Below are 57,671 nucleotides of genomic sequence, written 5' to 3'. Positions count from 1 at the left end.
GAGAAAATATTCCTGAAGAAATTAAACAAGCAGAATGGGTTAATGTTGAAAAAGATAGGATTTTAAATGATGCTACAAAAGATGCAAATCAAATTTTAGAACAAGCAAATAAAGAAGCATCTAATATAAAAACAGCTGCTGAATTAAAATGTCAACAAATGATTAACGAAAGTGATGTTGTTGTAGCTGCCGAAAGTAAAGCAAATGATATTTTATTAAATGCCGAACAAAATGCAAAAACTATTAAAATGCAAACTAATACTTATGTTGATGATGTTTTATCTAAAACTCAAGAGAAATTAAGAGATATAATAACAGTTTTAGATAATAACAGAAGTGAAATTAGAAAATAAATTGGAGAAATAATGAATAAAGTTACTGAAAATTTAATTTTAGATATTGAAGATATTAGAAATTTATTTGGAAATTTAGATTCTAATATAGATTTTATTTCTAAAAAATTTGACGTTTCTATAAAAAATAGTGATGAAGGTTTATCTATAACTGGAGAAGAAAAAATGGTTTTATTATGTATTAGGACCATTGAGTTTTTAGTTAAAGATAAATCATCGGAAAGTATGGATAAGCAAAAAATTTCTTATGTAATTGAGAAAGTAAAAAGTGAAAATAAGGAAATTCTAAAAGATTGGTTAGATTATGTTATATGTATAAATGCAAAGTTAAAACCTATTAAGCCTAAAACTTTAGGTCAAAGGAAATATATATCTGCAATAGAAGAGAACATAATTACTTTTGGTATAGGCCCAGCAGGAACTGGAAAAACTTTTTTAGCTATTGCAATGGCTGCTAAAGCTTTAAAGAATAATTCTGTATCAAAAATTATTTTAACAAGACCGGCAGTTGAAGCTGGGGAAAATTTAGGATTTTTACCTGGCGATTTACAAGAAAAAATTGATCCATATTTAAGACCTTTGTATGACTCATTGTATAATATTTTAGGATATGATAATTTTCTTAGACTAAAAGAAAAAGGTATTATTGAAGTGGCACCCTTGGCTTATATGAGAGGAAGAACATTGGATGATGCATTTATAATTCTTGATGAAGCTCAAAACGCTACGAATGAACAAATGAAGATGTTTTTAACCAGAATAGGATTTGAGTCTAAGGCTGTTATTACTGGGGATATTACTCAGATTGACTTAGGAAGAAGAAAAAATTCAGGTCTTGTTTCAGTAAGTAAAATCTTGAATAATATTAATGGAATAAATTTTAATTATTTTGATAGTTCTGATGTTGTAAGACATAGTATTGTTATGAAAATAATTGATGCTTATACTAAATATGAAGATAATTTAGTGGAGAAAAAATAATGAATGTTCTTTTTGATAATAGACAAGATGCTTTTGATGTGTCTGAAAATCTCAAAGAAAAAATAGTTGAATGTATTGAAACAGCTTTAAAAGTTGAAAAAATTGAAATGAATAACATTGAAGTTTCTATATCATTTGTTACAAATGAAGAAATAAAAAATATAAATCTTGAGTTTAGGAATATTGATAAAGAAACGGATGTGCTTTCTTTTCCGATGGATTTTGAATTTTCAGAAGAAGGAATGCCTTATATTTTAGGAGATATTATTATTTCCACAGAAAAATCTATAGAACAAGCAAAAATGTTTGGTCATAGTATTGATAGAGAGATATTATATCTAGTTTGTCATTCGGTCTTTCATTTACTTGGGTATGACCACATTGAAGAATCAGACAAATTAGTTATGAGAAATAAGGAAAAAGAGACTATGAAATTGATGGAAGTTTTTAAAAATGAAGAAGAATTCTAATTTTTTTGAAAGTTTTCTTTGTGCTTTCAGAGGAATAATATATATTTTTAAAACAGAGAGGAATTTTAGATTTCATATTGTATTTTCTTTGTTAGTATTGTTGAGTTCTTTAACTTTAAATTTATCTTATGTTGAATTATCTGTAATATTGATTATGATAGCAGTTGTTTTGACTTTAGAAATTATTAATACTATCATTGAAAATATTATGGATTTTTTATGTAAAAATTATAATTTTAAGGTTAAAATTATAAAGGATATGGCATCAGGAGCAGTTTTAGTTTCAGCTTTTATTTCTGTAATAGTTGGTTATTTAATATTTGTTCCAAAAATATTAGTTATAATTGGTGGTTAAATGAATATTTATGAAAAAATGATAGATTGTGCTTTAGATAGTCAAAAAAAAGCTTATACACCATATTCAAATTTTAAAGTAGGAGCTTGTGTATTAACTGATTCAGGTAAATTATATGGAGGATGTAATATAGAAAATGCATCGTATACCCCTACAGTTTGTGCAGAAAGAGTAGCTATATTTAAAGCAATATATGATGGAGAGAAAATGATTACAAAAATAGCAGTTGTTGGGAAAGAAAATTCTTTAACATATCCTTGTGGAGTCTGTAGACAAGTTATAAGAGAATTTTGTTCTAATGATTGTGAGATAATTATAATAAAAAATGAACAAGAATATAAGATAGTAAAATTTTCAGAAATTTTACCTTATAGTTTTGGACCAGAGGATTTGTAATATGGATGATATAAAATCAGGATTTGTTACAATTGTTGGTAGATCAAATGTTGGTAAATCAACATTATTAAATAGAATAATTGGAGAGAAAATTTCGATTATATCTAACAAACCACAAACTACTAGGTCTAATTTAAAATTAATATATAATTCTTTAGATTCTCAAATTATATTTCTGGATACTCCCGGTATTCAAAATCCAAAAAATAAATTGGGAGAATTTATGCTTAAAGAAGCTAGAAGTTCTCTTAAGGATGTAGATTTAATTCTATATATGGTTGATGTTAATTTTGAAATAGGAGAATTGGATAATTTAATAATAGATATGCTAAAGAAGATAAATCTTCCAAAATTATGTATTATTAATAAAATAGATACATTAAATGTTGACGAGATTTCTAAACTTTTTTCAAAATATGAAGATATGAATTTGTTTGAAAAAATTATTCCAATATCCGCTTATGAAGGAACTAATGTATATAATTTAATAGATAGTATAAAATCATATTTACCCTATGGTCCTAAATATTATTCAGATGACATGATTACTGACCAATCTGAAAGAGAAATAGTAAGTGAGATAATAAGAGAAAAAGCTCTTAATTTCTTAAGAGATGAAATTCCTCATGGGATTAATATATTAATTGAAAAATTTTCTATAAGAAAAAATAAACCTATTATTGATATTGACGCAATAATTTGTGTTGAGAAAAAATCTCACAAAGGTATGGTAATTGGTAAAAATGGAGATATGATATTAAAAATTGGAAAGTCTGCTAGGTTAGATATAGAAAAGTTTTTAGATTCAAAAGTTAATTTAAAACTTTTTGTTAAAATAGATGACGATTGGAGAAACAAATCATTTAAGGTGAAAGAATTTGGATATTTTAGAAAATAGTATTTATGGTAATATAAATGGCTTCGTTATTTCAGAAAATACCTATTTAAATAATGCTAAAATATTTAGAGTATATACTGATGAGTTTGGACTTATTTCAATTTATACAAAAAATATTGAAATGTATTTATCTATGTACTCTAATTATAGTTTTAAATTAAATTACAGAAACGAATTTTTCTATTGTAATGAATATGAGTTGTTAGAATTTATTTCTTTTAAATCTAAGGAACATATATTATTTTTGAACATTCTTTCAGAAATTATTTTAAAGACTACTGTATCTGAATTTAAAAATACAGAAGTTTATAATCTAATAAAAGAGGTGTTAATAACTAAGCAAATAGATTATAAAATAATATTAAGTTATTTTATTCTTAAATATTTGATTTTTAATGGATATCATATATTATTTGATTGCGATAAAAATATAAAAAATTACAATTTTGATATTTCAGAATTAATTATAAATTCAAGTCTAAAATATAATTATAAGTACAATTATATAATTGATGAAAATGAATATAATTATATTTATTTTCTTTATAATTCTAAAAAATTAGAAAATATTGTTTTAAATAATATTAACATGAATTTTTCAAGAATTCTTGGAATATTAATAAATGCATTATGCTTAAATTTTAACATATATCAATTGAAAAGTTTTAACATAAGGTGATAGAAATGTCTTATATAAAAAAGGAAAAAATTGAAGAAATTAAAGAAAAATCGGATATTATATCAGTTGTTAGTGACTATGTATCCTTAAAAAAAAGTGGAAGGTACTATATGGGAAATTGTCCTTTTCATAGTGAGAAAACACCTTCTTTTTTTCTTTATCCAGAAACAAATACTTTTCATTGCTTTGGATGTGGTAAACATGGTGATAGTATTTCCTTTATTATGGAAATAGATTCATTGGATTATGTTAGTACTCTAAAAAAGTTAGCTGAAAAGTTTGGGATTGAATTAGAATATGAAAACTCTTTTAATGTTAGTAATAAAATAAACTTTGATAAATATTATGAAATAAACGAATTTGCAGCTAGGTTTTATTATAAAAGTATGATGGAAAATTCTATTCCTAAACAATATTTATCAAAAAGAGGTATTAATCAAAAATCAATTAATCTTTTTTTTATTGGCTATGCAGATGAAAATTGGAAATCTTTTTATAATGAATTAAAACTAAAAAAAATGGATATTAAAATTGCTGAAGAGTTAGGATTGATAATAAAAACTAAAACTGGTGATTATATTGATAGGTTTAGGAATAGGATTATGTTTCCTATTTTAAATACAAGCAAAAAAATTATAGGTTTTGGTGGAAGAACTATTGTAGATGATAGTGCTAAATATTTAAATTCTCCTGAAAGTGTTGTATTTAAAAAAGGAGATAATATATATGCTCTTGATAAAATAATCGAAAATAATATTAGAAATAAAGTCTTAATTGTTGAAGGATATATGGATGTAATATCTTTGTATCAAAGTGGTATAAATTACGTTGTTGCAGGACTTGGAACGGCATTTACTGAAAGTCAAGCAAGACTTATTAAAAGATATTTTAGAAATAATGTATATTTATGTTATGATGGTGATAATGCAGGCATAAGTGCAACAGAAAAAACAAATTTCGTATTTAATGAAATTTCTGTAAAACCTAATATAATTATGCTTCCAGATAAATTAGATCCAGATGATTATATAAAAAAATATGGATTGAATGAATTTAATAAGCTTTTAGAATCTCCATATGATATTAATAGTTTTAACTATGAAATATTGAAAAAAAACAAAAAAAATTCTAATTCAATTACTGATAATTCAATTTTTTACGATTCAATATTAGACTTTTTAGTTAAGATTGATACTAATATACTAAGAGATTTATATATAAATAAAATTTCTAATGAATTTGGGTTAGATAGTAATTCGCTTAAAGAAGATTTTTTAAACTATGATAAAAAAGAAAAAGTAGTTGAAAAAAAGGATGAAGAAGTTGAAATAAATTATAAAACAGAGCATTTATTATTAAATTCTGACAAAAAAGTTTTAATATTGGGTATCATACTATTAATGAGATGTGAAAATAATGTACTGAAGATCATTGGTAAATTGGAAAAATTATCTAAGAATTCTGATTTGTTTGATATCTTTTGTTATGTTAAAAATAATGCTGAGAATAATACTATAACCGTTCCATCAGCATTAATTGATGAATTTAAGAATAGTATTAATAACTTAAAAATTGTTGAATATATAGTTAAGTGTTATAATGAAAAGATAAAATTATCAACATTAGATTATAATAGATTACTTGATATAACTATTTTAAATTTTGAGATTAGAAAAACAACTTTGAATATTGAAAAATTGAAACAAATGGATAAAACTAATAAAGACGTTATATCAAATTTGAATTATAATATCGAAAAGTTAATGGAGCTAAACAGGAATCTTAAAAATATTGAGAAAGGGGTTCATCATGAATAATAAATTAAATGATATTGAATATGATGAGGTAAAAATTCTAATAATAGAGGAACTTACAAAATATGCTAATGAACATGGTGGTTTTGTTAATAACAAGTATCTTGAATCTTTAGATTTATTTAATTTAATAGATATTGATGATATTGAAGAAATAAAAGCAAAATTAGCTGATAATCAAGTAGAGTTTATTGATGAAAGCGAAAACTTGGAGGATCTTGAAATTACTGATGATTTAATTGATTTAGAAGATGAAAAAGAAGATCCTGAAGATGAAGAAATTAAATTAGAAGATTTTTCTGACTTAAAGGGTTTTAATATTGATGATCCTGTTAAAATGTATTTAAAAGAAATTGGAAAAATACCTTTATTAAGTGCTGATGAAGAAAGAATTTTAGCAGAAAATATGGAAGCTGGAGATATTGAAGCTAAGAAAAAATTAGCAGAAACAAACTTAAGGCTTGTAGTGAGTATAGCTAAAAGATATGTTGGAAGAGGAATGCAATTTTTAGACTTGATTCAAGAGGGAAATATGGGTCTAATGAAAGCAGTTGAAAAATTTGATTTTAGAAGAGGTTTTAAATTTAGTACTTATGCTACTTGGTGGATAAGACAAGCAATTACTAGATCTATAGCAGATCAAGCTAGAACTATAAGAATCCCAGTTCATATGGTTGAAACTATAAATAAATTAGTTAGAATTGAAAGACAATTAGTTCAAGAACTTGGAAGAGAACCAACAAACGAAGAAATTTCTGAACATATGGGAATTGAAGTCGAAAAGGTAAATGAAATAAGAAAAATTGCTCAGGAACCTGTAAGTTTAGAAACTCCTATAGGGGAAGAAGATGATAGTCATTTGGGAGATTTTATTGAAGATGAAACGGCCATTGCTCCAGATGAAGCAGCAAATTTTTCTATGTTAAAAGAACAATTAAATCAAGTTTTAAGTACTCTTTCAGATAGAGAGAAAAAAGTTTTAGAACTCAGATTTGGACTTAATGATGGTACACCTAGAACTTTAGAAGAGGTTGGGAAAGAATTTGAGGTTACTAGAGAAAGAATAAGACAGATTGAGGCTAAAGCACTTAGAAAATTAAAACATCCAAGTAGAAGCCAAAAATTAAAAGATTTCTTGGAATAGATATATGACTAGTTTAAGATTAAAAAAAATTTGCAATTTAGTTGATGAAAATTCAATTGTTGCAGATATAGGAACTGATCATGGAATAATACCTATAGAATTATCCAAAAATAATATATCAAAAAAAATTATTGCAACTGATATTAGTAAAAACTCCTTAGAGAAATTAGAACAAAAACTAATATATAATAGCAATATTGTAAATATTGAAACTAGAGTATCTGATGGTTTAGATTCCATTGTTGAATTTGAAGTAGATACAATAATTGTATCTGGTATGGGTGGAATTCTAATTAAAGAAATTTTAGAAAAAAATTTAAATGTTGCAAAATCTGCAAATAGCTTAATTTTATCTCCAAATAATTCATTGGATATTCTTAGAATGTTTTTATTGCATAATAATTTTGTTATAGAAAAAGAAGATGATGTACTAGAAAATAGAAAATATTATCAAATTTTGAAGGTAAAAAGAGGTAAAGATTACTACAGAAATGATTATGAATACCTATATGGAAAGTTACTTATAAAAAACAAATCTGAGAATTTGAAATTATTTTTAGAAAATGAATTAAAAAAATATAGAGATATTAAACATAAAATTAGTATACAAAGTAAAAATAATGAAAGAATCATAGAGATTACTAATTTAATTGATGAAATTAGAGGTATTTTAAATGAATTTTAAAGTAAGTGATTTAATCGATTTATTGGATTCTGAATATTCATTCTATTTACAAGAAGATTGGGACAATTCAGGTTTCCAGATTGGAAATCTTGAAGCGGAAATTAAAGGAATTTTAATAGCACTTGATATTACTATTGATTCAATTAATTATGCGGTATCAAATAATATTAATTGTATTATAACACATCATCCTTTATTTTTTGAAAAAATTCAATATTTAAATGTGAATTCTGAATATTACAAAAAGATTGAACTATTAATGAATAATAAAATTAATGTAATTTCCATACATACACCTTTAGATATTCATCCAAATGGAGTAAACAAATATTTGGCAGATAAATGTTTGTTAAATAATCAAGAAGTTTTTGTTGATTATAAAGAGGATTATGGTTATGGAATAGTTGGAAACGTTGAAAATGATACATTTAAAAATTATCTTATAAAACTAAAAAATAATTTCGAAAATCCATTATTATATTTTGGTGATATTGAAAAAAGTATTTCAAAAGTTGCAGTATTAGGAGGATCTGGTGCATTTTCTATTAAAAATGCAGTTTTAAGGAAAGTAGATTTATTAATTAGTTCAGATTTTAAATATCACGATATTCAATTAGCTTTAGAAAATAATCTAAATATTATTGACTTAGGTCATTTTGAGTCAGAAATTTCAGGTTTGATTTCTTTAAAAGAATTTTTGATAAATAAAAATATTAATTTAAAGATGCTAATTTATAGAGATAATATTTTTAAAAGAAATATATTTTAATCAAATTAAGTAAAACAGACAATCGCGTGATATAATCACGAGGAAAGTCCGTGCACCACAGAGCAGGATGCTGGATAACGTCCAGTGGGGGCGACCCTAAGGCTAGTGCAACAGAGATATACCGCCATTTATAATGGTAAGGGTGGAAAGGTGAGGTAAGAGCTTACCAGCATATAGGAGACTATATGGCTATGTAAACCCCATTCGGTGCAAGATCAAGATTGAACTTTTGTAGTTGCTCGCTACGTTCATAGGTAGATTGCTTGAACAAATTGGCAACAATTTGTCTAGATAGATGATTGTCTAATACAGAACACGGCTTATAGTTTTGCTTAATATTTATAATTAAATATAAGGTATGACCTTATATTTTTTTACTTTTTACATACAAGGAGATTTTAATGAATTTAGAAAAACAATTATTAAATTTTATGAAAAAAAAGAATTATATTCCATTAACAAAGGAAGAACTAGCTGTAGCTTTAAATATTTCATTTAATAATTTAAAGCAATTTTTTAAATTATTAGATTCTCTTGTTAATAACAGAAAAATATCATTAATTGATTATAAATATAGTATTTATCAAAAAAAAGAAATCTTAAAAGGGAAAATTTCTTTTACAACAAAAGGTAATGCATTTTTCATTTCTGAGGATGATATTGATGATGTTTTTATTCCCAAAAAGGAATTAAATCACGCTAATCATAATGATGATGTTGAAATAGAAATAATAAAAGAAAAGGGAATAAACTCGAAAGCTGAAGGTAGAGTTATAAATGTCTTGAATAGAAATAACAATTTAATTGTTGGTACTTTTACAGAAAATAAAAATTTTGGATTTGTGGTTCCTGATGATATTAAATGTAATTATGATATTTTTATTAAAAAAGGTGACAAAAACGGAGCAAAAACTGATGACAAGGTTGTGTGTAAATTAGTTGAATTTCCTGATAAGAAGCGTAACCCTGAAGGAGTTATTATTGAAGTAATAGGAAATAAAAATAATAAAAATACTCAAATTATTTCATTGTTAAAAGATATGGAAATACCTTATAAATTTTCAAATAAGATTAATAAAGAATTAGAAGAATTAACACAAATTGATATAAAAAAAGAAATTAAAAATAGAGTAGATTTTAGAAATTTATTTACGGTTACTATTGATGGAGCTGACGCAAAGGACTTTGATGATGCCATTTCTATAGATAAAAAAGGAAATGATTATATACTATATGTTCATATAGCAGATGTATCTCATTATGTAAAAAAAGACAGTAAGTTGGACAGAGAAGCTTATAAAAGAGGTAATAGTGTATATTTAATTGATTATGTTGTTCCCATGTTACCTGAAGTGCTTTCTAATAATCTTTGTTCTTTAAATCCTAATACTGATAAATTATCTATTACTGTAAAAATGATAATTGGAAAAAATGGTAATGTTAAAGAATATAAATTTTATGAATCTGTTATAAATAGCAATTATAGATTAGTTTATAATGATGTTACAAATTTTTTAGAAGGTAAAAAGCATTTTTATAATGATGAAACTTTAAAAGAAAAATTATTAGTTATGAAAGAATTAGATGAAATTTTAACTAATAAAAGAATAAATAGAGGAACTATAGACTTTAATTTTCCTGAAATTGCAATTACTTTTGATAATGATGGTAAAGTAGAAAATATTAGTAAAAAAGAAAATGGAGTAGCAAATAGGATAATTGAATCATTTATGATATGTGCTAATGAAGTAGTAGGAAAGCATTTTGGAGATTGTGATATCCCTATAATATATAGAATTCATTCTAAACCACAAGAAGATAAATTAGAAATCTTAAGAAATCATCTAAATCGTTTAAATATAAAAATGAAACCTATAGATATGATTACTTCAAAGTATTTAAGTGAAATAATAGATCAATTTAAAGATACAAACCAATCAGAATTTATAAACTATTCTATTTTAAGATCTATGACTAAAGCTAGGTATTCTCCAAATATTGATATACATTTTGGATTAGCAACATTTTTATATTGCCATTTTACTTCTCCTATAAGAAGATATGCAGATTTAACTGTTCATAGAACTTTAAAAAATTATTTACATTCAAACATTGAAATACCTAAAAATTATATAAGCTACTTAGATATAACTTCTAATCATATAAATGATACTGAAGTATTAGCTATTGATGCAGAAAGAAAGTTGGAAGATATCAAAAAAGTCGAATTTATGAAAAATAAAATAGGTCAAGTTTTTAGAGGAATTATCGTTTCAGTTACTTCATTTGGACTTTTTGTACAATTAGAAAATACTGTTGAAGGACTTGTCAAGTATGAGGACATTATGGATGATTACTATGAATTTGATGGACAAACATTAACCGCTATTGGTAGAAGAAGAAAAAATGTATTTGATATAGGGATGGGAGTAGAAGTTATTGTTGCAAAAGTAAATGAAATAACTAATGAAATAAATTTTTATTTAAATAGGTGATATTATGAGAGATAAAACGACTATAAAAACAATAGCGAGCAATAAAAAAGCAAGACATGATTATTTTATAGAAGATATCTATGAAGTTGGAATTTCTTTATCAGGTACTGAAGTTAAAAGTATTAGGCAAGGAAAAGTTTCTATTAAGGAGAGTTATTGTTCAATTAAGAATGGAGAAGTTTTTATTCTCGGAATGAATATAACGCCTTACGATCATGGAAATATATATAATTTAGAACCCACAAGAGAAAGAAAATTACTTTTAAATAAAAGAGAAATTAATAAATTAATTGGACAAACAAAAGAAAAAGGATATTCATTAATTCCTTTAGATGTTCACATAAAGAATGGATGGATAAAACTTGATATTGCACTCGCTCGTGGCAAAAAAAATTATGATAAGAGAGACAGTATGCTTGAAAAAGAACACGAGAGAAAGATACAATATGCATTAAAAAACAAATATAAATAGAGGTGAATTTTTTGAGCAAAAAATATACAATTATAACTTATGGTTGTCAAATGAATCATCATGATTCAGAAAAAATATCATATTTATTAGAAACTTTAGGGTATACAAAAGAAGATGATTTAGAAAAATCAGATTTTATTATTTATAATACATGCTTAGTCAGAGAAAATGCAGAACTTAAAGTTTATGGACAACTTGGTGCTTTGAAAAATTTAAAAAGAAAGAAACCTGAAATGATTATAGCTGTTTGTGGTTGTATGATGCAAACAGGAGATGCAAGAGCTACTATAATTTCAAAATATAAACATGTGGATATAATTTTTGGGACGAAAAATATCTCAAGATTGCCTTCTCTTATTTCTAGACATAGAAGTACAGGAGAAGTTGTCGTAGATATTGAAGAAGAAGATATACTTGACGATGAAACTCCTATAAATAGAGAACATCCATTTATTGCTTATGTAAATATAATGACAGGTTGTAATAATTATTGCACTTTTTGTATAGTTCCTTATGCTAGGGGAAAAGAAATTAGTAGAACCCCTGAAAGCATAATTAATGAAATAAAAGAATTGGCAAAAAAAGGATATAAAGAAATAACATTATTAGGACAAAATGTTAATTCATATGGAAAAACTTTAAGACCTAAAGTGACATTTCCAGAATTATTAAAAATGGTTAATGAGATAGAAGGAATTGAAAGGATTAGATTCTTGACAAGCCATCCGAAAGACTGTTCTGATGAATTAATAGATGCCATAGCAAATTTGGATAAAGTTTGTGAAAATATTCATTTACCATTCCAGTCTGGTAGTAATAAGATACTAAAGGATATGCATAGAGTATATACTAGAGAACATTATTTGGAATTAATCAGAAAATTAAAAGAGAAAATACCTAATATTACTCTTTCTACTGATATAATTGTTGGATTTCCAGGTGAAACGGAAGAAGATTTTGAAGATACATTAAGCATGGTGGAAAAGGTTAAATATGACCAAGGATTTACTTTTCTATATTCTATAAGAAAAGGTACAAAAGCTGCTGAAATGCAAAATCAAATACCACACGAAGTAAAACAAGAAAGATTTCAGCGACTAATAGATTCTATGTATAAAATTTTTTATGAAAAAAACAAAGAATGTTTAGGACAAACTCTTGAAGTATTAGTTGAAGGAATTAGTAAAAATAATCCAGATATTCTTACAGGTAGAACAAGAGGATATAAATTAGTACATTTTAAAGGTGGAAAAAGAAATATTGGACAGTTAGTTAACGTTAAAATAACTGGACATAATTCATTTGCACTTGAAGGAGAGATAGTTTAGTAAGGAGTAATTATGAGCGATTTTACACCAATGATGAAACAATATCTAGAAGTTAAATCTAATTATAATGATTGTATTATTTTTTATAGACTAGGTGATTTTTATGAAATGTTTTTTGAAGACGCAAAAATAGTTTCAAAAATTTTAGATCTAGCATTAACTAAAAGGGATTGTGGCAGTGGTAAAACTGCACCAATGTGCGGTATTCCACATCATGTTGTAAATCAATATTTATATAAGTTAGTTTCTGAAGGTTTTAAAGTTGCTATTTGTGAACAAGTTCAAGATCCAAAACTTGCTAAAGGAATTGTAAAGAGGGAAGTTATTAAACTAGTAACTCCGGGAACTATTGATGAATTCGATGAATTAGCTACTAATAAAAATAATTATATTATGAGTATCTATATGGATTCTACAAATTTAAGTATCACATATTCTGATATTTCAACCAGTGAAATATTCTGTACAAGTATTTTTGAAATGAACAGAGATAATTTAATTACTGCTTTAGAGGAAGAAGTAATTCGTACAACTCCGTCAGAAGTTATAATAAATTCAAATATATTAAAATCATTAGAAAAAAGTGTTGTTAAATTATTAAAAAATTTAGGAATTATTTATACAAAAGTAGATATAGATCAAGATTTTAAATCTTTAAGAGAGAATAATGAAGAATTTTATTCTAATAATCTTAGTAATAAAATATTACTTTTTTCAATAGATAACTTTTATAAATATGTTTGCAGATTTAATGTTAAATTGAATGATTTTAAAAAAGTTAATTTATATAAATTAAGCGATTATCTAAGAATTGATGCTAATTCAAGAATTAATTTGGAACTTAAAAAAAATAATTTTAGTAATGACATAAATGGATCTTTATTATCAGTTATAAATTATACTAAAACTCCTATGGGTTTTAGATTGCTTAATAAATGGTTAGATCAACCTCTTCTAGAAATAGAAAAAATTCAAAGAAGACAATCGTTGGTTGAAGATTTAGTTTCAAACTCTAATTTAAGAAATGAATTAGAAGAACTATTAGCAAGTATTTCTGATATAGAAAGAATAAATTCAAAAATTTCTTTTGGAAATTGTAATGCAAGAGATTTAATTCATTTAAAAAATTCTTTATCAGCTGTTCCAAAGATTAAAAGATTATTTTTAGATAGTAATACTTTATTTTCTAATATAGCTTTAAATATTCCTGATACCGAATATATCTATAATCTTATAAATTCAGCTATTCTTGAAGACGTAGGAATTTTATTGAAAGAAGGAAATTTGATAAAGATTGGTTATGATGAAGAACTTGATTTAATAAGAAATAATAAAATAGTTGGAAAACAAAAGTTAATTAAATATGAAGTTGATCAAAGAAATATTACCGGAATTAAAAATTTAAGATTAATATTTAATAAGAAAACAGGTTATTTTTTTGAAGTTACAAAATCATATCAAAACTTAGTTCCTGAATATTTTGAATTAAAACAAACTTTAACTAATGCAAATAGGTATAAAACAAATGAGCTTCTAACTATTGAAAATATGATATTCGGATCTGAAAGTGATATTATAGAAAAAGAATATGAATTATTTATTTCAATAAGAAATACAATAAAAATGAATATTAAAACATTACAAAAATTATCAGATATAATTTCATTCATAGATTCTATATTTTCTTTATCAATAGTTGCATTTAAAAATAATTATTGTAAACCGACTTTAAATTCAGAAGGGATAATAGATATAAAAAATGGTAGACATCCTGTTATAGAAAGTTTTTTAAGTTCAATAAATGAATTTATCCCTAATGATACAAATATTGGACAAAGTGATAATTTAATTCAGATTATAACAGGGCCTAATATGAGTGGAAAATCAACTTATATAAGACAGATAGCTCTCATAGTTATATTAGCTCAGATTGGTTCATTCGTACCTGCTGATAGTGCAAATATTTCGATAGTAGATAAAATATTTACTCGTATTGGAGCTTCAGATAATCTATATAAAGGAGAAAGTACCTTTATGGTAGAAATGAAAGAAGTTAATAATATTTTAAGATATGCTACTAAAAATAGTTTACTTATACTTGATGAGGTTGGAAGAGGAACTTCAACTTTTGATGGATTAAGTCTCGCTTGGGCAATTCTTGAGTATATTACAAAAAATATAAAATCGAAAACATTATTTGCTACACATTATCACGAATTAATTGACTTAGAACATACTTTTGCTTGCATAAAAAATAAGCATATTCAAGTTATTGAAGATAAAGAAAATGATGAAATAGTCTTTTTAAGAAAAATAATGGATGGTGGAGCTAATAAGAGTTATGGGATAGCAGTTGCAAAACTTGCAGGACTTCCTATGGAAGTTATAAATCGTTCAAAAATTATTTTAGATAGCATTGAAAATAAGGAAATTGAAATAGAAAAAGATATTATTGATAGTTCAAATGTAATAAAAACTAAGGTCAATGATAAAATAATTACTAATTTAAATAGTATAAATATTGAAAAAATAAGCCCAATGGAAGCTTTTGGTATATTAAATGATTTAATAAATATATCTAAAAGTGATAATGAATAGATAGGAGATTTATATGTCTATAAAATTATTGTCAGAAGATACAATTCAAAAAATTGCAGCAGGAGAAGTTATAGAAAATCCTTATTCTGTAATAAAAGAGTTGGTTGAAAATTCAATAGATTCAGGTGCAACATTTATTAAGGTTGAAATTAAAAATGCCGGTAAAAAAGAAATTATGATTTCTGATAACGGCTGTGGAATTGAAGAAGATGATATAGAGTTGGCATTTACCAAACACGCTACATCTAAATTAAATAATTTTGAAGATATATATTCTATTCTTTCTTATGGATTTAGAGGAGAGGCATTAGCTAGTATATCTGCAATTTCAAAAGTTGACATTAATACAAGAACAAAGAACAGTGAATTCGGAATTCACTGTTATCTTGAAAATAATAAGATTATTAGAAAAAATAAGATAGGGATGAATTTAGGAACAACAATTTACATTAGAGATTTATTTTACAATGTTCCTATTAGAAAGAAATTTTTAAAATCAGATGCATATGAAAACTCAATCATAACAACGTTGATGTACTCTTTTGCATTGGCTAATCAAAAAATATCTTTTAAATATATAAAAGATTCGAAAGTTGTATTCGAAACAAGTGAAAAAAATACTTTAAAAGATAATATAAAATATATTTTTAAAGATGATTTTTATAAGAATTTAATTTCTGTAAATATTGAGGACTCAGATTATAAGATTTATGGATATATTTCAAATAATCACTTTTATAAAGGTAGTAGAGCATCACAATTTTTATTTGTTAATGGAAGATATATTTTTGATGAAAAGATTAGAAATATAATAGAAAAATCAATTGCTACATTAATACCAAAAGGAAAGTTTCCTGCATTTGTAATGTTTATCGAAGTAAATCCCAGCTTAATAGATATAAATGTTCATCCAAATAAAAGAAAGATTAAATTTATTTTTGAAGACAAGTTACTAAATTTACTTAATAATAACATTACTGACATTGTTCTAAAAAATACTACAAGTGATTTTATATCTGTAAAGGAAGAACAAAAAGAAAAAATCTTATACAACGAAGAAAAGATTAATAACGAACAATCTTCAGAAGAAGATATTATTGAAACTATAATTTATGATGATGATTATAATACACAAAATATTGTAAATAAGTTTTCTTATGATGATTTATTTAAAGTAAATAAAGATGATATAAAAACGATAAATGAAGAAGATAATATTGAAAATTATATTGTTGAGGACGAAAAAGTAGAAAATACTCCAGTATTGGAACAAATAAAACTTGATGATAATACTGAAACTTCAAAAAATATTTTAGATTATGAAATTATAGGTAAAATTTTTTCAAAATATATTTTATTGTCCGATAAGGATGAGTTTATAATTATAGATATACTAAATGCTAAATATAGACTGTTGTATGAAAATTTATTGGATAATTACAATAATTGTACTATTACAAAACAGATACTTTTATTTCCTATAATTTTGGAATTAAATGAATATAAATTGAGTGTGTTTAATACTATTAAAGATAAGTTGAAAAATTTAGGTATAGAAGCTGATATTTTTGATGAAAATTCTATAGCAATAAGGACAATTCCTAATTTATTAAATGATAATTTAGATAAAGAAGATATTAGAGAAATGATTGATGAACTGTTATTTAAAGATAATAGAGTGTTTGAGGACTCATTATACAAAATGGTTTCTAAAAAACGAATAAATTTAAGTTTAACGGATTTTGAGATAGAAGAATTATTGTCACAGTTATCTAAAATAAATCTAGATATAAATTTCTATGACAAAAAAATATTAAGAAAAATATCTAAAGAAGATTTTGATAAATTATTTTTTAAGGAATAAAAATGAAGAAAAAAATAATATTTATTGTTGGCCCTACATCTGTTGGAAAAACAAAATTAAGCGTTGATATAGCAAAAGATTTTTCAGGAGAGATTATATCTTGTGATTCTATGCAAATTTATAAAGAATTTAATATAGGAACTGCTAAGATAACAGAAGAGGAAGTTAGTGGAATTAATCATTATATGATTGATATTTTAGATGGAAATCAAAAATTTAATGTTTCTGAATATAAAAATATGGCAGAGAAATATATTGAAGAAATTTATTCTCATAATAACATTCCGATTTTTGTAGGAGGAACAGGACTTTATGTAAATTCTATATTATATGATTTTAAATTTACTGAATCTGAAGAATCGAATAATCTAAGAGAACAAATTACAGAATTTTACGAAAAAAATGGGGCAAATTTGCTTTATGATTTATTATTATATCTAGACTATTCAAGTAGAGAAAAAATTCATAAAAACAATATAAAAAGAGTAATTAGAGCAATAGAAGTTTGTGTAAATACAAAAAAAGAATTTTCCAAACAATGCAAAGATTATGAAAATAATAATTGTAAGTATGATTACTTAATAATAGGATTAACTTTAGATAGAAAAATATTATATGATAAAATAAATTCTAGAGTCGATATAATGATTAATAATGGACTTGTTGAAGAAGCATCAAGTCTATATAAAAAATATGGCGAGTATTCACAACCATTTACTGCTATTGGATACAAAGAGTTTATTCCATATTTTAAGAGAGAAATTACTCTGGAATCTTGTATTGATAATATAAAACAAAATTCAAGAAAATACGCTAAAAGACAATTTACTTGGTTTAATAGGAATGAAAATATACATTGGATTGATGTTGAAAATGGATATGATGAAGTTCTATTTAAATCTAAAAAATTAGTAAAAGATTTTTTAACTAAAGGAGAATTATAAATTGGAAAAATATTTAGATACTGATTTTAATTTTGATTCTAAAATTATTAATTTTGTAAACAAATGTTCTAAGGAAATAGAAATAGAATTTGAAACTTTAAAAGAAATAGAAGAATATAATCAATTAAAAGTTTTAAATGCATTTAAAAAGCAAAAATTATCTGCTACTGATTTTTCTTGGACAACAGGATATGGATACGGTGACTTTGGAAGAGAGAAATTAGAAAGGATATATTGCGACATCTTTAAAGCAAAAGATGCTATAGTAAGGCAAGAAATAACATGTGGAACTCATGCAATATCTTTAGCATTGCAAGGTAATTTATTACCAGGAGACGAGTTTATTTATATAACTGGAACTCCTTATGACACACTTTTAAAGGTTATAGGTATTAGTGGAGATGAAAAGGGAACACTACTTGATTATGGAATAAAGTATGATAAAGTTGATTTAGTAAATAATGAAATTGATGTAGAAACTGTATTATCTAAAATCAATTCAAAGACTAAATTATTAGCTATTCAAAGATCTCCTGGTTATAGTAGTAGAAGATGTATTTCAATTAGTGAATTAAAAACAGTTATTAATAAAATAAAATCAAAGTTTCCAGATATTATTATAATGATTGATAATTGCTACTGTGAATTTGTTGAAAAAAAGGAACCTCTAGAAGTTGGCGCCGACATAGTTGTAGGATCATTATTAAAAAATTTAGGTGCAGGAATCACTTTAAATGGAGGATACATAGTTTCAAACTCCAATGATATTATAGAATCTATTTCGAATAGACTTACTTCTCCAGGTCTTGGAAAGCATGTAGGTGTAAGTTTTGGTACTACAAGAGCAATTATTCAAGGATTATACTTTGCGCCTCATATAGTTTTAGAAGCAGTAAAAAGTGCAATATTAGTATCATATATTTTTGAAAAGTTAGGATATAAAACAATTCCTAAATATAATGAAAAAAGAAGTGATATTATTCAAGTAATTACTTTAAATGATGAGAATAAAGTTATAGATTTTTGCAGAGCTATACAAGAATTTTGTTGTGTAGATAGCCACGTTGTCCCCTATCCATGGGATATGCCAGGATATTCTGATAAAGTTATTATGGCTTCAGGAAGCTTTATAGATGGTTCAAGTATTGAATTGAGTGCAGATGGACCTCTAAGAGAACCTTATAATGTGTATTATCAAGGTGGTTTAAATTTTTATCAAACTAAAATAGCACTAATTAATGTATTAAATACTTTTTATGATAAAAAATACATAAATTTATAAAACTTTTAGAAATATTTTTAAGAATTAGCGTATTTTAAAAAAAATTATGGTATAATAGTTATAGTTTTACACTTTTTACAAAAAAACTATAGCTATTAAATAATAAGATATTGGAGTGAATGTTTTGAAATGTTTATCTAAGGAAAAAATAAACATTGTAATGGAAAAATTAGAAAAATTATATCCTAATGCAAAACCAGAACTTAATTTTTCTAACAGTTTCGAGCTGCTGATAGCAACTATTTTATCTGCTCAATGTACTGATGTAAGAGTTAATAAGGTTACTGAAAAATTATTCAAGGATTTTAAGACTCCAGAAGAATTTTTAACTTTAGATGTTGATGGTTTGTCTAAATATATACATAGTTGTGGTTTTTATAATTCAAAAAGTAAAAATATTTTAGAAACTTGTAGAATTTTAGTTGAAAAATATAATTCTATAGTTCCAAGTGATATGGAATCATTAACTTCATTACCAGGAGTTGGAAGAAAAACTGCAAATGTAGTTAGATCTTGTGCTTTTGGTATTCCTTCTCTTGCTGTAGATACTCATGTGTTTAGAGTTACAAATAGAATAGGAATTATAAATGAAGGTAATGTTTTAGATTCTGAATTTGCATTAATGAAGAAGCTAAAGAAAAATACATGGAATAAAGCACATCATTTATTTATTTTTCATGGAAGAAGATTATGTAAATCAAGAAAACCAGATTGTAAAAATTGCATAATAAATTCCGAATGTTTATACTTTAAGAATTTATAGGAGGATATATGAAAAGATATATAAAAATATTTGCTGTATTAGGAATATTTTTAATAGTAACAATATCGGGTTATTTTTTGCTTAATAGAAATCCATTAAGTAATGCTACAGGACATACTAAAAATTTAAAGAAAGAAGAACTTTTAACATATGATAAATTCTATGAAGGAATTTATATTAATAATATTGATTTAAAAGATTTAACTAAAGAAGAAGCTTTAAATAAAATAAAACAAAGTTTAGAAATGGGTAGCGAGTTCACTTTAAAACATGGTAATTATGAAAAGAAGTTTCTTCCTAAAGATATTGACTTTTCATATAATTATGAAAATTTAGTTAATGAAGCTTTTAATATAGGTAGGTCAGGATCCGATGATGAAAGGATTGAAACTTTAAAAAATTTGATAAAAAATCCTAAAAAGTTTGATGCTAAGTCTACTTTTGATTTATCAAAATTAAATAGCATTATTACCGAAGTTTCTGAAAAAATAAATTCTGAACCAATAGATGAAAAATTTTCTTTTTCTGAAGGAAAAATATCAGTTGTGGATGGTAAAGTTGGATTAAAAGTTGAGAGTGAAAAAATATTGGATAATTTTAATACAGTTCCTGTGAAATTTGATTTAGAAATACCAACTATTGTTACAGAATATAAAAAGATTGATAAAACATTGTTATCATCAATCAAAGGTGTAATAGGAGAAGCAACTACTAAATTTGATAATCAGCCTAATAGAAATAATAATATAAAAATCGCAGCAAATAAAATTAATGAATTTGTAGTAAATCCAGGAGAAACATTCTCTTTTTCAAAAGAGTTAGGGGAAGTATCTAAAAATACAGGTTATAAGCCTGCAGGAACATTTATTAATAGTAAGATAGTAGATTCTATAGGAGGAGGAATTTGTCAAGTTAGTTCTACCTTATATCAAGCGTTAGTTAAATCTGATTTAAAAATAGTTGAACGAAATCAACATTCAATGAGGGTACCTTATTGTACTATTGGTTTAGATGCAATGTACTATGAAGGTTCTAGTGATTTGAAATTTCAAAATACATTTGATTTTCCTATAGTTATAACTAGTTATGTTTCAAATGGGGAAATAACTTTTAGAATATTGGGTGATACAGATAAGAAAAATTATGATATTAAACTATTTACTACTGATGTTTCCCGAATTCCAATGCCTATAGAGGAAGTTCCGGATCCAAGTTTACCAGAAGGAAAGAAAGTTGTAGTTGAAAAGGGATTTCCAGGTTATAGGGGCTCATCATATAAACAAAAAGGAAATGAAAAAGCAGAATTATTAAATAGTGATTATTACAAACCAAAAAAGCAAATTGTTAAAGTAGGAACAAAAAAAGAAGTAAAAGAAACTATCGAAAAAGAAAAAAATGATTAATAATGAGCAAAAATATAGATATTTTTAATGCAATATGTTATAATACTTTTTGGATTATTTATTAAAATAGGAGGAATAATAATGATTTCAGCAGGAGATTTTAGAAAAGGTACTACATTTGAAATGGATGGAGATGTATACCAAATTATAGATTTTCAACATGTAAAACCTGGAAAAGGTGCTGCTTTTGTAAGAACTAAGATAAAATCAGTAAAAAATGGTGGTTCTAGAGAAATGACTTTTAACCCAAATGATAAATATGAAGTTGCAAAAATTGAAACTAAAGAGATGCAATATTTATATTCAGACGGTGAGTTATATTACTTTATGGATACAGAAACTTATGAACAATTACCATTGAACTTTGATGTTGTAGAAGATGCTCTACTATATTTAAGAGAAAATGACAATGCTACAATAAGATTTCATGATGGAAAAGCATTTAATGTTAGTGCACCAAATTTTGTAGAACTTGAAGTTGTAGAAACTGAACCTGGTGTTAAGGGTGATTCAGCAACTGGTGCAAACAAACCTGCCAAAGTTGAAACAGGAGCAGTTATAACAGTACCTTTATTTATTAATAATGGTGATAAAATAAAAATTGATACTAGAACAAATGAATATCTTTCAAGAGTTTAATAAAAAAGACAAGTAATGAACTTGTCTTTTTTGATTCAATAATATTATATTTTTAACTTTGAAATAGGGTTTTTTGAAATTCCTTTTTTTATATCGTCATCATCCAAGTGGGTATATATCTGTGTTGTAGCTACACTTGTATGACCTAAAATACTCTGAATAGTTCTAATATCTACATCTCCATATTTATACATAAGTGTTGCTGCTGTATGCCTTAATTTATGAGGAGTGTAAATTTTTGGATTCAGTCCAGCTAATTCAATATATTTTTTTAATCTTAATTGAATAGATCTATTTGAAATTCTTTTTTTATGTGAACTTAAGAATAGGGCATTTGTATCTTTTGTTACAGGCCTAAGTTTTAAGTAACTTTTTATTGCATAAATACAATTTTCATTTAGAAAAACAGTTCTTTCCTTATCACCTTTTCCAATAACAGTTAATTTATCATCTTTAATAGATTCTATATTTATACCAGTTAGTTCAGAAATTCTTAGACCACATGTTAAGAAAATTAATATTATACATAAATCTCTTGCTCTGTTAAACTCATTATTTTCACCTTTTATAGAATTAATAACTTTTTCTGATTCAGATAAAGTCAAATATACAGGATTTCTTTTTTGTAACTTTGGTAATTCTAATTTTTCTGAAGGGTTTTTATCAATTAATTCAACAGTATTATGCAAGTATTTAAACCATGATTTTATAGCAGATATTTTTCTTGCTTTAGTTTTAGTAGAATCATTAAAGTATGAATCGCAAAAAGAAATATATGCATGTAAATCGGTTATATCAATATCTAGTATATCACGTTTGTTAATTGATAAAATACAAACAGAATCTATATCAGAATCTAAATTATAACCGAATAATTTTTTTCTCATAACTATAAACTTCAAAAATCTTTTTAAATCATAATAATATTCTTTAACAGTAAGGGTAGAACGTCCTTTTATAGTTAATAAATAATTCAAGTAGTCATCTAATATAGTTGGACAATCATTAAAATGTTCCATTATAGTATCTCCTTAAAATTTTAATTATTTTTCGCAAAACTATTATTTTGCGAAAAATAAAAAATTTAAAATAAAGAAGAGACTCCAATTAAATCCCTACTCTATTTATGCATAAATTATATTATATTATTTCCAAAAAGTCAATACTACAGAAAAAAAACTATTTTAAATTTTCTTTGTATAATTCTTTTAAATATAATACATCATTCATTATAGAATTATCTAAATCTTCGTACAATAATAATTTATCTATATCTTCTTTCGCTTTTTTATATTTTTTCAGTTTTAATTCTAATATTATCTTATTAAATAGCAATATTTCATCATCAATATATAAAGATAGTCCTCTTTCGAAAATTTCAAGTGATTTTTCGATTTTTTGTGTTTTATAATATAATAACCCTAATTCTATAAAAATATTCAAAAAATCGGCGTTTAAATCTAATGATTTTTCGTAGAATTCTATAGATTTTTCATTTTCATTTAATTTATTATATATATATGCAATCCAATAAGAATCTTCCTTATCTAGATTAAGATTATCAATATTTTTTAATATTTTATAACAGTCTTCAAACTTATATCTATCTACTAGTTGTAGTAGCTCTTCAATTTTAACTTTTACACTAATATCTTTTATTTTTTTATTGATAATATTATCAATTATCTTATTTGAATTAGTTATGGCTTTTTTATAATATATACTAGCTTTAATGTAAAATTTTTCTTTTACGCATAAATCACCATAAAGCATATTTAGTAAATAATCATCTTCATTTTTATTTTCTAAATTAGACAGCAAAATTTTAATTTCATTAATTATTATATTATAATAACTATTATCATAATCTAAAATCATTAAAAGATATTTAGTATATATTTTTATAATAAAATCATCAGATATTTCTAAATTAATTAATCCTCTAATAATTAATAAATTATAAATTATTGTATCATAATTATTATCATTAAAATCAATTTTAGACTTAGCAAAATCTAATAAGTTAATATTTTTTGATTTTATAAAACCATTTAAAAACTCAATATTATCAAAGTTTGAATCTATTCCATTTAATAGTAAAATACCCTCAAAAAAGTATGTTAAATTGATATTTTTATTAAATTTATTATTTTTAATATTTTCTAATAGAACATTTGAACTAATTGGAAAATCAATATTTTTATATTTTTTTTCATTAATTTCAATATTTTTTACTGTAAGAAAATATAGTTTATCAGTAAATTTTATAAAATAATTATATAAATTATCCATATTCACCTACATTTTTTTAGGAGTATCCATACCTAAAAGTCCTAATCCAATCTCAATAAGTAATCTTGTACAATATGTTAGTATAAGTCTAAATTCTTTAACACTATCTTCTTGATTATTTATAGGACAAGAATTATAAAATTTATTAAATAATTTTGCGACTTCAGTTATATATCTAGCAAGTATTGAAGGTTCGTATTTTTTAGCTGAATCTAATAAAATATCTTCAAATTTATAAATTGATTTAATTAAAGATAATTCATCTATATTCATTTCATAATCTGAAACTTTAGAAATATCGATATTATTTAATTTTGAATAAAAATCATTTTTTTCTAATATACTATTAGCCCTCGCAGCAGAATATTGAACATATGGGCCTGTTTCTCCTTCAAAATTAAGAACATTGTTCCAATCAAAAGAATAATCTTTAATTCTAGTATTGAATAGTTCTTGAAATATTACAGCACCAATTCCTACTTCTTTAGCAATTTCTTCTTTATTTTCAAGAGAACTGTTTCTCTCGTTTATAATTTCTAAAGTTTTTTCTACACTTTTTTCAAGTACATCATTTAAGAATATAACATTTCCTTCTCTTGTACTTAGTTTTGCAGAAGTTCCTAAAAAATCATCTTTTACGCTTACCATACCAAACGAAACATGAATACAATCTTTAGCCCATTCATATCCCATTTCTTCTAAAATAGCTTTTAATTGTTGAAAATGTAATTTTTGTTGGGTTGCAACCACATAAATATTTTTATAAAAATTATAGTCTTTTTTTCTAGTTAATGCAGTTGCAATATCTCTTGTTATATAAGTACTAGAAGAGTTGCTTTTTAAAATTAGAGCAGGAGGTAAATCATATTTATCTAGATTAACAATTTTACATCCATCACTTTCAACTAATAAATTTTTATCTTCAAGTTCTTTAACAACATCATCAATAAATTGAGAATGATATGCTTCACCTCTGTATGAGTCGAATTCAACTTTTAATTTATCATAAACCTTTTGAAATTCCATTAAACTAATGTCTTTAAACCAATTCCAAAGTCTAACGGACTCTTCATCTCCATTTTCTAATTTATTAAAATAGTCTCTGGCAGTTTCTAACATTTTTTCATCAGTTTTGCATAGATTATTAAAATCAACATATAATTTTAATAACTGATTTATTGGATCAGCATTTATCTCTTCATCATTTCCCCATAATTTGTATGCAGCTATTATTTTACCAAATTGAGTTCCATAATCTCCAAGATGGTTTACACCAACTGTATTGTAACCTAAAAATTTGTATATATTTTTAATTACATTTCCAATTAATGTACTTCTTATATGACCAATATGGAATGGTTTAGCTATATTAGTTGAAGAATAGTCAATAACAATAGTTTTATCTAAATTATCTTTTGAGGATCCATATTTTCCCTTTTTTTCAAATATTTCTTTTATTACATTTTTAGAAAATTCTGAATTTTTAATGAAGAAATTAATATAAGGTCCAACATTTTTTACCTTTGAGAATATACTATTATCTACATTAATTTTATTCACCAATTCTTCAGAAATTACATTTGGTGCTTTTCTTAAAATTTTAGATAATTTAAAACAAGGAAATGAAAAGTCTCCCATTTCTGGATTAGGTGGAATTTCAATTAATTCTCTAATTTCTTCTTTGTTTAAATTTATATCTAGTTCAAAAATTGTATCTATAACTATATTCTTAAAATTTATCATAATTTTCTCCTATTTTAGTTTTACAACAGTAGCGCCATCGCCACCTTCATTAAATTTACCAAAGCTAAAAGATTTAACCAACTTATGTTTTTTCAAAAAATCTGAAATATTATTTCTTAAAACTCCTGTACCTTTACCATGAACAATAGTTACTTCATTTAAATTAGCTATAAAAGAATCATCTAAAAATTTATCAATTTCATAAATTGCATCTTCTGTATTATATCCTCTTACATCTATCTTATTATTATACATTTTATCACTCTTGATAAAAGTGGCTTTAGAATAAGATGCTTTTTCTTTAGTATTATCTATAATTTTTTCAATTCTAATAATATCACTAATATTTGCATTTACTTTTAAAATCCCAATTTTAACCTGCAAATTTCCATTTTTATCAGGTAGTGTCTGTATGTATCCATTTTCATTTAAACTTAAAACTTTAACTTCTTCTCCTAACATTAAAGGTTCTTTTAATGTATTTGATTCATTTTCTTTTTTAATCATTTTCGAATGATTAATCTTATCCATTTTCTTTAGTATTTCTTCAGATATTTTTTTCAATTTAGTAGATTGCTCTTTTGATCTTGCTTTATTTATATGATTAATAGTTTCTTTGCAAAATTTTTCGGTTTCATATATTGAATTTTCAATATATTCTTCTAATTTTCTTATCTTCTTTTCTTTTTGTTTATTAAATTTTTCAAGTTTTTCTTCATATTCTTCTTTAATTTTTTTATTAAAATTTAATATCTCTCTTTGTTCAATAATAAGCTCTTCATATTCTTTACGTCTATTATCAATATTACTAACTAATTTATCAAAAGATAATTCGTTATTGGATATAAACTTTTTAGCATTAACAATAAAGCTTTCATCAAGTCCTAATTTTTTAGAAATCTCAAACGCATTTGATTTTCCAGAAATTCCGATAATTAACTTATAAGTAGGTTCTAATTTTTCAACATCAAATTCCATTGCAGCATTTTGAACATTTTCAGTTGACATTGCATACATTTTTAATTGACTATAATGTGTTGTAGCAATAGTTCTAATATTCCTTCCTAAAAAATAATTTAATATTGAAATTGAAAGACCAGATCCTTCTTCAGGATCTGTCCCAGATCCCAATTCATCAAATAATATTAATGAATTTTCTTTTGCATTTTTTATTATTTCAATTATATTTTTCATATGTGACGAAAAAGTACTTAAAGACTGTTCAATACTTTGCTCATCACCAATATCTGCGAACAATTCATCAAATACAGCTACTTCTGAATTATCTGCACAAGGTATCATAAGTCCATATTGAGTCATTAAGGTCAAAATTCCAACAGTTTTTAGAGTAACAGTCTTACCTCCAGTATTTGGACCTGTTATAACTAAAGTATTAAAACTATTACCAAGAGAAATATCAATTGGAACTACTTTATCCCTATCTATTAGAGGATGTCTAGCTGATTGTAATGAAATAATACCTCTATTATTTATTATAGGTTTAATAGCTTCCATATCATATGCCAATTTTCCTCTTGAAAATATAAAATCGATTTTAGCAATTACACTTAAATTTGAAATTAATTCAGGTAAAATTTCTAAAATACGGCTAGAAAACGCAATTAAAATTCTTTCAATCTCTTTTTCTTCATCAATTTCTAATTTTTTTAAATCATTATTTAGATCAACTACAAACATAGGTTCTATAAAAACTGTCTGTCCTGAAGCAGATTGATCATGAACAATACCTTTAAAAGAATTTTTAAACTCACTTCTTACTGGAACTACATATCTACCATCTCTTAACGTATATAGATTATCCATTAACTTATCAGATGTTGAAATCAGTTGATTAAGTTTATCTCTAATCAAATCGTTTTTTGATTTTATCATTCTTCTTATTCTTTTTAAATCAGAACTTGCATCATCAGAAATTTCATTTTCGGATATTATAGACATTTCTATATCTTTTTCCAATTGAGTAGCTATATTTAAAGAATTTATAAGTTCAAAAATATTTTTAAATTCAGATGACTCTTCTTCTGAAATTATATTTTTTAAAAATCTTGAAGTATTGAGAAGCTTCCAAACTTCTAAAAGATTTTTAGGTGAAAAATATTGTCCTATTTCTAAAAGCTTAAAATCTTCCTCTAAATCATCGATATTAGAAATGCCTGGTAATCTATGTTTTATTATAAATCTATAAGCTTCATCTGTTTCATCTAATAGTCTTTGTACTTCTATTAAATTTGATGAAATTTCTGAATTTTTAATAGTTTTTTTTCCTATTATACTTTGAGAACGATTCAATAACATATTTATAATTTTATAAAATTCTAAAGTTTTTAACACTTTATAGTTCATTATAATTATTTTTTCTCCATTTTTATAATTTTTTCAATATATTCATTTTTAATATTAACAATTTCATTTTGTAATTCTATTATTTTCTCATTTTTTTGTTTTAATTCATAAAAATTATCATATGAAATTTTTTCAATATTTTCATACCTTTTTTCAAGAGAATTTATTGTACGAGTTAAAACATTATTCTTATCTGTTAGATCTTCTACTATTTTTTTTAGTTCTTTCTTTTCTTTTTCAATTTTTTGACTATTTTTAATAAATTCTTCTTGCTTTTTTACAGGAAATTCACTATCTTCAGTTAATAAGTTAATTTCTTTTTTTAAGTCAAAATAATCGCTTGAAATATTTAGTGCGACTAATGTAGCAGCCATAGTAGGGTTTAATAAATAATTTTGCGATGTAATTTTCTTTATTTCTTCATCAACATAATTTGCTATTTCTTCTACTTCTTTATTACTTTTTTCTCCAATAATTGTATAAGTAGTTCCCGCAATATTGACTTTTATTTTATTAGTTTCCATATTAATCTCCTAGTTAAAATCTTAAATAAGCTCCTAATTTTTCTTTTAAATCAGATAACATTCTATCAATTACACAATTTATATCTTCATCAACTAAAGTTTTGTCTTGTGATTGGAAGGTTAGTTTGTAAGCCATTGATTTTTTACTATTTTCAATTTGATTACCAGTGTAAATATCAAATAGTTCAACATCTTTTAAAATATTACTTGAATTATCTCTAAATATTTTTTCAATGCTGCCACTATCTACATCTTTATCAACTATTATGGCTAAATCTCTTTTAACAGCAGGATATTTAATCAATGGCTCATATATTTTTATTAAACTTACTTTATCTCTTATCTTTTCAAGATCAATCTCACAAACAAAGATATTTTTCTTTATAGAAAAGTTCTTACAAACATCATAAGATATTTGTCCTATTTCTCCAATTTTTTCTTCATTTACTAATATATCAGCACTTACACCAGGATGAAAATAGTCTATAGAACTATTTTTTTTGAATTCTAAGTCTTTAATGTTCAAAATATTAAATAAATTTACAACAATATCTTTAATATAATAAAAATCATATTTTCCATAACAACCTATAACCAATTTTTTCTTTTCTACTGGCACTTTGTCATTGGTAATATTGTGAAATGTATTACCTAATTCGTAGACTAATAAATTTTCATTTTTATAATTCAAATTCTTAGCTAAAACATCAATTACATTTGGAATTAAAGATTTTCTCATAATACTAAATTCTTCTCCTAATGGATTTAAAATCTTTACTGTATTTTGAGTACTCATTTTTGCTTTTCCAATAATATTACCACCAATAAAAGAATAAGTTGTAATTTCATATAATCCCAAATTTAATAAAATATTTTTTATCTTATCCTCAAGTATTCTTTTTCTGCTTTTTCTACCTATTGTATTAGGTGCTAAAATAGGTGTAGGCTTAAGATTTGAGAATCCATATAGTCTACCTATTTCTTCAACAATATCTTCCTGAATAGCTAAATCTGTTCTGAAATAAGGGATAGTACAAATTATAGTATTATTTTCAATTTCTGTATTAATTTCTAATAAATTTAAATAGTTTATAATTTCAGAATTTCTAATCTCAACACCTAGTAATTTTTTTACTAAATTAGGATTAAATTCTATTATTTTTGTAACTGTTTTTTCATTATTTACATCAAATACTGAGTCAATTTTACATTCAATGTTTTTTTCTAGTAAATATAAAAACCTTGATAAAACATTCATAGTATGTTCTGAAGTTAATCCCTTTTCATATCTTATAGATGCTTCAGATTTTAAACCCAATCTTTTTGATGTAGATTTAATAGCTTTTTTTGTAAAATAAGCAGATTCAATAAAAATATTTTTAGTATTTTCATCAATTTCAGAATTTTTTAAACCCATAACACCCGCAATAGCAATAGGTTTTACATCATCACATATCAACATATCTTCGCTTGAAAGAATTCTTTCAACATCATCTAGAGTTACTACTTTTTCTCCTTCAAAGGCATTTCTAATAGAAATATTACCTTCTAATTTATCTAAATCAAAAGCATGTAATGGTTGACCTAATTCTAGCATCAAAAAATTAGTTAAATCTACAATATTGTTTACAGGTTTTATACCAGAATTCAATAGATAATTTTGAATTTTTCTATCTGATTCCTCTATCTTTACATTTTTTACAATACTAGCAGAATATCTTCTACAATTTTCTGAATTAATATTAATATTTAATGAACTTTTATTTTCTATTTCTTTAGTATCCATAAGATTTACTGGATTTAATTTTTCATTAAAGCTTGCCGCAATTTCACGAGCCATACCAACAATTGATAGACAGTCAGGTCTATTTGGAGTTATTTCAAATTCTACAACAGTATCATCTAAATCTAGAATTTCTCTAATATCAGTTCCAAGAACTATATTTTCATCAAAAATTCTAAGAACACCGTCTTTATATTCTTTAGGAATAACAGAATCAGAATATCCTAATTCTTTGTAACTACAAAACATACCTTGAGAAATTTCTCCAGCAAGTTTTGCTTCCTTGATTTGTGTATTATCAGCAAGTGTAGAGTTAACTTTAGCAACTGGTACATGATCAAATTGTTGTAAATTTTGTGCAGCAGTAACAATTTGAACTATTTCATTTCCCAAATCAACTTTAGTAATCCATAATTTATTTGAATTTTCATGTCTGTAAATATCTATAATTTTACCAACTACAATATTATCAATTTTAGTGCCTAATTTTATAATAGATTCAACATGTGATCCTGTAAGTGTTACCTTATCACATATATTCATTATATTATCATTTATATCAACATATTCTTTTGCCCATTTAATTGGTAATAACATATAATCCCCCTTAAAATTGTTCTAAAAACCTCTTATCATTATCATATAATAATCTAATATTATTTATTTTATGCTTAACCATTGTAATTCTATCAATTCCCATTCCAAAGGCAAACCCAGAATATTTTTTCGAATCAATACCACATGCTTCTAATACATTAGGATGAACCATTCCACATCCTAGTAATTCCATACTCCATCCAGTCCCATTACAAACTGGACATCCCTTACCCTTGCAATTAAAACAAGAAACATCTACTTCAGCACTAGGTTCAGTAAATGGAAAATAATGTGGTCTGTATCTTGTTTTCATATCTTCTCCAAAAAATTCTTTAATAAAAGTATTAAGAGTATCAATTAAGTTACTCATATTTATATTTTCATCTACTACTAGTCCTTCAATTTGATGGAACATTGGTGAATGAGTATCATCAACTTCATCAAATCTAAATGTTCTACCAGCTGATACCATTTTTATAGGTGGTTTTGTTGTCATCATAGTTCTAATTTGAACAGGAGATGTATGAGTTCTAAGTAACAAATCCTTATCAATGTAGAATGTATCTGACATTTCTCTTGATGGATGATCCATTGGAGAATTTAGTTTATTAAAATTATTTTCAACAGTTTCAATTTCAGGACCATCAATTACTGAAAAACCCATTGAAATGAAAAAATTCTCTAACTCTTCCATAGTATTATTTAAAGGATGTCTATGACCTATGTAAATAAGTTTTTTATTTATTGTAACGTCAATAGTTTCTTTTTTAATTCTTTTTTCTAATTCTATTTTATTAAAACTTTCAATTTTTTCATTTATTATACTATCAATTTCCTGTTTTGTTACATTTATAAGCTCTCCTATTTTTGGTCTTTCTTCTTTTGAAACATTTGCCATATTTCTAAGAATACTAGTAAATTCACCTTTTTTTCCTAAATATTTAATTCTAAGTTCTTCTAAGGTGTTTTTATCCACTGAATTTTTAATTTCACTTAAAATTTTTTCTCTTAAATTACTAATCAAATCTTTCATATTTATCTCCTATTTAACCTTGTATTTTTTTATAATAATAGCCTTCTCCCCATTTAGTTTGAATATAGGTAACATCACCCATATTTATTTTTTCTCTTAATCTTCTAATATGAACATCTATTTTTCTGTAATCACTAACACGTTCTTCTTTCCAAACTGTTCTAGCAATATCTTCTCTACTAAAAATTTTTTCAGGATTAATAGCCATTATATATAAAATATCAAATTCTTTTCCAGTTAAATCAACCTCTTCACCTTTAAGCTTAACAGTTCTTCCTACTATATTAAACTCTAAGTCATCAGCAAATATTAAGTTATCAATATCTGTTCTTCTTTGACCAAATCTTCTCATTATAGCTCTAATTCTTGCTTTTAATTCAAGAATATTAAATGGATAAATTAAATAATCATCAGCTCCATATTCAAAAATTAAAATTTTTTGCATATCATCCTTTAAAGTAGTAGTGACAATAGTAGGAATATCACAAAATTCATTTAACTTTCTTTTAAGGTCTAATCCTGTACCATCCTTAAAATTCATATCCATAATAATCATATCAAAATTTTTCTGATCAGCTAAAATAATAGTATCTTCGATATTATTAGAATTAGTTATTTCATAATTTTCATCTTCCGTCATCGAATACATTAAATCATTTATTTGTGAATCCGTAGGTAAAGCCATTAATATTTTTAATTTCATAATCTTCTCCTATTTCACCAATATTCTTTCATTATCTTTTCTTAAAGTTATCTTTTCTTTATCTAAAAATTCAAGTAATTCCATAGTGGATTTTCTATTAGAATTTAATAAATCTCTCGCATCTGAGACAGAAATAGTTCCATTTCTTATTATAAATTCTCTAATCATATTTACAGCTAAATCATAATTTTCTCTGAGCATATAACCTGAATCCAATTTTATAACCTCTTTATTACTTATCAAATACAAAATAAGTTCCTTAAAATGTTCAATGTTCATATCTAAATTAAAATCTTCAAAATTTATAATTAAAAATTTATTTGAATTAAATGTATTTTTTATCATTTGAAGATTTTTAAAATCTGTATCATCTAGTGAAACATTAAAATCTAAAGTAGAAACATATTCATCTAAAACTTTGAATTTATCAGAAATTAAGTAATTCATAAATTCATTTTTTGTTTTTCCGCTTAATGAGTCAAAAAATTTTGATTTAATAGTCTCTTTTGAAATTCCAATTCTCTTAGGATATTTTTCTTGAAAATTCTCTATAAATTTAGTTATATTTTTAATTAACTTTTTAATAAATCTATCTGATAAAATTAGTCTATCAGAATTATTTCCAAATGAAACAACTCTATTTTCTTCAATTAATTCGTCAATCAACTTCGAAATATTTTTAGATGAATCTGATAAAAAATTGTAATAATTTTTTTCTATATAGAATTTTTCACTAAATCTATCTATGTAATTATATATATATTCTTTGAAATTACAATTATCAAGATTTTTAATTTTTTCTATATCATAACTATTAAATCTTTTTTTCTTAGTAGCGTTTGGATCAATAATATATCCTCCACCAATAGTATATAGTGGTGAAAATAATCTTAATATAAATCTATCATTTCTTTTACTAATGATAGGTTCTTCCAATCTTAATTGAACTATATATTCTTTATTTGATTCTAACACGTCATTTTCTAATAAGATTGCTCTACATAAAACTTCACTGGAACCTAAATATAAATGAAATCTTGTTCTATTAGTAATTTCAAAAGGTAAATTAATTGTCTTTAATTTTACATCTATAATACTACTCTCAGTAAAAGTGTTATTAGGAACCAGTACTGAACCCTTTGGAACATCTTCTTTTCTGATATTTGCGAGATTTACAGCAACACGTTGACCAGAATAAGCCGAATTAACATTATTGTCATGTACTTGTAAATTTCTAACCTTTGTTATTTTGTTTGAAGGATAAATTAGAATTTCATCATCAAGATTCAGTGTTCCTGATATTAATGTTCCTGTAACAACAGTCCCAAATCCCGTTATTGAGAATGATCTATCAACATATAATCTTGGATTTGAATTTAAATCTTTTTCAGGTAAAGTATCTACAATTCTAATTATTTCATCTTTTAGTTTATCAATTCCAATTTTTTCAGTTGATGATACTTCTATTATTTTAGCATCTTCTAAAAATGTTCCAGAAACTTCATCAGCTATATCTAATTTAACAAGTTCAATCCAATCTTTATCAACTAAATCGCATTTTGTTAAAGCAATAATTCCATTTTTTATACCTATTAAATTTAGAATATCTAAATGTTCCTTAGTTTGAGCCATGATTCCTTCATCAGCAGCTACAACTAAAATTATCATATCCATTCCACAAACGCCGGATAACATATTTTTTATGAACTTTTCATGACCAGGAACGTCAATAATTCCTACTCTAAGTTCATCATTTAAATCAAAATGAGTAAATCCTAATTCAATAGATATACCTCTATTTTGTTCTTCTTTTAATCTATCTGTATTTCTTCCGGTTAATGCTCTTATTAAAGTTGTTTTACCATGATCTATATGTCCAGCTGTTCCTACGATAATATTTTTCTTATTATCCATATTATTCTCCTATTAACGAATTTAATGCATCTTTAATTATACAAAATTCATTTTCAAAAATTGTTCTCACATCAAAAATTAAATTTCCTTTATAAATTCTTGTAATTATTGGAATTTTATTACTTCTTAACTTTTCTTCTAATTCATTTTCTGTAAATGATTTTGAAATTACTTTTATAGCCTTTGATGGTAATTTTTGAGTTGGAAGTGAACCTGCACCAACTTCTGAATCGATATCTATAATTTCATAAGAAAATTCGTTATTTTCTCCCAAATATTCGATAAGTTTTTGGGCTTTATCGTACAGTTTCTCAATTTTTATAGTTAACATATTTAATGTTGGTATCTTTGAAATAGCTAATTCTTCGTCAATATAATATGAAAATACAGCTTCTAATGCTGACAAAGTAAATTTATCAACTCTTAAAGCTCTAGTTAATTGATTTTTTTTCATTTTTTCAATATATTCTTTTTTACCAACAATAATACCTGCTTGAACCCCACCAAGCAATTTATCTCCACTGAAACTTACAATATCAACACCATTTTTAATACATTCTTGGACAGTCGGTTCATGAGATAACCCATATTTAGATAAATCTATAAGAACTCCAGAACCTAAGTCTTCAATAATAGGAATATTATATTTTTCTTTTAAGCTATTTAATTCAAATGAAGACACAGCTTCAGTAAATCCTAAAATTTTAAAATTACTTTGATGAACTTTAAACAGTGCTGCGGTATTTTCATCAATGGCATTTTCATAATCTCTAAGATGCGTTTTATTGGTTGTCCCTATTTCTTTTAGTTCTGCTCCGCTTTCTCTACAAACATCAGGAATTCTAAACGATCCTCCAATTTCAACAAGCTCACTTCTACTTGTAATTACATTCTTTCCTTTTGCTATTGTAGATAGAATCAACATAACTGCCGCAGCATTATTATTTACAACCATACAGTCTTCTGCCCCGGTAATTTTTTTTATAATTTCACTTAAATGAGAATATCTCGATCCACGTTCTCCTTTTTCTAAATTATATTCAAGATTAGAATATCCGATTGAAACTTTTTTAATATTTTCAAAAATTTCATTATTTAAAACAGATCTTCCTAAATTAGTATGAATAACAACTCCTGATGCATTAACAACATTTCTTAAACTGAATGTTTTTTTGTTCATTAAATTATCTTTAATGTTATCAATTAGATTTTCAATCTTATTTGATATAATATTTTTATCATATCCATTAGAAATATTATTTCGAATATTATCTAGTTCTTCATGAATTGATTCCATAACTAAACTTTTTGAATTTTTATCTAATAAATCTTTTATTACTTCATTATCTAATATTTGATCAACTTTAGGTATCATTTTGTATAAATTCATAGTCTTCTCCACTTTAAAATTACTTAATTATATTATTATTTTATTATTAAATATTTTTCTTTTTTTTCTACAACTTTACCAACAACAGCAAATCTTGTTGGAATACCTCTTAAATTATTTAGAATATCTACTACTTCGTTTTCAGGAACTGTAATTAGAAGTCCACCTGATGTTTCAGGATTAAACATTACATTTAAAAGAGATTCATCTATTTCTTTTTCCACCATATAGTTATTTCCAACAAATTTTTTATTATCGTAGCAACCTTTAGGAATAAGTCCAATATTAGCATAATCTATGGCACCCTTTAAAATAGGTAAGTTAGAACTATCAAGTACAAAAGTAGTATCTGATCCTTTAGCCATTTCATAACAATGGCCCATTAATCCAAATCCTGTAATATCCGTACAAGAATTAATTGTATAATTTTCTATCGATCTTTTTGCGTATTTGTTAAGAGTTTCCATAGTATGAACTGCATCTGTAATTTCTTCTTCAGTTGCAACTCCACCTTTTATAGCAGTATTTATTATTCCGAGACCTAATGGCTTTGTTAAAATTAAAATATCACCAATTCTAGCAGAGGAATTTTTCCAAACTTTATTAGGATGAACAAAACCTGAAACACTTAACCCATATTTCGGTTCATCATCTTGAACAGTATGTCCTCCAATTAGTAAACATTCAGCTTCTTGCATTTTTTCAAGTCCACCTTTTAATATTTCTGTTAAAATCTTTGGAGGTAAACAATTTGGGAAACATACAATATTCATCGCCATAGTTGGTTCTCCACCCATTGCATAAACGTCTGAAAGAGAATTAGCAGCGGCAATTTTGCCAAAAGTATACGGATCATCAACTATAGGAGTAAAAAAGTCTAAAGTCTCAATTAATGCTAGTTCATTATTAATCTTATAAACAGCTGCATCATCAGAAGTTTCTATTCCTACAATTAAATCTTCACTTATTGAAGTGCTGTTATCCAATCCTGATAATACCTCGTCCAGAATATCTGGACCAACTTTAGCTGCTCATCCTGAAGTTTTCGCATATGAAGTTAATTTTATATCTTTTAAATTAGTATCTTTCATTATTTTCTCCTAATCTATTGTTATATCATTTTTTATTTTTTCAAAAGTTTTCTTTCCAATTCCCGAAACTTTTGTAATATCTTCAATTTTAGTAAATTTCTTTTTTTCTCTATACTCTATTATAAGTTTAGCTTTATTCTCTCCTATTCCAGTTAATTTACAAAGTTCTTCCTTACTTGCAGTATTAATATTAATTAATTTACTATTATTTTCAACGGAGCTATTATCAACATCTCTAGATTCATTGTGTGAATTTCCATTAGTTTCTCCAATTTTGAAAATATGTATTTTCATTTCATCTTTAAGTTTTGTAGCCAAATTAATTTTACTTTTTTCAGCATTTTCAGTTAATCCACCTGCTGCTTGAATTGCGTCATTAACTCTATCCCCTATTTTCATCTTATATACACCAGGATTTTTTACTTCTCCATCAATATGTACATATATTTCTGAATTTTGATCTTTATTTTCTGAAGAGTTTTCTTCATTTTGGAGTTTGCTTTCATTGTGAATATTTTCTACAGCTTTTTTCTCGTTAGTAGATGTTAAATATTTATAAGTAAATCCAAGAACAGTTAATCCTAAAAACATACATACAATTAAAATTATATCTTTTTTATTCTTTAACATAATACACCTCAATTATTGCAATTACGAAATAAAAATACATTATAATTATAACATATTATTACAAAAAAATCTATTTTTAATTAATTAAGATATAATATATTAAATAATTTTAATATATTATATAAATGTATAATATTTGCTTGCATATTATTACAAAAAAATGAGATGCAAAGTGCACCTCATTTTAAAAATTATAATATTAAAATTCACATAATCCTACTGTTCTTGGGAATGGTAATACATCTCTTATATTTTGCATTCCTGTTAAATACATTAACATTCTTTCAAATCCTAATCCATAACCTCCATGTTTTGTTCCACCAAATCTTCTTAAGTCTAAATACCAAGAATAATCATCAATATTCATATTTGAATCTTTCATTTTTTGTTCTAATATTTCAAGTCTTTCTTCTCTTTGACTTCCTCCTATTAGTTCTCCTATACCTGGAACTAACATATCTGTTGCTGCAACAGTTTTATTATCATCGTTTAATCTCATATAGAATGCTTTTATTTCTTTTGGATAATCTGTTAAAAAAACAGGACCCTTTACGATTTTTTCACAGATATATCTTTCATGTTCTGTTTTCAAATCAACTCCCCATTCAACCGGGTATTTGAAATTTTCTTTGGATGATTTTAATATTTCTATTGCTTCAGTATATGTCATAACCTTAAATTCTGAATTAACAACAGAATTTAATCTTTCGAGTAATCCATTATCTATAAAATCATTAAAAAACTTCATTTCATCAGGAGCATTTTCTAAAACGAATTTAATAATATATTTAACCATATCTTCTGATAATTTAATAACATCTTTTAAATCAGCAAAAGCTATTTCTGGTTCAATCATCCAAAATTCAGCAGCGTGTCTTGTAGTATTTGAATTTTCAGCTCTGAATGTTGGTCCAAATGTATAGATATTTCTATATGCCATTGCAAATGCTTCACCTTCTAATTGACCACTAACAGTTAAATTTGTTGGTTTAGAAAAAAAGTCTTGAGTGAAATCAACTTCTCCATTATTTGTTCTAGGTAGATTGTCTATATCTAAATTTGTCACTCTAAACATTTCGCCAGCACCTTCTGCATCACTTGCAGTTATAATTGGTGTGTGTGCATAAACAAATCCTCTTTCGAAAAAGAATTTATGTAGAGCATAGCTTAAAATTGATCTAACTCTAAAAACAGCATTAAATGTATTTGCTCTTGGTCTTAGATGTTGGATTGTTCTCAAAAATTCAAATGTGTGTCTTTTCTTTTGAAGAGGATACTTATCAGTGGACTCTCCTTCAACTACTATTTCAGAGGCATTAATTTCAAAATTTTGTTTTCCACCTAAACTTTTAACAACTTTACCTTTAACTATAATTGCGGAAGGTAACAGTAATTTTGATATAGTTTGAAAATTATCTAGTTTTGATTCAACTACAATTTGAATACCTCTGAAAGTTGTTCCATCATTAAGCTCTATAAAACCAATATTATTATTAAAACGACTATTTTTTATCCAACCTGCCACTTCAACTTCTTTGTCAATAAAATTTTTTTCATTTGCAAAAATATCTTTTAGTAAAAACATTCTATTCCTCCTCTAATTTATCAAAAAAATTTTTTTCATATCCAATATTTTTTGGGTTATAAAATTTTATATCTTTAATTTTTTCAGGTAAATATTCTTGACCTGTAACCATATTTTCATAGTCGTGAGGATACTTATATTCCTCATTTTTTTTAGATATTGATCTTGAAGTTTGTAAAAAGATAGGAACTTCTTCAAGTCCATTTTCTTTAATAAATTTTAATGCCTTATTTATAGCTAAGTATGATGAGTTGCTTTTTTCACTACATGCAAGGTAAATGGCACATTGTGATAAAATAATCCTTGCTTCAGGCATTCCTAAATTTTTTACAGATTCTGCACATGAATTTGCTAAAATCAGTGCATTTGGATTTGCATTTCCAATATCTTCTGATGCAAAGATTATCATTCTTCTTGCAATAAAATTGATATCTTCACCAGAAATTAACATTGACGCTAAATAATAAACAACAGCATCAGGATCTCCTATTCTCATAGATTTTATAAAAGCAGAAATGAAATTATAATGTTTATCTGAATTTTTATCATAATATACTTTTACCTTGTCAAGAATATTCTTGATTTTATTTTCAGATATAACTTTATCTTCAGATTCAATATTGTCAATAATTAATTCAAGATAATTTAATGCCGTTCTTGCATCTCCATTTGACATTTTTATTAAATAGCTTATGCCATCTTCTGTATAGCTTATTTTTTTATTCTTTAAAATTTCATCATTTAAAATAGCATTGTCAATTATATCTTTTAAATGTTCAAAACTAAGTGCTTGTAATTCAAAAACAATAACTCTTGATAATAATGCATTATTTACTTCATAAGCAGGATTTTCTGTAGTAGCTCCAATAAATATTATATCTCCATTTTCAACGAATTCTAGTAGATAATCTTGTTGCATTTTATTGAATCTATGTATCTCATCTATAAATAATATAGTTCTTTTATTATACATTGATAAATTATCTTTTGCAAGTTCAATTATTTCTTTAATCTCCTTTGTTCCAGATGTAACTGCAGAAATTTTTACAAAATAATTATCAGTAGTACTAGAAATAATATTTGCAAGTGATGTTTTCCCAGATCCTGGTGGACCATATAATATCATTGACGAAAATCTATTATTTTTTATCATGTTTTTTAGCACAGAATTATTTTTTATTATATTATCTTGACCAATAAAAAAAGATAAATCCTTTGGTCTCATTCTTTCGGCCAATGGTTTTGATAATTTAGAAAATAAATTGTAATTCATTTTAAATAAATCCATATTTTCCTCTTTTCTATAAAATTAGTACCTCGAAAACTCGAGGTACTTAATTTTTAATATTTCTTTAATTCTTTAACTTTTGAAGCCTTACCTACTCTGTCTCTTAAATAATATAATTTTGCACGTCTTACTTTACCACGTCTAATTACTTTTAAACTTTCAATTCTTGGTGAATGAATTGGGAATGTTCTTTCAACACCAACTCCTTGTAATACTCTTCTTACAGTAAAAGTTGCTCTTGAGCCCTTTCCTTGTTTTTTAATTACAGTTCCTTCAAAAGCTTGAACTCTTTCTCTATTTCCTTCTTTGATTTTATATCCGATAACAACTGTATCACCAACATTAAAATCAAATTTTTCTTGTCTTAATTGTTCATTTTCAATTTGTTTTATTATATCCATAATAATTCCTCCTAATATCAATGTTCTTAATTTATTTTATATAAACTAGAGGAACATCCTATTTCTTTTTTAAAATGTACTTTTCATATAAGTCAGGTCTTTTTTTCTTTGTATTTTCTAATGAAGACTCTTCTCTCCATTTTTCAATTTCTTTATGATTTCCACTAAGTAAAACTTCTGGAACTTCAATTCCATTAAAATCTCTAGGTCTTGTAAAAACGTCATATTGTAACAAGTTATTATAATGCGAATCCGTAGAAGCACTTTCTGAATTACCTAATACTCCATCAACCATTCTACAAACAGCATCCATAAGTAACATAGCAGGAATTTCTCCTCCTGTTACAACATAATCACCTACAGAAATTTCTTCATCTACAAAATTATTTATAATTCTGGAATCAATACCCTCATAATGTCCACATAGAAATATTAAATGTTCTTTTTTAGATAACTCTTTACATTTATTTTGTGTTAAAACTTCTCCCTGCGGAGATAGAAAAACAACTTTAGAATTATCCTTTTTACTAAATTTTATAGCATCAAAAACAGGTTGCACTGTCATCAACATACCTGCTCCACCACCATATATTTCATCATCAACTTTATTATGCTTGTCTTTAGAAAAATCTCTAATATTCAAAATTTCAAGTTCAATAACGCCTTTTTCAATGGCTTTGCCCAAGACACCATAACTTCTTATTGAATCGATAAAATCTGGAAATAAAGTTAAAATTGTAATCTTAATCATCTAACATACCATCTATTATACTTACTTTCATTATAGATTTTTCAATATCAACATCTTTTATAAACTCTTTTACTGCAGGTATATATACATCTTTTCCATTATAATCAATATCATAAACATCATTAGCCAATGTTGTCAAAACATTTTTTATTTTTCCAATAAATTTATTATCTTGATCATATACATCAACTCCTATCAGTTTATATATATAATATTCATCTTCAGGAAGTTCTAATAAATTACTTTCTTCAATGAAAAGTCCTTTATTTTTAAATTCTAACACTTGATTTATATTGTCATACTCATTAAAAGTTAACAAAGCAAGATCAGAACTCAACTCTCTGACGGATTTAATAGTAACAGGTATTTTTTTATCAATATAAAATATACAACCCGCATTAAATCTATCAGTATTGGAAGTTAATGAATAAATTTTTACAGTACCTTTTGTTCCATGAACATTTATAATTTTTGCAACTTCAATAAATTCCATAATACTAATTTATTTCTATTATTACCTTTTTACCTAATTTCATTGCAGCAGATCTAACAATTGTCCTTATAGCTTTAGCAATTTTACCTTGCTTGCCTATAATTTTTCCAATATCATTTTCATCTGCCTTAATAAAAATCTTTAATACTTCTCCTTCTTCCTCAGTAGTTATAACTAATTTTTCAGGATTATCAACTAGAGATTTCACAATAAATTCAACTAATTCTTTCATATATACAGTCCTTATTTATTTTCAGAATATATGTTATTATTTTTAAATAATCTATTTACCGTATCAGTTGGTTTTGCACCATTTTTAATCCAAGCATTTACCTTTTCAGCATCAACTTTAATTTCTTTTGATTCTGTTAATGGATTGTAATATCCAATTTCCTCGATAAATTTACCATCTCTTGGTGCTCTTGAATCGGCAACAACTATTCTATAAAATGGTTTTTTCTTTGAACCCATTCTCTTTAATCTAATCTTAACTGCCATATTGTCCTCCTTAAAATTTATTTAAAAAAAGGTAAACCGAATTTGCCTTTTTTCTTAGCTCCTTTAGTCATGTCTTGCATTTTTTTCATCATTTTTTTACTATCTTTAAATTGCTTAAGCAATTTATTAAGATTTGTAATACTAGTTCCTGAACCTTTTACAATTCTTTGCTTTCTAGAATTATCAATAATATCCGGATTTTCTCTTTCTTTTTTTGTCATTGATAAAATCATTGCTTCAATTTTATCAAGCTCTTTTTCATCAATGTTAACATCTTTTAGCATTTTAGAGTTCACCCCGGGCATCATAGAAAGTAAATCTTGTAACGGTCCCATATTTCTAACCTGTTGCATTTGACTTAAAAAATCATCCAATGTAAAACTTTGCTTTCTAATTTTTTCTTCAAGTTCTTTTGTCTGCTTCAAATCAAATTGCTTCTGAACTTTATCTATTACAGATAAAATATCTCCCATTCCTAAAATTCTAGATGCCATTCTATCAGGATAAAATTGCTCTAAATCATCAAGCTTTTCACCTACACCAATAAATTTAATGGGTTTTCCTGTGATAGCCTTAATAGATAAAGCAGCTCCCCCTCTCGCGTCTCCGTCTAATTTAGTCATTATCACTCCGGTAATGTCTAATTCATTATTAAAACTTTCAGCAACATTTACAGCATCTTGTCCTGTCATAGAATCTACTACTAATAAAATTTCTATTGGACTAACTGATGATTTAATAGATTTTAATTCTTCCATAAGTACATCATCTATGTGTAGTCTACCAGCGGTGTCTAAAATAACTATATCTTTTGAATTGGAATTTGCAAATTTAATTGATTCATTTGCTATTTTAGTAACATCTTTACAATCGTCAATAGTAAATACTGGAACATCAACTGATTTACCAACAACTTGCAATTGCTTTATTGCTGCTGGTCTATAAACATCACATGCTACTAGTAGAGGTCTTTTATTTTGTTTTATAAAGTATCTCGCAAGTTTTCCAGCATGCGTAGTTTTACCTGCACCTTGTAAACCACAAAGCATAATAACAGTCGGAGGATTAGAGTCAATTTGAATTTTCTCTTCTTTTTTTCCCATAAGAGCAGTAAGTTCTTCATTTACAATTTTGATAACTTGTTGTGCAGGAGTTAAACTCTCCATAACTTCTTTACCAATTGCTCTTTCTTTCACATTATTTATAAACTGTTTAACAACTTTGAAATTTACATCAGATTCTAAAAGTGCAAGTTTAACTTCTCTCATTGCAAGGTCTACATCTTTTTCAGATAATTTTCCCTTACCTCTTAATTTATTTAATGCTCCTTGAAGTTTTTCGGATAAATTCTCAAATATCATTCCTGTCACTTCCTATAAATCATTTTCTATAATTTCATTATTTTTCTTTTGAATAATATCAAGAATACTCTGTAAAGAAGAATCTTCTATTTTTGATTTTTCAATTAATAAACTAATTTCTCTTAGACTACTATTTATTTTTTCAAATTTAGAAATTAATTTTAATTCATTTTCATAAAATCTTAATTTTTTTTCTGCTCTACTTAAAATATCTGATATACCTTGTTTAGAAATTCCATTTAATTCAGCAATTTCTCTAAGAGACAAATCTTCATTACAATATTGATCAACAACTTTATATTGCTTCTCGCTAAGAAGTTTGCCATAATAATCAAACAGAACAGCTATCTCAACTATTTTTTCCATAATCACCTCTTAAATGGGTCAAGTTTTTTTCTTGACCTTTATATTATACCATTATATACATATTTGTCAATACTTTTATTAAAAAATTTTTTTAAAAAAATTAGCGTATTTTTCAACGCTAATTTTTATTAATTAAATATTGCATTTACAAAGTCTTCATCATTGTAATCTTGTAAATCATCTATTTGTTCTCCAATTCCTATTTGTTTAACCGGAATTTGCATTTCAAGTTGAATTGTAAAAACAACACCACCTTTAGCAGTTCCATCTAATTTTGTTAAAATTACACCATCTATATTTGCTGTTTCCCTAAATTCTTTAGCTTGAATAATAGCATTTTGTCCAGTTGTTGCATCAAGGACAAGTGTTGTTTCCTTATTCGCTTCAGGATATTCTCTATCTATTACTCTGGCAATCTTATTCAACTCATTCATTAAATTTTTCTTATTATGAAGTCTTCCAGCAGTGTCACAAATTAGAACATCTATATTTTTACTCTTTGCACTTTGAATTCCATCATATACAACAGATGCTGGATCAGCTCCTTCTTCATTTGAAATTATTGGAACACCTGATCTATTGGCCCATTCAGTAAGTTGTTCAGTTGCTGCTGCTCTAAAAGTATCTGCAGCAACAAGCATTACATTCTTACCTTTTGACTTGAATTTACTTGCTAATTTTCCTATAGACGTTGTTTTCCCGACACCATTTACTCCAACAACTAGTATAATGGTTGGTACACCATCTATAATATTAAAATCGTGATTTAATTCTTTTGAAGCTAACTTTGAGTTCATAAGCTCAATTAATTTGTCTTTGATTAAAGACGGTTCAGTAATTTTTTCCTTTTTAACAATTTCTTTTAAATCATCTATTAGTTCTATTGTAACATTTGCGCCAATGTCAGCAGATACTAAAATATATTCCAATTCTTCAAATAATTCTTCATCAATTTTTTTTGACATAGATAGTAAGTTATCTATCTTGCTAGATAAATTATTTCTTGTGTTTGTTAAACCTTTTTTTAATCTTTCAAAAAAATTCTGTTTTTTTTCAACAACTTCTTCGGCTTCATTTTCTTCTTTTTTCTTTCCAAAAAAATTAAACATATTATTCATTCTCCTTATTAAAAGTCATAGAAACTATTTTACTAACTCCCTTTTGTTCCATAGTTACACCATAAATCATATCTGCCATTTCCATAGTAGGTTTTCTATGAGTTATCATTATAAATTGAGTTTCCGTTAAATAATTCTTCAAATACTCAACATATCTTAATATATTAGAATCATCTAATGCAGCATCAACTTCATCTAAAATACAGAACGGAGATGGTCTTGTTTCAAAAATCGCAAATAAAAGCGCTACTGCTGTTAGTGATTTTTCTCCTCCAGACATTAATGACAAAGTTTGCATCTTCTTTCCTACGGGTTTAGCTATAATATCTATTCCACAATTTAAAATGTCTTCACTGTCAAGTTCAAGTTTAGCTTCTCCACCGTTAAATAAAATTTTAAAAATATTTGAAAAATTCTCATTAATAGTTTTGAATTCATTAATAAAAGTCTTTTTCATAGTATTTTCTAATTTCAATATAATTTTATTTATATCTTCTATAGAATTTTGTAAATCTATCTCTTGATTTTTTTGAAATTCAAGTTCATTTTTTACCTTTTCAAACTCTTCTATGGAATCATAACTAAAAGAACCTAATTCTCTTAAATCTTCTTTTAGTCTTTTTAATTCTTCTTTAGTAAAATGCTCATTCTTATATAATTCCATTTTTCTTTCGCAATCTTCCAAAGTTAAAGAATACTCATCGCAAAGTCTATTGATTAAATTTGAAAATTGTTCTTTTAAATTTGATATCCTAAGTTCATTTTTCTCAATTTCTTTTTCTAAAGTTAAAGATTTTTCACTTAATTCAGAATATCTTTTTGAAATTTCTTCATTATCTAATATGAGCTTTTTCCTCAAATGAGTATTTGTACTAATGGAATTAGTTAATTCATCAGTCTTTAAATTAAATTCTACATTAAGTTGTTCTATCAATTCTATTTCGGATAAATTATTCTTTAGTTGTAACTCGGATTCTATTAACTCTGATTCCTTTAGCTTAAGTTTACTCTCATTAGAATTCTTATTTTCTAACAAAATATTTTTTGAATTATCTAAAATATTTATATCTCTTTCAATTGAATCTAAATTATTTATAATAATTATTTCATTTTTTTCCAATTCTAAAATAAGATTCTTTAATTCATTTATTTCTAAATTGTATTTATTAATTTCATCATCTATAAGAATACTTTTTTCCTTATAAAGAATTAACTTTTTTTCTTTATCAGAAGTAAAACCTTGATGATTTTCTTTGTAATTATCTATCTCGTCAATTTTTTCAGAAATTTTTCTTATATCAAATTCATTTAAATAGATAAGCTTTTGCAAAGAATCAATTTTTAATTTTACATCTTCTTTTTCACTTTTCAGATTATCTAATTTTTCTTTATTTGACTGTAAATCAGTTTTTACACCAGAAATTCTATTTATATTATTCTTTAAGCTAGTTTCTAAATTTTCAATATCCGATAAAGCTTTTGCTAACTGCTGTTTCCTACCAATTATAGAAAAAGAATTTTTACTAGATTTATATCCTCCGGAAATGGAACCCCAACTATTTATAACATCACCATCTAGCGTAACTATTCTAAATTTATGTTTAAACTTGTTAGATAATTTTATTGCGATATCCATATTTTCACATATTACAGTATTCGCTAAGAAATAATCGACTATATTTCTATAATCATCATTACAAGTTATTACATCATTAGCAAAAGATAATATGTCTGAATCTGTAATATTACCACGCTCTTTTGTAGAAAATATTTTTGAAATAGGAAAGAAATTTAGTCTTCCAATTTTATTAGTTTTTATTTTCTCAATTATTTTTTTAGCTTCTAAATCATTATGAACAACAATACCTTGTAAATTTGAAGATAAAACAGTATCAATTGCTTTTTTATACTTCTCTTCAACAGAAATAAGTTCTCCCAAGGTCCCACAAATCATCGACTTTAACTCAGTTTCTCTATCGCAAAGTTTAAATAAATCTTGAACTGATTTACCATATCCTTCATAATTTCTAATATAATTTTTTAACATAATAATTTCTTTATTCTTATAATTTATCTCATTATTAATATTAGAAACCTGATTATTTAAAGAAATAAGTTCTTTTTCTAATTCTGATATAAGTTGTCTCTTTTCATAAATAGTTAAATCAATATTTTGTACTTTTTGATTATTTGATTTTAAAAGTGAGTTATTCTTAGATAATTTTTTTTCTATATTTTCTTTTTCAATATTTAATTTAGTTACTTCTTCAGTATTTTCTTCAATTTTCTTTTTTATGCTATCAGTTATAATTTCATTAGCTCTTTTTTCAGTTTCTAAATCGCTAATTTTATTTTCAAGTTCCTCTTTTTCTAGGAAGAATTTATCTAGAATTTGAACTTTAGAACTCAAAAGTTCTTTGCTTTTTGATAATTCATTCTTTACCTTATTTTTGTCATCGATATAGTTTTTTAAAATCGAATTTTTTTCAGAAATTCTTTTTTCTTGTTCTGATATTTCAAGATTAATTTTTTCTAAATTATCGATATACTCCTGTTTTAATTTTAAGGATTGTTCATTATTTAATCTTATAAACTTATTTCTTTCAATTAAAACATTTTTTTTATTAGTAATATCATTTTTTTTGTTATTTATTCTATCCAATTGAGCAGAGTCTTTTTCAATAACATTAGTTATATTATTGAGTTCCTCTTTTAATGGTGAAATTTTTAATTTTACATTTTCAAATTCTTTATTTATATCAAGTAATTCTTCTTTATTGATTTCTAAATTTTCTGAAAATTTATTAAAATTACTGTTTAAATTGTTATAATCTTTATATGAAATAGAAAATTCAGCTTTTTCAATGTTCTCTAATAGAGCAATACCTTTTTTAGCCTTAGTAGATTGTCCTTTTAAAAAGCCATATCTATTTTCATTTTGAATAATTATATCTCTTAATCTTGTTAAATTATCTTTAGCTTTGAATAACTTCTTTTGTGATTCGTTTTTTTGGTATTTAATTTTTGAAATACCTGAAGCTTCTTCAAAAATGGCTCTTCTATCCTCTGACTTTCCATTTATAATTTCTTCAATTCTACCTTGACCGATTATTGAATAACCTTCTCTTCCTATACCAGTATCTAAAAATAATTCTCTAACCTCTTTCAATCTTACATTGGATTTGTTTATAAAATAATCACTTTCACCAGTTCTATATAATTTTCTTGAAATTGTTACTTCTTTAAAATCGATAGGTATTACATTATCTGAATTATCAAAAGTTATACTAACAGTTGAATAATTTTTTTTAATTTTGGTATCTGTTCCGGAAAAAATAACATCTTCCATTTTGCTACCTCTTAAGGTCTTAGCGCTTTGTTCTCCTAAAACCCATCTAACAGCATCGGCAACATTACTTTTTCCACTCCCGTTTGGTCCAATTATCGCTGTTATATTAGTTTCAAAATCTAATTTTATCTTATCAGCAAATGATTTAAAACCATTTATTTCAATGCTCTTAAGTCTCATTAATTCTCCTTAAAATATTCTTATTAAAATAATAATCTATAAAATCATTCATATAAACTATATTTTCATTAAATTTTAAAATATTTTCCTCAAATGTAAGAGTTTTTATTTTTATATTAATATTATATTTTTCTTTAAAATATTTTAAATTTGATCTTTTATTTCCAACAATTTTTGAAACTTCTGAATTGTTACATTTAATAGTAATATCATATTTAATATCAAAAAAACACATATAATACTCTATAAAATCCCTATAAACTGAACTTTCAACAAGTTCTCTAAATGCAGGATGATATGGTCCAGCAACTATATCTACATCTTCAGAAATGTTATCACTACTCTGTAATCCAAGTCTTATAATAGGAATATTGTAATATTTAAAAATAACATAAATATATTTACACAAACAAATAGAATCTTCAAGACTCATTGGTATATATTCTTTAGAATAATAAAGTCTTTCCAATTCTGTATCTTTTATAGTAAGTGTAGGATACACTCTAACAAAATCTGGGCTTATTTTACATATTTCAAAAGCAGTGTTTACTACTGTATCTATGGTATCTCCATAGAGTCCAACCATCATTTGTAATCCTAATTTGATATTATATTTTTTTATAAGAGATGATGACTCATAAACACATTCTACATTATGACCTCTGTTATTTAAATCCAAAGTACTCTGAGTCATAGATTGGACACCTAATTCAATTGTATGAACCTTGTATTTAATTAAAATATCAAGAATTTCCTTACTAATATAATCTGGCCTTGTTGATATTCTTATAGAATTTACAAAGTCTATATCAATATAATATTTTGCTATTTCAAGGTATCTAATCATTAAATTCTTATCTAATCCTGTAAAACTGCCTCCATAAAATGCAATTTCAATAGGAATATTTTTATTCTTAAAATATGAAATATAGTTTTCTATATTTTTACGTATATCAACTTCATCAAGAACATCAACAAAATTTGTTATCTTTCTTTGATTACAAAATATACAGTTATGAGGACATCCCATATGTGGAACAAAAATTGGAATTATATTACACTTATTCACTAATAGCTCCAGTTTTTATTAATGCATCTCTGGCTGCTTGTTGTTCAGCTTGTTTTTTATTTTTTCCAGTACCATATCCCTTAACAATATCATCAACATTTACACACATATCAAATTCTTTGTCATGATCTGGACCACGTTCTGCTACAAGTGTATAATTGATTTTTGTTGAAGCATTCTTATGAAAATATTCTTGCAGATAGCTTTTATAGTCTTTTATAAAAATATTTTTATTAATTTTATAAACTACAGTGTCAAAAAAATATTTATTAGCTATTTCAATAACAACATCCATACCACCATCAAGGTATAAAGCTCCAAAAAGGGCTTCAAAAGTATCAGCTAATATACTATTTCTATCTCTTCCACCGAAATGATCTTCACCTTTTCCTAATAAAAGATATTTACCTAAATTAAAAGTCCTTGCCGCATATGAAAAAGATTCTTCACAAACAACTTTACTTCTTATTTTAGTTAAATAACCTTCATCTGAATTTGGAAATTGGCTATATAATTCAACACTTACCACAAAACCTAAAATAACATCCCCTAAAAATTCTAATCTTTCATTAGAAACAGTAACATCTTTGCATTCATTTAAGTATGATCTATGAACAAATGCTAAGTTAAGTAAATCTAAATCCTTAAATTTATAACCAATATTTTCCATCAATTCGGATAACAATTCTTCTCTTTCTTTAGTAATCATATAATTACCTCTTATATATTATTCTCAATATATTCTACTAAGTCTCTTACAGTAACAATTGAACGAATTGTATCCTCATCTAATTCCAGATTATATTCATCTTCAATATCCATAATTACACTTAATATTTTTATAGAATCCGCTTGTAAATCCTCTCTAAATTTAGTATCTAAATTTATTTCCTTACCTTTAAACGCATTTTGTAAAAATTCTTTTATCTTTTCGAAAACCATTACTAATCTCCTTTCTCAATTTTTGCTTCAATTTTTTTATTTATGTCTTTATTTATATAATCAACCATTGAAGTTATACCAGAAACAACTGCTTTTTCATCACTACTACCATGCCCTTTAAATACAACCCTTTTTAATCCTAACATAGGACAAGCACCATACTCTTTATAATCTAAAGTTTTCTTTAATTTTATCATTGGTGACTTTATTAACATACCACCAATTTTCCCTAAAAAAGATGACATTAATGCTTTTTTCATATTAGTAAGTATAAACTTTACAGAACCTTCAATAGTCTTAAGCAAAACATTTCCATGAAATCCATCACATACTACTACATCAACTTCGCCATTAAAAATATCTCTAGATTCGATATTACCAACAAAGTTCATGTCCTCTTTTTCTAAAACAGAATATGTCTCTTTTAAAATTTTTGTACCTTTTCCATTTTCACTGCCTATGTTTAATAATGCAACTTTTGGGATTTGTTTATTTAATGTTTCTTTAGCATATATATTCCCCATTATTGCAAATTGCTTTAATATTTCAACAGTACACTCGATATTAGCACCAATATCTAGTAAAATCATTTTTCCTTTATTTGTTGGTAAAGTTATTGTTAGTGCAGGTCTTTCTACATTTTCCATTCTTTTTGCAATAAGAAGTCCTGAAACAAGTACAGCTCCAGTACTTCCGAAAGAAATTAATCCGTCAGCTTCCCCATTATCTAATAATTTCATTCCTAAAACTATAGAAGCATCTTTCTTTCTCCTTACCGCAAAAGTTGGTTCTTCAGTATTTAGAATATATTCTTCAGTATCGATTATTTCTAATCTATTTTTTAAATCATTATCAATATTTATTTTTTCTATTATTTTTTTTGGTCCAATAACTATAAAAGATAAATCTTTAAGGAATTTACTTGTTTCGATTACTCCATTAAAAATAGTTTCAGCTCCTTTGTCTGATCCTAATAAATCAACTATTATTTTCATAATTACCTCCAATATTAATTCAATTTAGTATATCATATTTACACATTTTATACAAATATTTTGCATTATAACCGTATTTAAAATAATTTTTTATGAAAATTTTAAAAAACATATACCATCATTTATAAAAAAGAACCCACTTCTCCATGATGTTTCAAATTGGCTGGGTAACTGGGGACCTTGTTGTGTCACAATAAAAAAACAGTAAACATAAAATTTACTGTTTTTAAAACTATTTTAGTTTTATATTATTATCAACAAAATTTATAATAATCTTTAATCGCTGCAATAAAACACTCATTATCCTCAGTATTTCTGACTGCTACTCTAATAAATTCTCTATTTTCTAAATTAATTTTTGAAGTTAAATCTTTTATAAATATATTATATTTTTCAAGCATTTTAGAACATAACTCTTTAGAATTTCCCTTTTTCAATTCAATAGTAAAATAATTGGCTTGAGATGGTATAACTCTAAATTCTTCAATTTTGTTTAATTCATTTAAAAAAATCTTTCTAGCATTTTTTATTTCAGTTAATGCATTAGCATAAACTTTTTTATATTTATCATATATTTGAAGATAATATTCTCCAAATGAATTTATATTCCAAATTGAAACATCTTTTTTAACCATAGAAATTAAATGTGAATTTGAAGTTGCAACAATCCCAAGTCGAATACCCGGAACTCCATAAGATTTTGAAATACTTTTTACAACAATAAAATCATCATATAAACTTAATAACCTATCATCTAAAAATGTAGAATTTTCTTCTTCTGCAAAATCAACAAAACTCTCGTCTAAGATAAATTTAATTTTTTTATCCTTTGCCCAATCAATTAGAGTAAAAACATCTTTCTTACAAATATAATTCCCGGTAGGATTATCAGGGTTTATTAAAACCAATGCTTCTATATCTTTGTCAAAATAAAATTCAATTATATCTTTAGCAGTATATGAAAAATTATCATTTTTTGGAACAAATACTATTGATTTTTTGCTATTATGTCTATTAGGGTATTCCTCGAAGGTAGGCCTTATAAAACCAATATTTCCATCAATTTTTTCGATGACTGATTTTATAAGTTCAGCAGCTCCATTTCCAACAACAATATTTTCTTTCTTTATATCAAAAATTTTAGCCACAAGACTCGAATTGACATTAAGTCCTGAAGGATATTGTTCAAGAAGCACTTTAAAATTATATTTTAATTCATCTATCATTTTTTTAGGTGGAAAATATGGATTTACTAAATAACAAAAGTCCAGTAATTTAGGATATCTCCAATAACCACCATATCTTATTTGATATTTTTCAAGTTTTTCATCTCCTGTTGAAAATATTGAAGAAGCAATATCTAAATCTTGTTCATCATCAATTTCATACCATTTAATATCTTCTGATATCACTTTTGCATATATATGATTTTTACCTAAATCAATTATTGTCTTTAAAACCGCTTCGTAATAATCATTTTTTCCATTAGCACTCATATATGCTTCTAAAAAAGGAAAATATATATTTTTTGAAAATTCCTTTGAAAATTTATATATATTTATAGTTTTATAGTAATCATCTGCTTCTTCAAAATTAAAATCTTTTCCTGGAATAAAATCTATGATTTCTTCTTTCTCATTTATTTTTAGACAAGTTCCATCCATCCAACGTTCAAATTTAGCTACCAAAGCCAAATTTTTGCGTTTATCATCAATGATTTCTACAATCATATTATCATCAAATATTAAATCTGATTCTAATAAAATACTATCTTCTTTAATCATTTCACTTTTGGCAAGAAACATAGAATAAATATTGTTTGTTTTATCATAAATATCATTATTAATAAAAGTTAGTTTAGTTTTAACATTTAATGACTTTATATAATCAATAAAAAATTCACTTTTATATCCAGTAACCACAATAATATTTGAAAGTGATTTATCATCTAATATTCTAAGCATTCGCTCCATTAGGGAAATACCATTTACCTCTACCATCGACTTTGTATTATTCTCTGTTAATTTTTTTAGTCTACTTCCAAGGCCTGCTGCCAATATAACTGCTTGCATTAAAATAACTCTCCTATTTATACTTTTTAAAAACTAAAAATGATGGAAATTTCGGAATAAAAAATGTAGATTTTGGTGGTAATATACAAACTTCATTAGCCAATTCCATAAATTCCTCGGGGTCAAGAGGACAAAGTTCTATTAAAACATCATCTTTATTAAGATTTTTCTTAGCAAATAAAATTTCAGTATCTCCAATATACTTAACATTTGAAAAATTTAAAATTCTAAAAGCTGTGGAAATTATTTGAGTATTCATTCTATATACATCATTATTCCAAAATAAATCATTCTCAGTATCTTTTAGCTTTACTAGAAAAGAATCTCCTTGATATGTTATTCTAACATATCCCTTTTTCAATTCTCCATCATCAAAGACTTCTAAAAAATTATCCATAAATATCTTAGCCTTATCAAAAGAAGTAGCATCAATATCTTTAATCATTCTGTGTATAGGAGATATTGTTACTTGTGAAAAACTTAGAAAGCATGAAAAAACACTATTTTTATTTTTTAACATGGAAGATGCATACAGTCTATGATGACCATCCGCTACATACATTTGTTCAATACATAAAAAATTTTTTAAAATTTTTTTAGCTTCATCATCAAAAAAAACATACAAATCAATATTATCAAAATGATAATCTTTTTTATACTTTTTATCAGAAATTATTTTTTCATAATCAATCTCTTCTTTATGAACAATAAAAACTGGAGCGGTTTCCGAATTATATATATGATAATTTGAAATCATCCCCTGAATTACATCTGGTAAAACTAATTCATGACACTTTATTTTCTCAGAAACATATTCTTCAATAGGTAAATCTGCAAGAATTCCATAAGAATCATAATATTTAAAAATATAAATACATTCATTATTTCTTTCTATTATTTGAGAATTTAACTTATCTTTGCTACGTTTAGATAAGAATAAAGTATCATTATCAAAACAAATTTTACTATCATTTATTTTTGCTAAATTTATAAAATCAGAATCGTATAGATTATTAGAAATATTTATAAAACTATTTTTTAATAATTTAATTTTCATAAAAACCTCCATAAGCTAAATGATATACTATAATAAAAATTGTAATCTTTATATTAAACTAGATTTATTATATCATAATAATAGATAAAAATCATCTCGCTTTCATAGTTATATAAAAAAGATGAGAAACTAATCTCATCTTTAGAATTATTTTTATTCAATTATTAAATCGTCTAACAACAATTCTTCTGAATCTTCAATTTCATCATCAGCTAAATTTGTTGTTTCAATTTCTTCTGGAACATCTTTCTTTTCATATTCAATTCCATAAGATTCATATATTTTGTCCTTTATTTCTTCTAAAAATGAAGGATGTTCTTCCAAATATACTTTTGCTTTCTCTTTTCCTTGACCAAGTTTAATATCACCACAACTATACCAAGCCCCAGATTTTTTTATAATATTTTTATCAGCAGCCATGTCTACTATAATTCCAAGTTTTGATATTCCTTCTCCAAAAATAATATCAAATTCACAAGTTTTAAAAGGAGGTGCCATTTTATTTTTAACAACTTTTACTTTAGTTTTTGCACCAAATGGTTCACCATCTCCCTGTTTCAATTGTTCTGCGCGCCTAATATCAATTCTAACACTTGCATAGAATTTTAATGCTCTACCTCCTGTAGTAGTTTCAGCTGGACCACCGCCAGCATAAGGATTAGTTGAAATATTAGATCTTAATTGGTTAATAAATACAACTGTTGTATTAGATTTAGAAATTATTCCAGCTAACTTTCTCAATGCTTGACTCATAAGTCTAGCATGTAATCCCATATGAGAATCACCCATATTTCCTTCTATTTCTGCTCGAGGAACAAGTGCAGCAACCGAATCTACTATTACTAAATCAATTCCTGAGCTTCTAACCAATGCTTCAACGATAGCCAACGCTTGTTCACCGGTATCTGGTTGAGATATAAGTAAATTATCAACATCAACTCCTAATTTTCGAGCATATTCTGGATCTAGTGCGTGTTCTGCATCTATGAATGCTGCTACTCCACCTGTTTTTTGTGATTCAGCAATAATGTGTAATGTTAACGTAGTTTTACCTGAAGATTCAGGACCATAAATTTCAACAATTCTTCCCTTAGGAATTCCACCTATTCCCAAAGCGATATCTAAGTTCATCGCTCCAGTACTTATTGATTCTATATTTATCTTTGGAGCATCACCCATTCTCATTATTATACCTTTTCCAAAATCTTTTTCAATTTTTTCAAGTGCAATAGATAGCGCTTTTTTTCTTTCATCTTTATCTTCAATTCTTTCAAATTTATCAGTTTTCTTTACTGCCATTACTTCCTCCTATATTATATATTATTTAAATCTAATACTTTCAAATTTTTCCAGATATAATCAACTGCAGATATAATTGTAAATATAACAGATATATACCACAATATAATATCAATATTCAAAGGAATCTTAATTATATCTGTAGAATTCAAAAGAATAAAACTAATTGCAAATAATTGAGTTATAGTTTTTATTTTTCCATAAATGCTAGCTGATATAACAACTCCATTAGATGCAGCTACTAATCTAAATCCAGAAATTATAAACTCTCTTGCTAAAACAATACAAACCATCCATGCCTCAACTTTTCCAAATTGCACAAGCATAACAAGTGCAGAACATGCTAGTATCTTATCAGCTAGAGGATCCATAAATTTACCAAAAGTAGTTACCAAATTTCTGCTTCTAGCTAAGTATCCATCTAACATATCGGTTAAAGATGCAACTGTAA

General features: G+C 25.2%; 52 protein-coding genes and 1 other RNA gene (2 of these 53 only partly in view). 22 read left to right on the top strand and 31 right to left on the bottom strand.

Annotation, left to right across the window (positions count from 1 at the left end):
* The 22 genes from RWJ08_RS01030 to efp all read left to right on the top strand — a co-directional run.
* Window positions 1–353: the 3' portion of a hypothetical protein gene (locus RWJ08_RS01030; RefSeq protein WP_009354249.1), read on the top strand. Its footprint begins 121 nt before the window's first position; only the last 353 of its 474 coding nucleotides appear in the window; the start codon falls outside the window, past its left edge; it ends in the stop codon at window positions 351–353.
* A gap of 12 nt (window positions 354–365) precedes the next feature.
* A complete protein-coding gene (locus tag RWJ08_RS01025; RefSeq protein WP_293440865.1) occupies window positions 366–1,334 on the top strand; it encodes a PhoH family protein in 969 nt (322 codons plus the stop codon).
* Complete coding sequence (ybeY, locus tag RWJ08_RS01020) at window positions 1,334–1,804, top strand: rRNA maturation RNase YbeY (RefSeq protein WP_009372721.1); 471 nt, start codon at window positions 1,334–1,336, stop codon at window positions 1,802–1,804. Before RWJ08_RS01025 ends, ybeY begins: the two co-directional genes overlap by 1 nt.
* On the top strand, window positions 1,788–2,159 hold the full coding sequence (locus RWJ08_RS01015; RefSeq protein WP_293440860.1) for a diacylglycerol kinase: 372 nt from the start codon (window positions 1,788–1,790) through the stop codon (window positions 2,157–2,159). The genes ybeY and RWJ08_RS01015 overlap by 17 nt, the downstream gene beginning before the upstream one ends.
* Window positions 2,160–2,555: a cytidine deaminase gene (gene cdd, locus RWJ08_RS01010; RefSeq protein ID WP_009372513.1), complete on the top strand. Its 396-nt coding sequence runs from the start codon at window positions 2,160–2,162 to the stop codon at window positions 2,553–2,555.
* Window position 2,556: 1 nt separating this feature from the next.
* A complete protein-coding gene (gene era, locus RWJ08_RS01005) occupies window positions 2,557–3,453 on the top strand; it encodes a GTPase Era (RefSeq protein ID WP_313960784.1) in 897 nt (298 codons plus the stop codon).
* Window positions 3,434–4,132 (top strand): DNA recombination protein RecO, encoded by a 699-nt coding sequence (locus tag RWJ08_RS01000; RefSeq protein WP_313960783.1) that lies wholly within the window; start codon window positions 3,434–3,436, stop codon window positions 4,130–4,132. Before era ends, RWJ08_RS01000 begins: the two co-directional genes overlap by 20 nt.
* Window positions 4,133–4,137: 5 nt before the next feature.
* Window positions 4,138–5,949 carry a DNA primase gene (dnaG, locus tag RWJ08_RS00995; protein ID WP_313960782.1) on the top strand — a complete coding sequence of 604 codons (1,812 nt, stop codon included), beginning with the start codon at window positions 4,138–4,140 and terminating at the stop codon, window positions 5,947–5,949.
* Window positions 5,942–7,090 (top strand): RNA polymerase sigma factor RpoD, encoded by a 1,149-nt coding sequence (gene rpoD, locus RWJ08_RS00990; RefSeq protein ID WP_009732753.1) that lies wholly within the window; start codon window positions 5,942–5,944, stop codon window positions 7,088–7,090. Before dnaG ends, rpoD begins: the two co-directional genes overlap by 8 nt.
* A gap of 4 nt (window positions 7,091–7,094) precedes the next feature.
* Window positions 7,095–7,775 (top strand): class I SAM-dependent methyltransferase, encoded by a 681-nt coding sequence (locus RWJ08_RS00985; RefSeq protein ID WP_313960781.1) that lies wholly within the window; start codon window positions 7,095–7,097, stop codon window positions 7,773–7,775.
* Window positions 7,765–8,544 (top strand): Nif3-like dinuclear metal center hexameric protein, encoded by a 780-nt coding sequence (locus tag RWJ08_RS00980; RefSeq protein WP_313960780.1) that lies wholly within the window; start codon window positions 7,765–7,767, stop codon window positions 8,542–8,544. Before RWJ08_RS00985 ends, RWJ08_RS00980 begins: the two co-directional genes overlap by 11 nt.
* 6 nt (window positions 8,545–8,550) lie before the next feature.
* An RNA gene (gene rnpB / locus RWJ08_RS00975) (RNase P RNA component class A) lies at window positions 8,551–8,883 on the top strand.
* Between the two features lie 62 nt (window positions 8,884–8,945).
* On the top strand, window positions 8,946–11,039 hold the full coding sequence (gene rnr / locus RWJ08_RS00970; protein ID WP_313960779.1) for a ribonuclease R: 2,094 nt from the start codon (window positions 8,946–8,948) through the stop codon (window positions 11,037–11,039).
* 4 nt (window positions 11,040–11,043) lie between these two features.
* On the top strand, window positions 11,044–11,511 hold the full coding sequence (gene smpB / locus RWJ08_RS00965; protein WP_004833402.1) for an SsrA-binding protein SmpB: 468 nt from the start codon (window positions 11,044–11,046) through the stop codon (window positions 11,509–11,511).
* 11 nt (window positions 11,512–11,522) lie between these two features.
* A complete protein-coding gene (miaB, locus tag RWJ08_RS00960; protein ID WP_313960778.1) occupies window positions 11,523–12,839 on the top strand; it encodes a tRNA (N6-isopentenyl adenosine(37)-C2)-methylthiotransferase MiaB in 1,317 nt (438 codons plus the stop codon).
* A 12-nt stretch (window positions 12,840–12,851) separates the two neighbouring features.
* On the top strand, window positions 12,852–15,437 hold the full coding sequence (gene mutS / locus RWJ08_RS00955) for a DNA mismatch repair protein MutS (protein WP_313960777.1): 2,586 nt from the start codon (window positions 12,852–12,854) through the stop codon (window positions 15,435–15,437).
* A 13-nt stretch (window positions 15,438–15,450) separates the two neighbouring features.
* A complete protein-coding gene (gene mutL, locus RWJ08_RS00950; RefSeq protein WP_313960776.1) occupies window positions 15,451–17,301 on the top strand; it encodes a DNA mismatch repair endonuclease MutL in 1,851 nt (616 codons plus the stop codon).
* A 2-nt stretch (window positions 17,302–17,303) separates the two neighbouring features.
* Window positions 17,304–18,245: a tRNA (adenosine(37)-N6)-dimethylallyltransferase MiaA gene (gene miaA / locus RWJ08_RS00945; RefSeq protein WP_281703420.1), complete on the top strand. Its 942-nt coding sequence runs from the start codon at window positions 17,304–17,306 to the stop codon at window positions 18,243–18,245.
* A 1-nt stretch (window position 18,246) separates the two neighbouring features.
* Window positions 18,247–19,527 carry a methionine gamma-lyase family protein gene (locus tag RWJ08_RS00940; RefSeq protein WP_313960775.1) on the top strand — a complete coding sequence of 427 codons (1,281 nt, stop codon included), beginning with the start codon at window positions 18,247–18,249 and terminating at the stop codon, window positions 19,525–19,527.
* Window positions 19,528–19,651: 124 nt separating this feature from the next.
* The gene (nth, locus tag RWJ08_RS00935) at window positions 19,652–20,290 is read left to right on the top strand and encodes an endonuclease III (RefSeq protein WP_313960774.1); all 639 of its coding nucleotides are present in this window, start codon (window positions 19,652–19,654) and stop codon (window positions 20,288–20,290) included.
* An 8-nt stretch (window positions 20,291–20,298) separates the two neighbouring features.
* On the top strand, window positions 20,299–21,693 hold the full coding sequence (locus RWJ08_RS00930; RefSeq protein WP_313960773.1) for a VanW family protein: 1,395 nt from the start codon (window positions 20,299–20,301) through the stop codon (window positions 21,691–21,693).
* Window positions 21,694–21,774: 81 nt separating this feature from the next.
* Window positions 21,775–22,332 carry an elongation factor P gene (gene efp, locus RWJ08_RS00925; protein WP_009372767.1) on the top strand — a complete coding sequence of 186 codons (558 nt, stop codon included), beginning with the start codon at window positions 21,775–21,777 and terminating at the stop codon, window positions 22,330–22,332.
* Between the two features lie 44 nt (window positions 22,333–22,376).
* Here efp and RWJ08_RS00920 read toward each other — a convergent pair whose 3' ends face one another.
* The 31 genes from RWJ08_RS00920 to pgsA form a co-directional block, all read right to left on the bottom strand.
* A complete protein-coding gene (locus tag RWJ08_RS00920) occupies window positions 22,377–23,351 on the bottom strand; it encodes a tyrosine recombinase XerC (protein WP_293439754.1) in 975 nt (324 codons plus the stop codon).
* Window positions 23,352–23,511: 160 nt separating this feature from the next.
* Window positions 23,512–24,624, bottom strand: coding sequence for a tetratricopeptide repeat protein (locus tag RWJ08_RS00915; protein ID WP_313960772.1), 1,113 nt, complete (start codon window positions 24,622–24,624; stop codon window positions 23,512–23,514).
* 6 nt (window positions 24,625–24,630) lie between these two features.
* Window positions 24,631–26,367 (bottom strand): arginine--tRNA ligase, encoded by a 1,737-nt coding sequence (gene argS, locus RWJ08_RS00910; protein WP_293439752.1) that lies wholly within the window; start codon window positions 26,365–26,367, stop codon window positions 24,631–24,633.
* A 9-nt stretch (window positions 26,368–26,376) separates the two neighbouring features.
* Entirely contained in the window at window positions 26,377–28,731 is a 2,355-nt protein-coding gene (locus RWJ08_RS00905) for an endonuclease MutS2 (protein ID WP_313960771.1), read from the bottom strand.
* A 5-nt stretch (window positions 28,732–28,736) separates the two neighbouring features.
* Complete coding sequence (locus RWJ08_RS00900; RefSeq protein WP_313960770.1) at window positions 28,737–29,255, bottom strand: cell division protein ZapA; 519 nt, start codon at window positions 29,253–29,255, stop codon at window positions 28,737–28,739.
* A 13-nt stretch (window positions 29,256–29,268) separates the two neighbouring features.
* On the bottom strand, window positions 29,269–31,635 hold the full coding sequence (pheT, locus tag RWJ08_RS00895) for a phenylalanine--tRNA ligase subunit beta (RefSeq protein WP_313960769.1): 2,367 nt from the start codon (window positions 31,633–31,635) through the stop codon (window positions 29,269–29,271).
* A gap of 10 nt (window positions 31,636–31,645) precedes the next feature.
* Window positions 31,646–32,668 (bottom strand): phenylalanine--tRNA ligase subunit alpha, encoded by a 1,023-nt coding sequence (gene pheS / locus RWJ08_RS00890; protein WP_313960768.1) that lies wholly within the window; start codon window positions 32,666–32,668, stop codon window positions 31,646–31,648.
* A gap of 13 nt (window positions 32,669–32,681) precedes the next feature.
* Entirely contained in the window at window positions 32,682–33,371 is a 690-nt protein-coding gene (locus tag RWJ08_RS00885; protein ID WP_009372600.1) for a response regulator transcription factor, read from the bottom strand.
* A gap of 9 nt (window positions 33,372–33,380) precedes the next feature.
* Complete coding sequence (selB, locus tag RWJ08_RS00880) at window positions 33,381–35,285, bottom strand: selenocysteine-specific translation elongation factor (protein WP_313960767.1); 1,905 nt, start codon at window positions 35,283–35,285, stop codon at window positions 33,381–33,383.
* Between the two features lies 1 nt (window position 35,286).
* Window positions 35,287–36,675, bottom strand: coding sequence for an L-seryl-tRNA(Sec) selenium transferase (gene selA, locus RWJ08_RS00875; protein WP_313960766.1), 1,389 nt, complete (start codon window positions 36,673–36,675; stop codon window positions 35,287–35,289).
* A gap of 35 nt (window positions 36,676–36,710) precedes the next feature.
* Window positions 36,711–37,766: a selenide, water dikinase SelD gene (gene selD, locus RWJ08_RS00870; RefSeq protein ID WP_313960765.1), complete on the bottom strand. Its 1,056-nt coding sequence runs from the start codon at window positions 37,764–37,766 to the stop codon at window positions 36,711–36,713.
* 9 nt (window positions 37,767–37,775) lie between these two features.
* Complete coding sequence (locus tag RWJ08_RS00865) at window positions 37,776–38,396, bottom strand: helix-hairpin-helix domain-containing protein (RefSeq protein WP_313960764.1); 621 nt, start codon at window positions 38,394–38,396, stop codon at window positions 37,776–37,778.
* A gap of 199 nt (window positions 38,397–38,595) precedes the next feature.
* Window positions 38,596–39,981 carry an asparagine--tRNA ligase gene (gene asnS, locus RWJ08_RS00860; protein WP_313960763.1) on the bottom strand — a complete coding sequence of 462 codons (1,386 nt, stop codon included), beginning with the start codon at window positions 39,979–39,981 and terminating at the stop codon, window positions 38,596–38,598.
* Between the two features lies 1 nt (window position 39,982).
* Window positions 39,983–41,269, bottom strand: coding sequence for a replication-associated recombination protein A (locus RWJ08_RS00855; RefSeq protein WP_313960762.1), 1,287 nt, complete (start codon window positions 41,267–41,269; stop codon window positions 39,983–39,985).
* Between the two features lie 53 nt (window positions 41,270–41,322).
* Window positions 41,323–41,670, bottom strand: a complete 348-nt coding sequence (gene rplS, locus RWJ08_RS00850; RefSeq protein ID WP_004833379.1) for a 50S ribosomal protein L19 — start codon at window positions 41,668–41,670, stop codon at window positions 41,323–41,325.
* Window positions 41,671–41,728: 58 nt separating this feature from the next.
* Window positions 41,729–42,421: a tRNA (guanosine(37)-N1)-methyltransferase TrmD gene (gene trmD, locus RWJ08_RS00845; protein ID WP_041953910.1), complete on the bottom strand. Its 693-nt coding sequence runs from the start codon at window positions 42,419–42,421 to the stop codon at window positions 41,729–41,731.
* A complete protein-coding gene (gene rimM, locus RWJ08_RS00840) occupies window positions 42,414–42,914 on the bottom strand; it encodes a ribosome maturation factor RimM (protein WP_313960761.1) in 501 nt (166 codons plus the stop codon). Before rimM ends, trmD begins: the two co-directional genes overlap by 8 nt.
* Window positions 42,915–42,918: 4 nt before the next feature.
* A complete protein-coding gene (locus tag RWJ08_RS00835) occupies window positions 42,919–43,146 on the bottom strand; it encodes a KH domain-containing protein (RefSeq protein WP_009372714.1) in 228 nt (75 codons plus the stop codon).
* 11 nt (window positions 43,147–43,157) lie between these two features.
* Window positions 43,158–43,412, bottom strand: a complete 255-nt coding sequence (gene rpsP / locus RWJ08_RS00830) for a 30S ribosomal protein S16 (protein WP_004833375.1) — start codon at window positions 43,410–43,412, stop codon at window positions 43,158–43,160.
* Between the two features lie 17 nt (window positions 43,413–43,429).
* Window positions 43,430–44,773 carry a signal recognition particle protein gene (gene ffh, locus RWJ08_RS00825; RefSeq protein ID WP_029949038.1) on the bottom strand — a complete coding sequence of 448 codons (1,344 nt, stop codon included), beginning with the start codon at window positions 44,771–44,773 and terminating at the stop codon, window positions 43,430–43,432.
* A gap of 12 nt (window positions 44,774–44,785) precedes the next feature.
* Complete coding sequence (gene ylxM, locus RWJ08_RS00820; protein ID WP_313960760.1) at window positions 44,786–45,139, bottom strand: YlxM family DNA-binding protein; 354 nt, start codon at window positions 45,137–45,139, stop codon at window positions 44,786–44,788.
* 128 nt (window positions 45,140–45,267) lie between these two features.
* Window positions 45,268–46,248 (bottom strand): signal recognition particle-docking protein FtsY, encoded by a 981-nt coding sequence (ftsY, locus tag RWJ08_RS00815; protein WP_313960759.1) that lies wholly within the window; start codon window positions 46,246–46,248, stop codon window positions 45,268–45,270.
* 1 nt (window position 46,249) lies between these two features.
* Window positions 46,250–49,786 carry a chromosome segregation protein SMC gene (smc, locus tag RWJ08_RS00810; protein ID WP_313960758.1) on the bottom strand — a complete coding sequence of 1,179 codons (3,537 nt, stop codon included), beginning with the start codon at window positions 49,784–49,786 and terminating at the stop codon, window positions 46,250–46,252.
* The gene (locus RWJ08_RS00805) at window positions 49,776–50,855 is read right to left on the bottom strand and encodes a radical SAM protein (RefSeq protein WP_313960757.1); all 1,080 of its coding nucleotides are present in this window, start codon (window positions 50,853–50,855) and stop codon (window positions 49,776–49,778) included. Before RWJ08_RS00805 ends, smc begins: the two co-directional genes overlap by 11 nt.
* Window positions 50,848–51,564 (bottom strand): ribonuclease III, encoded by a 717-nt coding sequence (gene rnc, locus RWJ08_RS00800; RefSeq protein ID WP_009354264.1) that lies wholly within the window; start codon window positions 51,562–51,564, stop codon window positions 50,848–50,850. The genes RWJ08_RS00805 and rnc overlap by 8 nt, the downstream gene beginning before the upstream one ends.
* Window positions 51,565–51,575: 11 nt before the next feature.
* Window positions 51,576–51,797 (bottom strand): acyl carrier protein, encoded by a 222-nt coding sequence (locus tag RWJ08_RS00795; protein WP_009372380.1) that lies wholly within the window; start codon window positions 51,795–51,797, stop codon window positions 51,576–51,578.
* A gap of 2 nt (window positions 51,798–51,799) precedes the next feature.
* On the bottom strand, window positions 51,800–52,792 hold the full coding sequence (gene plsX / locus RWJ08_RS00790; RefSeq protein ID WP_313960756.1) for a phosphate acyltransferase PlsX: 993 nt from the start codon (window positions 52,790–52,792) through the stop codon (window positions 51,800–51,802).
* Window positions 52,793–53,046: 254 nt separating this feature from the next.
* A complete protein-coding gene (locus tag RWJ08_RS00785) occupies window positions 53,047–54,864 on the bottom strand; it encodes an aminotransferase class I/II-fold pyridoxal phosphate-dependent enzyme (protein WP_313960755.1) in 1,818 nt (605 codons plus the stop codon).
* Window positions 54,865–54,877: 13 nt separating this feature from the next.
* Window positions 54,878–55,921, bottom strand: coding sequence for a DUF1015 family protein (locus RWJ08_RS00780; protein ID WP_313960754.1), 1,044 nt, complete (start codon window positions 55,919–55,921; stop codon window positions 54,878–54,880).
* A 153-nt stretch (window positions 55,922–56,074) separates the two neighbouring features.
* Entirely contained in the window at window positions 56,075–57,220 is a 1,146-nt protein-coding gene (gene recA / locus RWJ08_RS00775) for a recombinase RecA (protein WP_313960753.1), read from the bottom strand.
* A gap of 14 nt (window positions 57,221–57,234) precedes the next feature.
* Window positions 57,235–57,671, bottom strand: partial view of a CDP-diacylglycerol--glycerol-3-phosphate 3-phosphatidyltransferase gene (pgsA, locus tag RWJ08_RS00770; protein WP_009372395.1) — the 3' portion only. The gene runs 106 nt beyond the window's last position; 437 of the gene's 543 nt are visible here — the last part of the coding sequence; its start codon lies beyond the right edge, outside the window; its stop codon occupies window positions 57,235–57,237.

The sequence above is a fragment of the uncultured Parvimonas sp. genome, assembly GCF_963524015.1.
Taxonomy (GTDB): domain Bacteria; phylum Bacillota; class Clostridia; order Tissierellales; family Peptoniphilaceae; genus Parvimonas.
The sequence above is the reverse complement of the archived record's forward strand: the minus strand, read 5'-3'. Positions and strand labels throughout refer to the sequence as shown.

What these genes read in the sequence shown, in the direction of transcription:
- RWJ08_RS01025 (WP_293440865.1), top strand. Translation starts at nt 366, where the DNA reads ATGAATAAAGTTACTGAAAATTTAATTTTAGATATTGAAGATATTAGA.
- ybeY (WP_009372721.1), top strand. Translation starts at nt 1,334, where the DNA reads ATGAATGTTCTTTTTGATAATAGACAAGATGCTTTTGATGTGTCTGAA.
- RWJ08_RS01015 (WP_293440860.1), top strand. Translation starts at nt 1,788, where the DNA reads ATGAAGAAGAATTCTAATTTTTTTGAAAGTTTTCTTTGTGCTTTCAGA.
- cdd (WP_009372513.1), top strand. Translation starts at nt 2,160, where the DNA reads ATGAATATTTATGAAAAAATGATAGATTGTGCTTTAGATAGTCAAAAA.
- era (WP_313960784.1), top strand. Translation starts at nt 2,557, where the DNA reads ATGGATGATATAAAATCAGGATTTGTTACAATTGTTGGTAGATCAAAT.
- dnaG (WP_313960782.1), top strand. Translation starts at nt 4,138, where the DNA reads ATGTCTTATATAAAAAAGGAAAAAATTGAAGAAATTAAAGAAAAATCG.
- rpoD (WP_009732753.1), top strand. Translation starts at nt 5,942, where the DNA reads ATGAATAATAAATTAAATGATATTGAATATGATGAGGTAAAAATTCTA.
- RWJ08_RS00985 (WP_313960781.1), top strand. Translation starts at nt 7,095, where the DNA reads ATGACTAGTTTAAGATTAAAAAAAATTTGCAATTTAGTTGATGAAAAT.
- RWJ08_RS00980 (WP_313960780.1), top strand. Translation starts at nt 7,765, where the DNA reads ATGAATTTTAAAGTAAGTGATTTAATCGATTTATTGGATTCTGAATAT.
- rnr (WP_313960779.1), top strand. Translation starts at nt 8,946, where the DNA reads ATGAATTTAGAAAAACAATTATTAAATTTTATGAAAAAAAAGAATTAT.
- smpB (WP_004833402.1), top strand. Translation starts at nt 11,044, where the DNA reads ATGAGAGATAAAACGACTATAAAAACAATAGCGAGCAATAAAAAAGCA.
- mutS (WP_313960777.1), top strand. Translation starts at nt 12,852, where the DNA reads ATGAGCGATTTTACACCAATGATGAAACAATATCTAGAAGTTAAATCT.
- mutL (WP_313960776.1), top strand. Translation starts at nt 15,451, where the DNA reads ATGTCTATAAAATTATTGTCAGAAGATACAATTCAAAAAATTGCAGCA.
- miaA (WP_281703420.1), top strand. Translation starts at nt 17,304, where the DNA reads ATGAAGAAAAAAATAATATTTATTGTTGGCCCTACATCTGTTGGAAAA.
- RWJ08_RS00930 (WP_313960773.1), top strand. Translation starts at nt 20,299, where the DNA reads ATGAAAAGATATATAAAAATATTTGCTGTATTAGGAATATTTTTAATA.
- efp (WP_009372767.1), top strand. Translation starts at nt 21,775, where the DNA reads ATGATTTCAGCAGGAGATTTTAGAAAAGGTACTACATTTGAAATGGAT.
- RWJ08_RS00920 (WP_293439754.1), bottom strand. Translation starts at nt 23,351, where the DNA reads ATGGAACATTTTAATGATTGTCCAACTATATTAGATGACTACTTGAAT.
- RWJ08_RS00915 (WP_313960772.1), bottom strand. Translation starts at nt 24,624, where the DNA reads ATGGATAATTTATATAATTATTTTATAAAATTTACTGATAAACTATAT.
- argS (WP_293439752.1), bottom strand. Translation starts at nt 26,367, where the DNA reads ATGATAAATTTTAAGAATATAGTTATAGATACAATTTTTGAACTAGAT.
- RWJ08_RS00905 (WP_313960771.1), bottom strand. Translation starts at nt 28,731, where the DNA reads ATGAACTATAAAGTGTTAAAAACTTTAGAATTTTATAAAATTATAAAT.
- RWJ08_RS00900 (WP_313960770.1), bottom strand. Translation starts at nt 29,255, where the DNA reads ATGGAAACTAATAAAATAAAAGTCAATATTGCGGGAACTACTTATACA.
- pheT (WP_313960769.1), bottom strand. Translation starts at nt 31,635, where the DNA reads ATGTTATTACCAATTAAATGGGCAAAAGAATATGTTGATATAAATGAT.
- pheS (WP_313960768.1), bottom strand. Translation starts at nt 32,668, where the DNA reads ATGAAAGATTTGATTAGTAATTTAAGAGAAAAAATTTTAAGTGAAATT.
- RWJ08_RS00885 (WP_009372600.1), bottom strand. Translation starts at nt 33,371, where the DNA reads ATGAAATTAAAAATATTAATGGCTTTACCTACGGATTCACAAATAAAT.
- selB (WP_313960767.1), bottom strand. Translation starts at nt 35,285, where the DNA reads ATGGATAATAAGAAAAATATTATCGTAGGAACAGCTGGACATATAGAT.
- selA (WP_313960766.1), bottom strand. Translation starts at nt 36,675, where the DNA reads ATGAATTTATACAAAATGATACCTAAAGTTGATCAAATATTAGATAAT.
- RWJ08_RS00865 (WP_313960764.1), bottom strand. Translation starts at nt 38,396, where the DNA reads ATGTTAAAGAATAAAAAAGATATAATTTTAATTGTATGTATGTTTTTA.
- asnS (WP_313960763.1), bottom strand. Translation starts at nt 39,981, where the DNA reads ATGTTTTTACTAAAAGATATTTTTGCAAATGAAAAAAATTTTATTGAC.
- RWJ08_RS00855 (WP_313960762.1), bottom strand. Translation starts at nt 41,269, where the DNA reads ATGGATTTATTTAAAATGAATTACAATTTATTTTCTAAATTATCAAAA.
- rplS (WP_004833379.1), bottom strand. Translation starts at nt 41,670, where the DNA reads ATGGATATAATAAAACAAATTGAAAATGAACAATTAAGACAAGAAAAA.
- trmD (WP_041953910.1), bottom strand. Translation starts at nt 42,421, where the DNA reads ATGATTAAGATTACAATTTTAACTTTATTTCCAGATTTTATCGATTCA.
- rimM (WP_313960761.1), bottom strand. Translation starts at nt 42,914, where the DNA reads ATGGAATTTATTGAAGTTGCAAAAATTATAAATGTTCATGGAACAAAA.
- RWJ08_RS00835 (WP_009372714.1), bottom strand. Translation starts at nt 43,146, where the DNA reads ATGAAAGAATTAGTTGAATTTATTGTGAAATCTCTAGTTGATAATCCT.
- rpsP (WP_004833375.1), bottom strand. Translation starts at nt 43,412, where the DNA reads ATGGCAGTTAAGATTAGATTAAAGAGAATGGGTTCAAAGAAAAAACCA.
- ffh (WP_029949038.1), bottom strand. Translation starts at nt 44,773, where the DNA reads ATGATATTTGAGAATTTATCCGAAAAACTTCAAGGAGCATTAAATAAA.
- ylxM (WP_313960760.1), bottom strand. Translation starts at nt 45,139, where the DNA reads ATGGAAAAAATAGTTGAGATAGCTGTTCTGTTTGATTATTATGGCAAA.
- ftsY (WP_313960759.1), bottom strand. Translation starts at nt 46,248, where the DNA reads ATGTTTAATTTTTTTGGAAAGAAAAAAGAAGAAAATGAAGCCGAAGAA.
- smc (WP_313960758.1), bottom strand. Translation starts at nt 49,786, where the DNA reads ATGAGACTTAAGAGCATTGAAATAAATGGTTTTAAATCATTTGCTGAT.
- rnc (WP_009354264.1), bottom strand. Translation starts at nt 51,564, where the DNA reads ATGATTACTAAAGAAAGAGAAGAATTGTTATCCGAATTGATGGAAAAT.
- RWJ08_RS00795 (WP_009372380.1), bottom strand. Translation starts at nt 51,797, where the DNA reads ATGGTTTTCGAAAAGATAAAAGAATTTTTACAAAATGCGTTTAAAGGT.
- plsX (WP_313960756.1), bottom strand. Translation starts at nt 52,792, where the DNA reads ATGAAAATAATAGTTGATTTATTAGGATCAGACAAAGGAGCTGAAACT.
- RWJ08_RS00785 (WP_313960755.1), bottom strand. Translation starts at nt 54,864, where the DNA reads ATGCAAGCAGTTATATTGGCAGCAGGCCTTGGAAGTAGACTAAAAAAA.
- RWJ08_RS00780 (WP_313960754.1), bottom strand. Translation starts at nt 55,921, where the DNA reads ATGAAAATTAAATTATTAAAAAATAGTTTTATAAATATTTCTAATAAT.
- recA (WP_313960753.1), bottom strand. Translation starts at nt 57,220, where the DNA reads ATGGCAGTAAAGAAAACTGATAAATTTGAAAGAATTGAAGATAAAGAT.